This window comes from Phycisphaerae bacterium (assembly GCA_024102815.1).
In the GTDB taxonomy this organism is placed as follows: Bacteria; Planctomycetota; Phycisphaerae; order UBA1845; family UBA1845; genus JAGFJJ01.
The window spans coordinates 57,672-111,198 of record JAGFJJ010000018.1 but is presented as its reverse complement, the minus strand read 5'-3'; the positions used below and the strand labels follow the sequence as shown (position 1 = coordinate 111,198).

Genomic DNA, 53,527 nt, shown 5'->3' with positions numbered 1-53,527 from the left:
TTGTGGCTTCGGTGAGACGTGCGAGAAGGCGTGCATCGGGAAGATCCCGGCGGCGTCGGAATGGGGCCTGGCCGTACTGGCATTGATGCTGCTGGTGGCCGGGAAGCTGTACTTCGGACGCCAGGTTCAGCCTGTGCGGGTCTAGAAGCGACTTCACTTTGAGTTTAATTTCCGCCCGGTGGCTTTAGCCACTGGGCGGTTTTTTTTGTCTTGACAAAAAAATTTGTCAAAAGGACTTCGGCGGCGGGCGGGTGGCTGCGGTGTTAGTTTGGGAAATATGCGTGTTATGGGACGAGCCTAAGATTTCGTCTCGATTTGTCGGATTCTTGTTGAACTGGGACGTGCATTTCCGTTAGACTCGGCATTTGACCTGGAGTGGCACAATGTGGCCGCCGTGTTACGCGCGGCCGATTGTTGCCGAGATGTTTCAAGTCGTCTGCGCGTCTCGCGGTGGAAAGTGTCATTTCGTTGACACTGCGGGGCAAGGGAGGTCGGAGAAGTTTTGCTGGGACTGATGGCGGACAAGCAGGGTTGGAAGCGATTGGGAGCGGGGGCACTGTGGGTGCTCGCGCTGACGGTCGCAGCCCTACTGATGACTTTCGCCCAACACACGCCGGAAGCGCGTTGGCTGGGCTGGGTCACGCTGCTGCCGCTGTTTTTCGCGATTCGGGAACTCTCGCCGAGTCGCGCGGCCTTGGGGGCGGGTTGGTGGGGCCTGTGCCTTTGCCTGTTTTCCTCGATCGGTCCATTTCATAGTCTGCCATTCGCGCCGCGCAGCTTTGCCTTCCTGGCATGTGTTCCGGCGCTGTACGCGTTCCTGGGGGCGCTGCAAACGCGTCGCGTGGGGTTCAGCCCGCTGATTCTGGGCCTGGGCTGGGTCGGGGTGGAGCTGGCGCTGCAACCGCTGGCGATGCGGCACGGCCTGCTGGCGTCGACGCAGGACGGGGGCCTGGCGCTGCGGGTGCTGGGATTCGTCGGCGGCTGGTTCCTGGTTTCGTTTTTCATTGCCTATGTCAACGCGTCTCTGCTGGAGATGCTGACGGTAGCTTGCGGCATGATCCTGGCCGAGGACCGCCCGGCGTACGAGCGCCTGCGGCTGGTCCGGGTCATCATTCGCGAGCTCTATCTTGCCGATTGCACACACTGCCTGCGGCCGATGGCTCCTCGGCCTCCTCCCGCGTTTTGACCTTCCACGACGGCTTCGCACATGACGCCCTTGGGCGCAGCGGTGAGAAGTTGGAGTCCGTCGAAACGCGTTTCGCTCACCAAGCCAACTAACTTGTTCTTTCGGGTTTTACGACGTGGGTGCCCGGTGCGGATTCTGGACCGGGGTGTTCTCAGGCCCGCTGTGATGCGTCGCCGGTCGGTGCACACGTCGCTTATTGAAGGTAGGGAAGGGGGAGGCGTTCTTTCTCTTCCGGGTACGTTTGGAGGTATGGAAATGAAGGTTTCTAGAATTCTTGTTGTTCTGGCGGTCGCCGCGATTGCGCTTCCGGCGTTTGCACAGAACCTTTCGTCGCAGGGTCCCTACGACGCAAACGCCAACGTGGCGGGCCAGAAGACCCCGACGGGTCACGTTCCGCCTGCGGTGGTTAACGTGTTCGGCGATACCTGCGCGGACGGCGCCGATCTCGGCGTGGTGACGGACGGCGCGACGGCCGACTATGACACGACCGGTTATGCCTGCGAGGACTACACCGCGGGTTGCCCGGCTACGCCCTGCTTCGGCCTGGCTGGTTGCGCCTTTGGCGCACCGGACGCGGTGGCCAAGTTCCAGGTCGATCAGACCGGCGTGTGGCAGATCGCGGCCTGCGGCGGCACGCACGACAATGAGCTCATGGTCATGACATCGTGCGGCAGTGGCTGCATCGCGGCGAATGACGATAGCTGCCAAGGCTGCAGTGCTCCGTACAACGCTACGCTGTCGGCATGCCTGACGGCGGGTACGGATTACTGGCTGGCGGTTGGTGGCTACAGCACCGAGGGCGCGGACACGGTGTCGTTCACGCTGCTTCCGCCGGTGAACGAGTGCACGACCGACGCCGATTGTGACGACGGTATTTTCTGCAACGGCGCGGAAGTTTGCATAAGCGATCCCTGCGGATCGTTCTGCGGACCGGACCCGGCAGGGCTGCCCTGCCTCGGCCCGAAGGCCTGTGATGAGGGTACGCAGTCCTGCATCGCCTGTGTCAACTGGCATTCGTTCGGCGAAGGCCAGTTCTTCTATCCGGCGTCGGCCGGCATCACGTTCGCGGGCGACGATTTCGGTCTGCGTCCGGGTGCGGGTCTGCAGCTCATCAGCTACTCGGTGAGCATGATCGGCCGCGCTGATGCGGCGGTTCCGGGCAGCGCGATCGGCAATCCGTATTTCATCAACACGGCGATCTGGGAGTTTGACGGCACGGGTCTTCCGCTGGCCCCGGTTGTGGGCACGGAGTGCACGGGTCTCCAGGGCACGATCGCGGCGGGCGGCACGCCGGCCGATTACCTGACGTGCGCCCCCAACGGCGGTTTGCCGACCGGCGTTAATATCCCCATGGATCCGTTCAGCATCGGCATCCCGCTGGGCTGGGTCATCATCGAGTACGATGTTGCGGCCAGCGATCCGGGAGCCCGCTTCGGTATGGGTGCGGCCGGTGTCGGCAATCCGTACATCGGTAACGGCTGGGATGCGGCGCCGCTGTTCGGCGTCCGCGTGTTCTTCATCGACGGCAACATCTACAGCAGCAGCAACACCGGTGCGGGTATCGAGAACATGACGGTTTGCACGGTTCCGCTGGGCGCTTGCTGCCTGCCGGATCACAGTTGCGTGAACGTCGAGGAGCAGGAGTGCAACGGGCTGGGCGGCACCTACCTGGGTGACGACACGGCGACGACGCCGAACCTGTGCGAGGATCAGACGGATACGGACGGCGACGGCAGCCCCGATTCCTGTGACGGCTGCCCGGACGATCCGAACAAGACCGAGCCGGGTGCTTGCGGCTGCGGCGTTGCGGACACGAACTCGGATGGCGACACGATCGCGGATTGCAACGACAACTGCGACCTGGTCGACAACGAGGATCAGGCCAATGGTGACGGCGACACGCTGGGCGATGCCTGTGACAACTGCCCGGCCGTGGACAACGAAGACCAGGCCAACAGCGATGGCGACACCCATGGCGATGCCTGCGACAACTGCCCGAACACCTCGAACGAGGATCAGGCGGACGGCGACGGCGACGGCGTGGGTAACGTGTGCGACAACTGCCCGACCGTGTCCAATGCTTCGCAAGCGGACAGTGACGGCGACGGCAACGGTAACGCCTGCGATCTGTGCCCGGGCTTCGATGACGCCCTGGATGCGGACGGCGACGGCGTTCCGGATGGCTGCGACCAGTGCCCGGGTGCCGATGACGGCGAGACGGGTGCGTTGGGCGACGACGACGGCGACGGCGTCCTGAACTGCAACGACCTGTGCAACGGCGCGGATGACGCGGTGTTTGCTCCGGGTTGCATCGGCCAGATCCCGACGGTCTCCGAGTGGGGTATCGCGATTCTGGCGCTGCTGCTGCTCGTGGCCGGCAAGGTGTACTTCGGCCGGCGTACGGCGCTCAGCTAAACCACGTTAAGTGACTCCGGTCGGGGCGGGGATTCTTCCCCGTCCCGGCCGGACCTTTTCGTTCCAAATGCCCTCTGGACAGACCACAGCGGTTTCCCGGAGGTATCTCACAGCGGGCATCTGAATCACCTGACACGGCCGCCGTCCTCGGAAACCTCCGGGGGCGGCGGTTTTTTTTCGCGCCGGGGGGGTACCGGGGGGATGCGGAATCCGCCCCCGGGAGAGGGGTATGGGGGTCCGGAGGGCCGGTGGTTATGGGACGGTCCAGCGAGACTGGCAACGATTTCCGAGATTTGTATTGAAAACGGAATCCTGTTTCCGCTAGATTCAGAGCCAAGCCGAGAGCAGCGCTTGGGGCGGCTTCCTTCGGGGGTCGCTTGAAGTGTTCCAACGCGAGGCAATTCTTCGGCCCATGGTCGCGTGGTGTCTTATGTCACGTCGGTGGCACTGCGGGGCGGTGGAGGTCGCTAAACAGCTTGGTCACGAACATCTGGGATAGCGGATTGGGGAGAAGTGTGCGCGCGGGCGCGCCCTGGGCGATTTGCCTGGGCGGCAGCGCGGCGGTTCTCTCGATTGCGCAGCATGTTCCGGGGGCCCAATGGCTGACCTGGATCGCGCTGGTGCCGCTGTTCCTGGCTATTCGCGACCTTTCGCCGGGTCGAGCGGCGCTGGCGGGTGCGTTCTGGGGGGCGGGGGTTTGCGCGCTGGCGGCGTTGTTCTCGCATCACGGGGCGGCGCTGACGGTTCAGAATGCGGCGCTGCTCGTGGCGCTGCCGGCGTTGTTTTCCTTCCTCGGTTCCCGGCAGACGCGGCGCACGGGGTTCAGCCCGCTGATTCTGGGACTCGGTTGGGTGGCGATCGAGCTGGCGATGCGTCCGCTGGCTCCGCACGGCGGGCTGGTGGTATCGGGCCAGCTTTACGGACCGGCGCTGCGGGTGGTGGGATTTCTGGGCGGGTGGCTGCTGGTGGCGTTCTGCGTCGCCTACGTGAACGCCTCGCTGCTGGAGATCGCGACGCTGGCCTGCGCGATGCTGCTGGTCGGGGATCGTCCGACGTTTGCGCGGCGCATCGAGCCGCGTTTTCAGATTGCAGAAGTCATTCCTGTTTCTCATGCTTGTCATCGCCCGGAGGCTTCCCGGGCGCCTCCCCTTATCTGACGCTTCGCGGCGCGTTCACGATCGGTGCGTGTGGCACCCGGTGAGGATCGTGAGGCGCGGTGTTGTGTCGATTTCATCACCAAACAGTTGATTTGCGGTTTGTTCTGGATGCGACGTGCGTGCCCGGTGGCCGGTGCTATTGGGTCGGATGTGCCCGCTGTGCTGCGTTTTGCGCCCGGGGCCCGCGTCGAAATGTCGGAGGTTGGGAAGGGGGAGGCGTTCTTTCTCTTCCGAGTACGTGTGGAGGTATGGAAATGAAGGTATCTCGAATACTGGTTGTTTTGGCGGTGGCGATGATCGCGGTTCCGGCGTTTGCGCAGAACCTGACGACGCCGCCGAATTTTGATGCGAAGGCCAACGTGGCCGGGGACAAGACGCCGACGGGTCACGTTCCGCCGGCGGTGGTGAACGTGTTCGGCGACACCTGCGCGGACGGTGCGGACCTCGGCGTGGTGTCGAACGGTTTCACGGCGGACTATGACACGACGGGCTACGGGATTGAGGACTACACCGCGGGTTGCCCGGCAACGCCGTGCTTTGGTCTCTCGGGCGCCCTTGGTGGACCCGACGCGGTCGCGAAGTTCCAGGTCAATCAGACCGGTATCTGGCAGATCGCGGCCTGCGGCGGCACGCATGATAACGAGCTGATGGTTCGTACGGCGTGCGGCGGCGGCACGTGCATCGCGGCGGACGATGATAGCTGCAATGCTTGCAGTTCCCCTTGGAATGCCACGCTATCGGCGTGCCTGACGGCGGGTACGGATTACTGGCTGGCGGTCGGTGGGTACAGCAGCGAGGGTGCGGACACGGTGGAGTTCACCCTGCTTCCGCCGCCGGCGGGCTGCGTGACGGATGCCGATTGTGACGACGGCGTTTTCTGCAACGGCGCGGAAGTTTGCGTGAGCGATCCTTGCGGGTCGTTCTGTGCGCCGGCGCCGGGTGGAAACCCCTGCGGTGCGACGTATGCGTGCGATGAGACGACGGATACGTGCATCGCGTGCATTAACTGGCACCAGAATGGCAGCGGCGGGTTCTTCCTGCCGGGTTCTTCGGGTCTGACGAACGTGGCCGATGACTTCGGTCTGCGTCCGGGTGCGGGCCTGCAACTGATCAGCTACGGGATCGACGTCGTGGGCCGCGTGAATACGGCCGTTCCGGGCAGCGCGGTGGGGAATCCGTACTACGTCGATACGGCGATCTGGGAGTTTGACGGTACGGGTCTGCCGCTGGCGCCGGTGGTGGGTACGGAGTGCGACAACCTGTCGGGTCTGATCGCAGTGGGCGGCACGCCGGCGGATCACCTGGTGTGCGAGCCGAACGGCGGTCTGCCGACGGGCGTGAACGTTCCGATGGATCCGTTCAGCATCGGGATTCCGCTGGGCTGGATCATGGTGACGTACGATTTCGCGGCGAGCACGCCGGAGAATCGTTTCGGCATTTCGCTCAATGGTATTGCCGATCCGCTGATCGGCAACGGATGGGACGCTTCGCCGCTGTTCGGCGTTCGCGTGTACTTCATCGACGGCAACCTCTACAGCAGCAGCACGACCGGCGCGGGTATCGCCAACGCCGAGATCTGCACGGTTCCGTTGGGGGCCTGCTGCCTGGCGGATGCGAGCTGCGTGAACGTCGAAGAGGCGGAGTGCACGGGGCTGGGCGGCACGTATCTGGGTGACGACTCGTATACGACTCCGAATCTGTGCGATGACCAGGGTGACGCGGACGGCGACGGCAGCCCCGATCCATGTGACGGCTGCCCGAACGATCCGAACAAGACCGAGCCGGGTCAGTGCGGTTGCGGTGTCGCGGACACCGATTCGGACGGCGACGGCGTCGCGGATTGCAGTGACAACTGCGACATGGTCGCGAATCCGTCTCAGGCGGACGGCGACGGCGACGGTCTGGGCGATGCCTGCGACAACTGTCCGGCGGTGTCCAACCCGAACCAGGCCAACAGCGATATGGATACGCTGGGCGATGCCTGTGACAACTGCCCGACGGTCGCGAACCAGAGCCAGGCGGATGGCGACGGCGACGGCGTGGGCACGGCCTGCGACAACTGCCCGACGGTCGCGAATCCGGCGCAAGCGGACAGCGACGGCGATGGCAACGGTAACGCCTGCGATCTGTGCCCGGGCTTCAATGACGCCTTGGATGCGGACGGCGACGGCGTTCCGGACGGCTGCGATCAGTGCCCGGGTTCCAATGACGGTGCCCAGGGCGCGTTGGGTGACGATGACGGCGACGGCGTCGTGAACTGCAACGACGTGTGCAACGGCGCGGATGACGCGGTGTTTGCTCCGGGTTGCATCGGCCAGATCCCGACGGTCTCGGAATGGGGTGTCGTGATCCTGGCGCTGTTGCTGCTTGCGGCCGGCAAGGTGTACTTCGGCCGGCGTGCGGCGCACAGCTAACGATCGAAAGGAAGGTCCGGTGCGGAGCGGGATTCTTCCCGCTCCGTCCGGACATTTCCAGTTCCTTTATCCTCCGGCCCGAAGTCGAGGGACACCGGGGGTATCTCACAGCGGGCATCTGATTTATCTGACCTGGCCGCCGTCCTCGGTCCCAGAAGAGGTTCGAGGGCGGCGGTTTTTTTGCGCTGGATTCGGGCGCGCGTTGAATGCCCGTGCAGCGTTTCCCTTTCGCGGGGCGTGGGGCTAGGATGGGTGAACGGTCACCCGGGCTGGGGCAGGTACGCCTCCGGGCAGGATAGAGCAATCTCGTTTTGCGCGTGGGAATGGCATTTCTTGCACCCGCGCTGTTCAAAATGTCGAAGTCCAACAAAACTTCGGGACGAAAGCAGCCTTCGGCTTCTCCGGCGGGCGAGACCGCCTCCAACGGGGGTCGTGGCGCTCGTCGCTGGATGCGCGCCCATGGGCGCGATCTGCGCTTCCTGGTCCTTTTCGGAATCCTGATGGGCGGTTACTACGTCGTTTCGGCGGCGGAGCCGGTCAAGGAAGGTTTCCTTCCCTGGTACCTGGAGCAGACGGCACGCCTGGCGGGCGGAACGCTGCAACTCGTGGGATTCGATTCACTCACGGTGAAGGGAAACGTGTTGATGTCGAACCGGGGGGGAGGCGCGGTGTCGGTGGAACGGGGCTGCGATGCGCTCGACCCATCGGCGCTTTTTGTCTCGGCGGTACTGGCCTCGCCTTTACCCCTGCTGCGGAGGCTCTCCGCGGCCGCCCTGGGAACGATCCTGCTCATGGTGCTCAATCTCGTTCGCATCATGTCGCTCTATCTGACCCGCGTGTACTGGAAGTCGGCATTCGACGTGATGCACCTGGACGTCTGGCAATCCCTGTTCATTCTGCTGGCCATCGTTTTGTGGGCGGGATGGGCGGCGTGGGAGGCGCGCCGACGGTCGGCGCTGGCGACGGCCCATGCTCAAACCTAGGTACATTCTGCAGTTCACGCTCGTTCTCTCGCTGCTGTCGGTGGTTTTGCTGTATCCGTGGCCCGGCGTGGAACGAGGGTACGCGAGGGTATTCCGCGCGGCCGGCAACGTGTTGTTCCACCGGTTCTGGTTCTGGGGAGACGGGCGGGTGCATTTCGTGGACGTGCGGCAGAGTGAATTCGCGCTGCGTTCGGAAATCGAGGCCCTGACACCGGGCACGCTGTCGAAGTCGTTTCGTGCGCCGGAGCCGGCGGACAAGCAGGGGACGCTTCTGATCGTTCGTAACGTCAGCAAGCCGGAGGCGGGATTCGGCCTGCTGCTCACGAGCAGCCGGCTGGTGGGATACTGGCCGACGGTCTGGCTCCTGGCGCTGGTGCTGGCGAAGCCGATGAGCTGGTCTCGAAAGGGATGGGCCCTGCTGTGGGGCATGCTGCTGGTGCATGCGTTCATTGCGTTCCGCCTGAGCCTGCTGATTGCCGGGAAGGCGCTCTTCATGGCGGAAAAGAAATACGCCGTCTGGGAGATGGGCAGCTTCGGGTTGAAGCTCATCAACGGGTTGGAAGAGGTACTGGTGCAGAATCCCACGTCGTCGTTCATGGTGCCGACGTTCATCTGGTTCGTGGTGGCCTTTTCCTGGGACGAATGGGCGCAGTTGCGGGGCGCGGGGCGTATGCGGGTCGAGGATGCTTCTTGAGCGCGTCGAAGAGAAAGCAAAAGGCGACGTCGGGCGCGTCGAAATCCGGAGGGAACGCGGGAAAGGGTTCACCGCGGACCGGCGGACGCGTCGCACTCGTGGTGTTGCTGGTTGCCGCAGCGGCGGCGGTCTGGGCGTCGCTTGCGCTGATACGGTCGGATTCGAGCGGTGTGCCGGCCGGGCTGCACGCGGGCTCCGCCAAGGGATTCGACGTCCTGCTGGTCACGCTGGACACGACGAGAGCGGATCACATCGGCTGCTACGGGTATGCGGGCGCGCGAACGCCCACGCTTGATCGGTTGGCGGCCGAGGGAATTTGGTTCGACGATGCCATTTCTCCCGTTCCACTGACTCTGCCGGCGCACGCGAGCATATTGACGGGATTGAATCCGACGAGTCACGGCGTGCGGAGCAACGGTGCTTACCGGCTGGACGACTCGTTCACGACGCTATCCGAGCGATTTCAAGACGCGGGCTACGACACGGCGGGCTTTGTTTCCGCGTTCGTGCTCGACGGCCGATTCGGATTGGCGCAGGGCATGGCACTGTTCGACGCGAAGGTGGAGACGCCGGGCGTGGCGTTCGGCGGTCTGGACAGTCGGCGTCCGGCGTCGGAAGTGACCGACGCGGCCCTGGCGTGGATGAAGCGTCGCGACAACGATCGTCCCTATTTTCTATGGGTCCACTATTACGATCCTCATGATCCGTATGTGCCGCCCGAGCCATACGCGACGCAGTTCGCCGGGAGGCCTTATGACGGTGAGATCGCCTATATGGATGCGCAGCTCGGGCGGATCATGGAGGCGATCCGTCAGAGTCCGCGATCGGATCGGACTCTGGTCGTCGTGGTGGGCGATCACGGCGAGAGCCTCAATGAACACGATGAGTTTTCTCACGGGCGGACGCTCTACGAGGCCACGCAGCGTGTTCCGCTGATCGTCTGGAGCGGCGGGGCGACGGGCGGGGCCGTGGTTGACAAGTTCAGCGTGGGTCTGGTGGACATCTTCCCGACGGTCGTCGAACTGGCGGGACTGGAGCCGGTCGAGTCTCTGGATGGAAGGAGTCTCCTTTCCATCGAGGGTGATCCCGAACGAATGATCTACATGGAAACACTGGAGACTTATCTGGAGAACGGTTGGGCCCCTCTGTATGCCCTCCGGCGGCACGACGACAAGTACATCCACGCGCCCAAACCGGAATATTACGATCTGCGGGCTGATCCGCACGAGTTGAACAACCTCTTTCCGCAGCTCACGCCCGCGCAGCAGGAGGAGGTCGGGAAGCTGGCCCAAGCGCTTGCGGAACAGGTGCGGAACAGTCCCTCGGCGCAGGAGGTTGCGGAGACGGCGCTGGAACTGGACCCGGAGTCGATTGATCGGCTGCGGTCACTGGGGTACTTCGGCAGGGATCCGGGGGAGCGTCCGGCGATGGACGGGGAGTTGCCCAATCCGCGGGACATGCTTCCGACCTACCGGCTGGTGCAGGAGGCGGAGCGTCTGGCGGATGAGGGGCGGATGGACGAAGCGCTGTCGAAGGCTCGACGGGCGGTGGAGCTGTCACCCAACGACCGTCAGGCGCTGTATCGCCTGGGCCTGATCTGCGCGTGGACCCAGCGTTTCGATGAGGCGGAAGAGAGTTTCCGCAAGTGCAATGCGATTCGCGAAGACTCCAACGTGTATACGCTGCTGGGCCAGATCGCCATGCTCAAGGGCCGGCTTGCGGAGGCTGAAGAGCTCATCAAGAAGGCGATCGAAGTTGATCCGAAGCACGGCGGCGGGTACATCGCCATGGGCGATCTCCGCGCGATGACCGGCAAGGCGGATGAAGCTCGGGCCTATTACAACCAGGCCCTGGAGGTTGATCCCTACCGCGCTCACAACGTCGTGGCGGATCGCCTGGAGAAGCTCGAGCAGGTGAGCCGGCGCAGCCCGAACGGTGCGGCGGGAGGCACGCGGTAGATTCGAGAACCACGCGGTCGAGCCAACGCTCGGGTATGTGTGCCGGCCGTGCGTTTCAGGTCCGGCAGTTAACGTCAACGTCATGGGCAATCGGAAACGGAAAGCCAAGTCAGCCGCTCGTGGTTCCGCGGAACGTGCGCAGGCTCCGAGAGGGTCCGCGGGTCGGCGCGGTTCACCGGTCGGGTCGAGGGCCGGGATCGTTCTGGCACTCGTCGTACTGGCCGGTGCTCTCGGTGCCGGCTATTGGCTGGTAAGCCGCAGCGGGGGAGGTGTACGGGAGGGCGTCCCATCGGCCCTGCGATCCGGCGCGGCGCGGGGCTTCAATGTACTGCTCGTATCGCTGGACACGACGCGGGCGGACCATATCGGTTGCTACGGATACTCGGCCGCCAAGACGCCGGTTCTGGACGGTCTGGCGCGGGAAGGGCTTCGTTTCGAACAGGCGATTTCGCCCGTGCCGCTCACGCTGCCTTCTCACACGACGATGCTCACGGGATTGGAGCCGCCGTCGCACGGCGTGCGGCATAACGGTGAGTATCGGCTCGATCCGGTCCACGTGACGCTTGCGGAGATTCTCAAGGACCAGGGATACCAGACGGCCGCGTTCGTCTCGGCCTTTGTGCTGGACCACCGGTTCGGGCTCGATCAGGGATTTGACTATTACGATGACACGGTCCGTCCGCAGGCCGGGGATGCCTTCGGGGGCTACGACAGTCAGCGAAACGCGGAGGAGGTCACGGCGGCGGCGGTCCAATGGCTCAAGGCTCGGTCGAAGGACAGGCCTTATTTTCTTTGGGTTCACTACTACGACCCGCATGCCAATTACGAGCCGCCCGCGCCGTTTGCGGCGATGTTTCCTGATCGGCTGTACGACGGCGAGATCGCGTATATGGACGTGCAAATCGGTAGGTTGATGCGCGCCGTCAACGAGAACGGCGGAGGCGAGCGGGTGGTGGGCATATTCGTGGGAGACCACGGCGAAAGCCTGGACGAGCACGACGAGAACACGCACGGTCGGGGGTTGTACGACGCGACGCAGCGCGTACCGCTGATCGTGTGGTCGCCGGGACTGTTCGGCCAGGGGCATGTGGTCGACAAGGCGGTTGTGGGTGTTATTGACGTGTTTGCCACGGTGCTGGACGTGCTGGGTCTTCCGCCGCAGCCGGGCGACGAGGGCGAGAGTCTGCTGACTGCGGGACGGAACGCGGATCGCCGGATCTACATGGAAACGCTGTCGCCGTATCTGGACAGCGGCTGGGCGCCGCTTTACGGGCTGCGCCGTCTGCACGACAAGTACATCCATGCGCCCGAGCCTGAATACTATGACCTGTCGGTCGATCCTCATGAGGTGAACAACCTGTTTGCGCAAGCGACGCCGCCGCAGCAGGAACGCATGGCGGCTCTTGCCGGGGATCTGGCGGAGCGGGTCAAGGGGAGCCCTTCGGCGGAAGATGTGGCGGCGTCGGCGGTGGAGCTCGATCCCGATGCGCTGGCGCGGTTGCGCTCGCTGGGTTACTTCGCCGGGCGCGACGATGAGCGTCCGGAGGAGGGTGAGGCGCTTGCGAATCCGCGGGACATGATGCCCATCTGGAGCCTGACCCAGGAGGCGACGCGCCTGCGGGATCATGGCAAGTTCGCGGAGTCACTGGCCGTGGCTCAACAGGCCTACGCGAAGGCACCGGACGATCGTTCGGTGCTGCACGCGATGGGACTGGCGCTGATGTACATGGATCGACTGAAGGAAGCGACCGAGTATTTCCAGCGTTACATCGCGATCCGGCCCAACGCGAACGTGTACGTTTCCCTGGCGCAGATTGCGGTGAAGCAGGGTCGGCTGGAGGCGGCGGAGGATTACATCAACAAGGCGTTGGCGCTGGAGCCGGATCACGGAGCGGCGTACATTGCCCGAGGGGACGTGTTCGCGATTCGCGGTCAAGTCGACGAAGCGCTGCGCATGTACGATGTCGCGGAGAAGGTCGATCCCCACCGGTCGGGGGTGGCGGCCGCGAACCGCCGGGCCAAAGTTCGCGCGTTCCTGCAGGGTCGCCAGCCGTAACGGTTGAGAGCGGCGCGAGCCGGCGATGCGCCGGATGCCGGGTTCGCGCTTTACGGATGTTCTGCGGGGCGAATGCCCCATTCGGCGAGCATTTCCACCACGATCTCCACGGGCAGGCCGACGACGTTGCTGAAGCTGCCGTCGAGGCGTGTCACGAACCTGTCACCGTGATCCTGGATGCCGTAGGCGCCGGCCTTGCCGATCCAGGCGCCGCTGTCGAGGTACTCCTGCATTTCCTGCTCGGACAAGGCGCGCATGGTGACCTCGGTAACGGCGTGCTCCGTCCGGCTCCGACCGGACTCGGCGTCGAGCAGGGTGACGGCGGTGATGACCCGGTGTGTGGCCGCGGTGATGGCGGTAAGGATTCGCCGGGCGTCGTCGCGGTTTTCGGCCTTGCCGAAGACGCGGTGGCCGAGAGCCGCGATCGTGTCACCCGCCAGGATGACGCCGCGCTGAACGACTCCCCGGGCGCTCTCGGCCTTGAGTACGCTGAGGCGGCGGGCAAGCTCAACGGGATCATCGACGCCGGGCAGCGCGACAGGCTCTTCGAATGGCGGCACAACCATATCGAAAGAAAAGCCATGGTCGCGCAGCAACTGCGCGCGGCGCGGACTGGCCGAGGCGAGGATCAGTCGCGGGGCGGTTTTGGAGTTGCTGTTGTCGAGGCTCATGGTTGACTCAGGCATATCACGGTTGCGCTTCCGCGCGGCGCTTCAGGATAATGAGCGTGGGGCTGATCTTGCCGGGCGTGGGTGCCCCCCAGGCTGGCAGGCTGAGCCAATGCGAGCCGGTGCCCAGGAACCGCGGGCCGAATCGGGCGACAACGCCGTAACCGTAACGCCCGGCGAGGAGGTCGTCCATCGTCTTGCGCTGCTCGTCGCTGAAGTCTTCGTAGTTGAAGCTTGTGAGGATCAAGAACTCCGGTTGGGGACGGGAGAGCCACGCGGGCGACATGACCACGGGATAGGTCGCGTAGCCGAGTTCGTGCACGCGCGGAAGGTACTGGGGACGGAGGCGCGGCGCGTCGTCCATGGAAAACGCGCCCACGCTCGCTTCCCGGGGGACATTTTCAAGGAACCAGGCCTCGGCGTCATAACGGGAATCGTGGAGCATTTCGAGGTCGATCGCGATCGAACAGGCGAGCGTCGGGAGGAAGACGACGACCGGGACCATGAGTCGAATCGACGAAAGCGCCCATCGGCCGCGGCAGACGTCCGTCAACCATATGCCGACGAGAACGGAGAGCAGAACAAACGGCGGAAAGAGAAAGCGATCGTAGACGAAGCGGATCGGCAGAATCACGATGAGCCAATAGAACACCGCGGGTACGAGGAGCGCGGTCGGGACCCGGCGATGGTGCCGCAACCCGTGGATGACGGCGGCGATCGTAGCGATGACCATCGGCCAGCCTACCGCGCCACCCGCCTCGCGAAAGGTCGCGAGCATCAGAACGAAGGGGTTGTCGTAGCGCGTCTGGCGGGCGTGGAGTGAACCTTCCGGCGGCGCAATCCAGTAGCGGAGACGCTCGACGTACTGGCCGAAGTCGTGGAAGGCCCCATTGATATAGAGACAGGGCAGGACAAAGCACAGGAGTCCGACGAGCCAATGCCACTGCAGGAGCGCACGCCGCGCGGCGACCATTGCAGGCGAGCGGGCCCGGTGACAGCGATAGCAGTCGAGCAGCAGAACGACGGCCATGCCCGGGTAGATGCCGGCGGCGGAATCCTTGGTGCAGGTGGCCAGCGCCGCCAGCAGTCCAAGAGCGGCCGCATTGCGCAGGCGGTGGAATTGGAGGAGGCGAACATAGAAGAACGCGCTCCAGGCGATCCAGCACACAGAGGGCACATCCACGTTGCCGAGATGTGCGAAACAGGTGAACGCCGCGCCGGACATCAGGGCGGCCGCGGAGAGCGTGGAGACCACGACATTGCGGGTGAGTTGGAACGCGACGGCGTAAACCCCGAGCCCGGCGAGAATTCCCATGGCCACGGAGACGCCGCGAGCGATGAGCAGCAGCGTGGCGATCTTCGGGGCCTGGGGCTCAGCCAGTGTCCATTCACCCGTGGCGGGATTCTGAGTGCGCTGACCCGTGCTCGACCAGTGCGCGATGACGGGCCGATAGGCGGCGGAGAGGAGCAGGTAGTGCAACGGGGGGTAGCGGCCGCGCCAGTGCTCAGGCCACGTCTCAACGGCGCCGAGTGTGCGGACGCCGGCGATGGAATCCTGGCTCCAGGAAACGAGTGCCGGGAGCCCCCACCGAATTCCCGGAAGGAACAGGCCAAGCCCCAGCAGCACGACGATTGTGCATCCCGCAAGGTTATCGCGAAGCGGATGCGCGGTCGGCGCGATGCATTCCATCAAGCGATCGGACGCTTGCGATGCGGGAGGCGTTTCCGCGTTGATCATCAGCGCCGGCGGCTATCTCTGGAGGAACTGGCCGTGCCCGATGCCCGGTCCATCGTGCGTAGCATATTCGCGCCCAGCAGGCCCACAAGGTCGTCCTCGTGCCACCCGCGCTCCAGGAGGGCGGCCGTGAGCATGGGCAGTTTCGAGCAGTCTTCCAATCCCTCGGGGAGCATCAGGGTGCCGTCAAAGTCCGATCCGATGCCGACGTGTTCGGGGCCGATTCGTTTCAAGGCATGATCGACGTGATCGACGAGGCATTGCAGGGGCGTGACATGATCGATCGGGGGCCTGGCCGGGTCGGGGGGTTGAAGTCGGACGCGACGCATCTGCGCTGGATCGATCGCGGGGAAGTCGGGATCGACGAAGGCCGCGGGAAAGGTGATCTGGACGACGCCGCCGGACTTGGCCACGGTTTCCATCATGGCGTCGGTGAGGTTGCGCCGATGGGGGCTGACCGCGCGGCAGGACGAGTGGCTGGCGACAAAGGGAGCCGAGGAGATTTCGGCAACATCGCGAAAGGTCGCGTCGCCGACGTGGGAAACGTCCACGAGCATGCCGATGCGGTTCATTTCTACGACGACTGATCTCCCGAACGGGCTGAGCCCACCGTGCCGGGGGGATAGCGGTTCGTGGATGCCGGCAGAGTCCGCCAGGGCGTTATGGGTGCCATGGGTGAGTGTCAAATAGATGGACCCTTCGGCGCGGAACTCGCGGAGGACATCCAGCGACTGTCCGATGAGGTGACCGCCCTCGATGGCCAGCAGGACGGCCATTCGCCCGGCGCCGACGGCCTCGTGAACGTCCGAGGCACGGCGGGCGAGCGCGAGATGTTCAGGAAGCGATTGCACGAGCCGGTTTACGGCGGCGATCTGCCGGCGGGCGGAAGCCACGCACTCGGCGGGGTCTTCGGCAGCGGGGCTCCATATGGCGAACACGACAGCGTTGATACCGCCCTCGCGCAGGCGGGGGAGGTCCACGTGCCCGACGATGTCCCTGCGGGTGAAATCCCAAGCGGGGTCGAGCAGCCGTTGCGTGGTGTCCACGTGGCTGTCGAGGACGATGCTTTCGGCGTGTAGGGCGCGTGCCCGCGGGAGGAACTCATGGCCGGGTGAACCTGACATGCCGGTGGATTGTACGACAGCATGCCTGCACGAAGTAGGCCCGCGCAGTGCTGGGATCGCAGGATTCGCGCGAAAAAATTGGCGATAGGGCCGGAAACATCGCGCGGGAAGAGCGTCGATGGGGACTTCGCCAGGCCGATCCGTTGCCGCCCGATAATTAACCAAGGTCTCTGCCTCAACTGTTCGATAGACCCTTGACCCTGCGCGTGATGACCGGAAGGCTCGCGCGGCGCGAGGCGCGGGGGTGGAACACCGTCCAGAGTCAACTGTGCACTCGGGGTACGAGATGTTTAAGAGCGAGGAGTCTGGCATGTACGGCAAGCGTATTTCTTTCGGGGGTCTGGTCGTGGTGCTCGGTGCTGGTTTGCTTGCAGGATGCGGGCAGAAGGCCATCACCGGCGTGCAGATGACGGAACAGAAGATGGATCAGAACATCGCAGCGAAGAAGATCTATCTGGCGGTCATGGCCGAGAACGCCATGCGCCAGGATATGACCGTCTCCGATCTGCACTTTGTTCCGCACACGGCCGAGCTCAACGGCACGGGTGTCAACCGTCTCGACCGCATGGCGCAGTCGTTGAACACCTACGGCGGAACGCTCCACTACGACACGGTGGAATCCGACGACGTGCTGGTCAATGCCCGTCTGGACAACATTCGGGAGTACCTCGCCCTGACGGGTGTGAACATGGACAACGTCGATGTCATGACGGGAATCTCTCAGGGACGAACCATGCCGGCGACGGAGGCCATGCGCATCATGGAGGCGGGTACGGCGAAGCAGGGCGGGCAACAGCAGCAACAGCAGCAAGGCATGGGGATGATGCCGTCGCCGACGCCGTAGCTGTAACTCGGCTCAGGCCCTCTATTGCACGGTGGCATGCGAAGTAATTCGAAGGAGCGAGTCCGTTGCGGTCCAGGTTGCTCGACCCACGACGGGTGTGGAACGGGCCGTGACGGTTTTCAGGGGAGCGAGTCATCATGATGTCGAAGTGGTTGAGGTGGTCGCTGGCGTCGGTCGTGCTTGTCGTTGGCGGTTGCATGCGGTCGGAGTTCACCATGTCGCCGGCCGAGCGGCAGGTGCTTCAGCGCGTGGACCAATCCAGGCTGGAACAGGCCGAAGAGGCGAAGGTTCCCAAGATCCGCGCGCAGACGCGGTTCGCGGCCGGGCGGCTCCTCGAGGCGCAAGGCCGTCTCAACGAGGCCGCGGAGCAGTATCGCCGGGCGGTGGAGGAGGAGCCGAGGTTCGCCGAAGTACACCACCACCTCGGTCGGCTGCTGAGCCGGGTCGGGAATCACGAGGGCGCGGTGAAGTACCTTCGTCGTGCCGCGCAACTCCAGCCGAACAACGCGGCGTTCCACAACGATCTTGGCTACGTCTTCATGCTTCAGGGTTCCTGGGCGGATGCGGAGAATGAGCTCCAGCGGGCGATTGAACTGGATAACAACTTCGCCCGCGCCACGGTGAATCTAGGTGTTTGCCTGGGGCGGCAGGGTCGCTTTGATGAAGCCATGGTCGAGTTTCGCCGGGCGCTGCCTGAGCCGGATGCCTGGTACAACCTTGGCCTGATGTATCGTGGGCAGCAGCGCTACTCGGAGGCGACGAGTGCCTTCCGCCGGGCGCTGGAGCTATCGCCGCAATTAACGGCGGCGCGTACGCAGATCGAGCAGATCGGGTTTATCCAACCTGTTGTGACGCAGCCCGATTTCCCGGCGCGGCCGACGCAAAGTGCCCAAGTTGGCCGAAGCGAACCACGGGATGACAACGCTGAGGCCAACCCAACCGTCTGGCAAGGCGCTCAAGCTGGTCAGTCCGTGAGCCCGCCGCGGCAAAACGACGCACCGGAGCGAGGGCAGAATCCGGTGCCCCCCGCTCAGCAGGCTTGGAAGAGCAATCCACCCCAGCGGGTGATCGATCCGGCGGTGGCCGAGCAGCTCCGTGCGCATCAGGATGAACTCGATCGGGTTCGGTCCGAGCGTACATGCCTGGAGGATGCCATTCTGCGATACGCGGCGCTCTCGGCCGAAGCGGGGCAGAAGGACCGGAAGATCGAGTCGCTGTTGAAGGACTATGCGTTCATTCAGAGGAACGCGCCGGTGGATGGGGCGAAGGGACAGGATGAGTCCGCGAACCCGTCAGCCGGCAAGGCAGCGGGGGAATCGTCCCGGACGATGAACTTGCAATCGAACGGCTACAAGCCCGGGAAATCGCATTCGGCGTCCTTCGCGGCGGAAGTCATTCCTGTTCCGCCTACGGATGCCTGGACGATGGCGGCGATGCACGGCGGCTATGACGTGAGTGTCGATCCGGTCGCGATGGTGACGGGTGAGGCCTCGACGGTGCCGCCGGCCGCTTCGCGGCAGCGGCGCGCATCGATGTCGAGCACCATTCAGTTTGCCACGTACGATGGTGATGCCGGCTCGCTGGATGCGATCTGGTACGACCCCGCGATCCAAATCGCCGTTTGTCCGCCGGAAGGCTGTGGCGCGACACACCCGGCCATGGACCCGGAACTTCGGCAGTGGATCGAGGAGCAGTCCAGTTCAGACGAGATGTTCTCCATCTTGTTGAACGAGATACGTTGTCTGGAGGGGGAGCGAGATTGAGCCAACAGCCGGCGGTTGGTACGCCGATTGCAGACTACTGGTTGTGGCAAACCAACGTCGATGAAACCCGCCGGGGGTCGCAGCGTTCCGGGCGGGTTTCGGTCGTTTAGGATCGTGGCGCATGACCACGAAGCAATGGGTCAGCATCGTCGCCGCGCTGGCGGCGTTCTTCGCGCCATTCCTCTTTCCGACGCATGATCTCTCCGTCGAAGGGCAGCGCGTTCTTTCGATTCTCCTGCTCGCCGTCGTCCTCTGGGTGACGGAACTCGTTCCCCTGCACGCCACCGCAGCCGTGGTCATCCTGCTGGAGATTCTCCTGATCAGCGATCACGCGGTTCTCAAGCTCACCGAGGGCTTCTCCGCACCGTCCTATCGATCTTTTTACGCTACTCTCGCCGATCCGGTGCTGATGCTCTTTCTCGGCGGCTTCTTCCTGGCGCACGGGGCGGAGCGTTTCACCCTCGATCGCAACCTCGCCCGCGTGCTATTGCGGCCTTTCGGAACCTCGCCTCCGATGGTGCTCATGGGCATCGTGGCGATCACCGCGCTCATGTCCATGTTCATGAGCAACACGGCCACGACGGCGACGATGATGGCCGTGGTGCTTCCGGTGATTGCCCGGCTGCCGGCGGGGGATCCCCTGCGCACGGGACTGATTCTCGCGGTTCCGGTGGCGGCCAACATCGGCGGTATCGGCACGCCGATCGGAACGCCGCCGAATGCCATCGCGCTCGGTGCCCTTGCGCGAGCCGGTATCCGCATCGGGTTTCTGCAATGGATGCTCCTGGCCGTCCCGCTCATGATCGTCCTGCTGCTGCTGGCGTGGGCGGTGATCGCGCGGCGCTATCGCTCCCGCGAGGCGCGTTTGACGCTCGACATCGATTGCCGGTTTGATCGATCGCGGTCGGCTGTGCTGTTCTACGTGGTTTTCGCCTGCACGGTCGCGTTGTGGATGACCGAAGAGCTGCATGGCATGAGCTCCTCGATCGTGGGGTTCTTTCCCGTTGTCGTACTGCTCTCCACGGCCGTGTTCTCCGCCAAGGATCTCCAAGGCATGCCCTGGCACGTGCTCTGGTTGGTCGCGGGGGGCATTGCCCTGGGGGTGGGTGTCGGTACAACGGGGCTGGACAAGTGGTTGATCGGGCTCGTTCCCTGGGAAGGATTGTCCGAGCGGGTGATCACGGCGGTGCTGGCGATCGGTGCCCTGGCGCTGGGAACGCTCATCTCGCACAGCGCGACGGCCAACCTGCTCGTTCCGCTGGCCATGAGCATGGGCGCGGCCAGCACGATTGAGGTTCGTCCGATGGTCGGCGCCGTGTTTGTGGCGGTCGGTTCTTCGCTGGCCATGATGCTTCCCATCAGTACACCGCCGAACGCCATCGCGGTGAGCACCGGCACGGTGAAGACGAAGGATCTGGCGCTTGTCGGAGCGGCCGTCGGCATCGTGGGCTGGCTGTTGCTCGTGCTGGTGATGCCGTTTCTGTGGCAGGCGCTGGGGGTAATGTCGAAATGACGCCGCCATCAGCAGATCAACACCGGTATCTCATCGTCTGCGTGGACGACGAAGCCGATCTGCTGGACCGGTTGACGAGCGACGTGCGTGCCTATTGCGCCGGACGGATCGAAGTCGCAGCCTGCCTGAACGCCGAGGGAGCGCTCAAGGCACTCGGGTCGCTGGATTCATCCGATGTCAAGGTCGTGGCGGTGATTGCCGACCACCGCATGCCGGAGATGTCCGGCGTGGACCTGCTTCTGCGCTTGCAAACGGATCCATGTCTGAAGACATGCCGCAAGATTCTCCTTTCGGCGCGAACGAGTTCGGAGGAGGTCACGCGCCTGCTCAAGGCCGGCGCGGTCCACCGCACGCTCCAGAAGCCGTGGTCGGTCCAGGACTTGCGTGAGTGTCTGCGCACGCAACTGACGGAATACTGCCTGCGATTTGCGCCCGAGGCGGCGGAGCAGCTTTCCAGCCTGCTGGACGTGGATCGCATGTCGCACGCCTATGTGGAAACCTGGCAGAACGTCGCGGACATCGACTCGCGGCTGCACGCCGTTCAGCGCAGCTTCCTGCTGGACGTGAACCTGGCTGACCACCAGGTTGAAGAAGCTGTGGTGGAGAGCGTGGATCGCGTGCTGGACCGTCCGCCACGCCGTGAATACGCCAGAGACGACCTGCTCTTCCGAGAGGATGATCACGTCGGCGAAGTGTTCATTCTGCTGAACGGCTATGTGCAGCTCTCGCGCCGGGCGGACAGCCGGGATGTCGTTTTCCATACGCACTCGGCCGGGCGGATCATCGGCCTGCTCTCGCTCGCCCAGGGTCAACGGGCGTTCTTTACCTGCAAGGCCATGACCGACTTGACGGTCATTCCTTTGAGTGTCGAGCAGCTCGATCAGGCGATGGAACGCGATCCCACGCTGAGCGTTCATTTCGTGACGGCGCTGATCCGCTCGCTGGCGCGGCGGATCAAGAGCACGGCGGAGCTGAAGGTCGAGGTGGAGAATCTCAACGCGCGGCTGAAGGCGGAGCGCGACCAGTTGGCCGACGCCCTGCATCGACTGGAAGCGGCGCAGATGCAACTGGTCGAAACGGGCAAGCTGGCGACGCTCGGCGAGCTTACCGCGGGCATCGCCCACGAATTAAACAACCCGGTGGCGGCGATCCGCCGCTCGGCCGAGTTCCTTGCCGAGGACATCGCCAAACTTGTGGAGCGCGTTCCCGACGGTCCCGAATGTACGGCGGCGATGGAGCACGCGCTGATGGCCGTGCCGGTCTCTACCCGAGAGATCCGCGAGAAGGGGCGGGCACTGTTCACCGTGGTGGGAGACGATCCGCTCACGCGCCGCCTGGTGAAGATCGGCATTACCGATGCCGATGCGTACCGGCAGTCCTTCGGCGGGCTCGACGCGCGGGCACGGGAAGAACACCTCTCCGCGATGGAACGATACCACGAACTGGGCGTCGCCCTGCGCAATATCCGCAGTTGCGGTGACCGCATCGCCGCCCTGGTCGGCAGCCTGCGTTCGTACGCCCGCACCAGCGAGAAGCCCCAGGAAGGTGTGGATCTGCATGAGGGATTGGAGGATACGCTTCGGCTCTTCGGCCATGCGCTCCGGGAAGTCCATGTGAAGCGCGCGTACGGGGACGTACCTGCGATCGAAGGGCATCCGGGCGAACTCAACCAAGTGTGGACCAATCTTATCGCCAACGCGTTGCAGGCGGTGAAGGGTGCGGGGGAGATTCGGATCGAGACAGGGCGGGCGGACGCCGGGCACGTTCGGGTGAGCATCTGTGACACGGGCGGGGGAATTCCACCGGAGAAGCTCGCGCATATATTCGATATGCACTTCACCACCAAGGAGGGGCGCGTGGAGTTCGGCCTGGGGCTGGGTCTGCCCATCAGCCGGCAGATCATCGCGCGACACGGTGGAACGATCTCCGTGGAGTCCGAGCCCGGCCGGACGTGCTTCACGGTGGTGCTACCGGTCCGGATCCCGCGCGATCTCGTCGAAGGAGCCGCGACATGAGCCGACTCGTGATTCTGTGCGTGGAGGATGAGCCGGAAGTTCGCATGTCGCTGGCCCGCGACATCGCCGCGTTTGCGCCGGCCTTCCTTATCGAGGAAACGGAAGATGCGGCGGAGGCGCGGGAAGTGGTGCAGGAGGTGCTCGGCCGCGGCGATCGGCTCGCGCTGGTGCTGTGTGACCACCTGCTCCCCGGCGAGCGCGGCGTGGATTTCCTCGTGGCGCTGAAACATGATCCGCAGACGCGGGCGGCCCGCAAGGTGTTGGTCACCGGGCAGGCGGGACTGGAGGACACGATCAAGGCCGTGAACGAGGCCGGATTGGATTACTACGTGTCCAAACCGTGGTCCAAGCCGCAATTGGAGGAGCTTGTCCGGTCGCAGCTCACGGAATTTGTGCTGCGGAATGTCGAAGATGTTCTGCCCTATGTCGCGGTGCTCGACGGCGCCCGGTTGATGGAGGCGGTGAAGAATCGGGGGCGGGTGGAATAAGCGGGATTCTGAATGCGGAATGCTGATAAGGGATAGAGCCGCCGGTCGGACGACGCTGTTGCCGGAGTTCCGAACGGTGCATTCCTCCATCGCGTCCGCGCAGGCTAAAGCCTGCGGCTCACTGTCGATCAAAGCCGAAGCGTTCGATCTTCAATATCGTACTGATTGCAGTATTCGACCAGCATGCGCACGTACGAAGCCTGCGTGACGGGCGTGTCGCCCAGGCGGAGTTTCTCGCGCACCCGTTGAACGCTGGCCTCGTCCGGCCCTTCGATCTCCACGAAAAGGCCGATCTTTGGCGGCTCATCGAGCTCCACGCGGCAGTCGTCCAATTGCCAGGATTCGCGGCTTTTTTCGTATTGAAGAATCGCAGCGAAGCCGAGGCGGGCGAGCATTTCGCAGGCGGCGCCGGCGTCGTTGAGCTCGAACTCGATTTCCTCTCGTGACTTGAACTCGCCCGGTGTCCGCGGCCCCTTGAAGGTCAGCGTGGATTTGATGTCGCCGCTTTCCTCGTCTCGCGCGGAGCGCACGCGCAGGCCGCAGCCTCTATTCCGCAGGGTCCCGTCGGCCGCGTCGAGGATGACGTTCCATTCCATCACCAGGCCGAGTCGAAGTGCACCTGCGGCGCGCAGGGCGTCGCGCACCGGCTCGTGCGAATCAACGCGGAACTTGGCTTCGATCTCGAGGGGCATGGGAACAAGCGAGCCTCTGCAATCATTTGGTGCGGGACCTGAATTCCGGCGCTCGCCGGGATGGCGGACAAGCCTCCTCAGTTACTGCCGTCGTTCCGGTCGTTTGTCCTTTCGCCACTGCTGGAGTACTACGCCTTCACATCCTCCGGCGTTGGAATCGTCCGGGCGGGTGATTCGCGAATATCCAGGCCGATCATGCCGTCGGCGAGGACCAGTCGGCGGTGGGCCCGGGCGGCGACGTTGGCGTCGTGGGTCACCATGATGATGGTCTGGCCGGCGGCGTTGAACTCGCCGAGGAGGTCGAGAATCTCGGCCCCGATGCGGGCGTCGAGGTTGCCGGTGGGTTCGTCGGCCAGGAGCAGCGCCGGGCGGTTCACCAGCGCCCGGGCGATGGCTACGCGCTGCCGCTCGCCGCCGGAGAGTTCCCGGGGGCGGTGCTTGAGACGTTCGCTCAGTCCGACGCGGTCGAGCAGTTCGGTGGCGGCGCGGCGCGCCTCGCCGCGATGCTTCCACCAGTTCCAGCCCGAGTAGCGCACCAGCCACGGGGCGAGCACGTTCTCCAGGACGTTCAGTTCCGGAAGCAGGTGATAGAACTGGAAGACGAAGCCCACATCGCGATTGCGGTAGGACTCGCGGTTGGTGCTGCCGGCGAACACGAGGCGGCCCTTGAATTCCACCTCGCCGCGATCGGGCTCGTCGAGCCCGCCGAGCACGTGCAGCAGGGTGCTCTTGCCCGAACCACTGGCGCCCATGACGACCAGGAACTCGCCCTCGCGTGCCTGAAGCGAAGCTCCGCGGAGCACGGCCAGGGTCGATCGGCCCAGCGTGTACGTCTTGTGGAGGTCGCGGGCGACGAGCAGTGGCGATCTGGCCATGGTTTTCCTTTCGCTCCTACTCGTAACGCAGCGCTGCCACGGGCCAGACGCGACCGGCGAGCAGCGCCGGGATCAGCGCCCCGACCATGGACGACAGGACGGCGATGGACGCGACCCAGAGCGCGTCGGCCCGCTTGACGACTTCGGGAATACGATCGAAGGAATAAATCTCCGGACTCCACACGCGAAGCTGGGGGTTGAGCTGGGCGAGCATGTCCTGAATGTCGTTGATGTTCCAGACGAAAACGGAACCGATGAGCGTGCCGAGGATGGCACCGGCGATGCCGACCGCCCCGGCGTAAATGATGAACATCGTGGCTACGCCTTGCGGTGAGGCGCCGATGGCCTTGAGAATGCCGATGTCGCGCGTCTTCTTCTCGACGATCATGTAGAAGATCAGCCCGATGAGCACGATGGCCACGAGGCTGATGAGGGCGAACAGGAACGTCACCAGGACTTTTTCCTTCTCCACGGCGGCGATGAGCGGCCGCTGGAGATCCTCCCACGTGTAAACGGTAACGAAGTCCAGCGCCTGGCGATCGGCACCGGTGAGTTGGTCGTCGGGCAGCGCGGCGTAGAACTTCGCCCAGGCATCGGCGATGAGGGACGCGGCCGCGTCCAGATTGACGCCCTCCTTCAGACCGATGAGGAGCTGGTTCGCCCGGGCCTTGGTCTGGCCGCCGTCGATGAGCTCCTGGGGGTCCATGGCCAGACGATGCTGGAGCATCTCGAAGTCGACGTACACGGTCATGTCGTCGATCTCGAAGATGCCCGTGCGGGAGTCGTCTGCGTAGCGCAAGGGAAGGTTCAGCGGGCGCTCCCCCATGAGATTGCCCTGGGGGGTTAGCGGCACGACAGTAAGGGCGATGTCGGCGCCCTTGGCCAGGTAGCGATCGAAGTTGCCGTCGGCGCGGCGATCGAAAAGCAGGTCGCTGCCGGCGATGATGCCGTATTTCTCCTCGCCGGTGTACCCCGGGGCGCCGGGTGCCAATTGAAACACACGCTCGCCGTCGGTCGCGGCCACGACGCTGGGAGCGAATGAGAGTTCGAACGGCGACCGTTCGTATTGTCTGAGCTTCTTGGGATCCTTCTCGGTACCGTGCCAGCGGGCGTTGGCTTCAACATATTCCGGCGGAAGGCTGAGCACGCCGCGCTCGTCCTCTCCGGCGACGGGCATCTTCTGCGGCCCGAGCGTCGTGGTGCCGGGATAGTAGTGGTTGTAGTTCAGCCCGGCGGCGAAGTCGTTGAACTTGACGTAATCGTCGAGGCGGATGCCCAGGACGCGTGCGGGCTTGGTCATGGACGTGGCCGGTACGCGGAAGATGGCGTAGCTGTACACGACCGGCGAAGTCGCCCGAATCGTGTCGGGGAGTTCGCGCTGCACGTATTCGGCGAAGTCGGCGTAATAGGGGAAGCCCTGGAGGATGCCGTTCTCGACGACGATTTCGCTGTGGAGCCCCCGAGAACGGTCACGGATGGTGTCCAGGAAGCCGCCCATGACGCTGAGCACGACGATGACCAGGGCCACGCAGAGGGTGACGGCGGCGATGCCGAACACGGCCACCAGCTTGGTGTGCAGATAACGCCAGGCAAGAAACCATTTGTACATGCTTCAATCTCGCCGGATCAGGGGAGGCCTGCGCATCCAGCGACAGGACTCAGCAGTCTTGTCGCTGCACCGCGGGTCGAAGTCAACCCTACCTCATCGACCCGGGTATCCGCCGCATGCCACCTGCTCCGGCGCGCGATCATCGGCTGAATTGGCCGCGCGGTCCCTCCCGGCGGTGTCCCACCGGTCTGAGGGACGGAGCCGTGTAATGAGGACCCACGTCGAATCAACGCATACCCGGCACCAACCTGACACTTCAGATCGTTCGGCCCCGCGTCAATTTTTCGGGCTATGCTTGGCTGAGTCGGGCGCAGCCGACGCCCCCTTGTGAACGACCCAAGCAGTAGATGATGTTACATCGCCGTGGTCTGTCCCGACACTTCCAGTATCGGTATTATTGTCGAGCATTCCTCAAGCTGGCTGAGTTTGCGTCGATAGCTCCGGCACCCGCGCCGCCCTTTCGTGCCGGTCGTTCCGCAGGGTCCTCAGTGACAACCGTATCTCGTCAGTCCGTTGCACTCCGCGGGCCCTGCACCGCCAGACCGGGTGCAGCGTTCGGCGATGGAGCGCAGGTGGGCGCCAACCTCCACGTAACCGAGAGACCAATCGGCGCCTTAGGGGGATTCTGTCATGAGAAAGCAGTCGTCGGTTGTCCGAGTCTCGCTTTTGTTCGTCGCCTCGCCTTTGATGATGCTCGCCCTTTCCCCGTCGGCGGAGGCCAGTACCGCCTATGGAACCCTCAACAACTTCGACTGCGTTAATGACACCGGAGTCGAGGCACACGGATTCGAGATCGAACTCGACGACATTCACAGCACGGACATCACTTATACGTACGACTACAACCACTACGGAATACCGAAGATCACGGAAGACAATAGCGATCCGGCACACCCGAAGGTTTTCATTCGTTACGCGGCTATCCGAAATCCTGACGGCTCCTGGTCCGCATTCACCGCAATTCCATCGGGTCCGATAACGCCGACCGACGGGCACCAGTTCACCAACCCATCCATCAACTTCGGAGGCGAGCATTTCGGCGTTGGCTACTACACCGCGCCGACGGCCGTGAAATACAATTGGCTGATCGATGACGGTGCAGGCAACCTGATCCACGGACCGCCGGTCTATGTCTCGACGCCGGCCTTCACCTATTTTCCGCCGGCCCCCTTGCAGCCCGCCCAGGTTCAGGCCGCGATCGTTCCGCCTCCCCCGCCCGCTCCGCCCGTGTTTCAGTTCGGCGAGGCGACCTGGGTCAAGGACATCAAGACGACGACGCACAACCCCAACAAGGTGGAACTCACCGATCTCGTGGACCCCGACCCCGACGACCCCAATGCCCACAACTGGGCCAACGGCGAACCTGCCGAAGTCGAAACGGAATGGCGCATTCTCCAGACGGAGTTCGCCAACCCCGACAACCCCAAGGGCGAGCTGAAAGGAATACCGGAGGATCTGCCGGGGGGCGACGAGGTCATCACCCGTAGATACGAGTTCTACAAATACACCGGCCCGATCGACGCAGAGTCGGGCGAGGCCATGGCGGATCAGGTCGCCCCCGACGGCATACACGGAGTTGGAAATGTAACGTTTAACGACCACTTTGACCCGGTGGCTGACGAATGGGTTGTCGTAACTGTCGACCTCTCCACAATAGAAGTCGTCGGTGAATTCTTCGGTGCCCAGATGGCGGGTTTCGATGTCGCTCCCGCACTGGGCCTGATCGATCACATTCCCGATGGTGAACTCGGCGTCGCCTACGCCGATCGGACCGTCGTGGTCCCGGGAGGCGCCCCGTTTCTCGTTACCACGACCGGGTCATTGCCCGACGGCACCCTGCTCGACGAGATTACCGGTGTATTCTCCGGCACGCCCACCGCCGTCGGCGTGTTCACCTTTACCGTGGACGCCTCGGACACCGACGGCTCCCACGTGTCGACGACCTACACCGTTACGATTCCGGACGGTGCTCCCGTGGACCGTGCGGTCGGCACCAGTGCTTTCCCCGATGACGGCGGCAGCACGACCGGCGACGGTATCTACGCCAGCGGAACGCCCGTGATCGTCACCGCCGACCCAAGCCCCGGCTATGCGTTCGTCAACTGGACTGAGGGCGGCCTGCAAGTGAGCACGTCCCCCACCTACCCATTCACCGTAAGCGACGACCGCTACCTCGTGGCGAATTTCGTGGCCAAACTCGATCTGTTCGCGGCCTGCCTCGCCGGCCCGGACGGCGGAATTACGCCGATGCAGATGGTCCCATGCGATGTCTATGACAAGAACGCCGACCTGGATGTTGATCTGGAAGACTGGGCTACGCTTCAGCTCCAATTCACCATGGCGCTGCCATAGCAACGCGCTGCGGATTTTTGGGAACGAGGGAACAATTTCCAGACAGTCGGGCAGGAGATTGCAAAGCGGGCCCACTGCGGGCACGCTGCGCGCCGACGATCACGACCCTGCTGGTCTGGGACTGCTTGGGATCCAGGCGGTTTGCTTTCAGAAAACAGGCGTCACTGCACACCGAACAGACTGCGGCTGCGGAACCGCGCCGCACGGCAACGCCTCGCCGTCGATTCAGCCCCCTCCCCCCGGACGCTGGAGCGGGAACAGGATCACATCCCGAATACTCGGCGAATCGGTCAGGAGCATGACCAGACGGTCGATGCCCACGCCCAGACCACCCGCGGGGGGCATGCCGTATTCCAGCGCCGTGATAAAATCCTCGTCCATGACGGCCATGGTTTCATCGCCCTCGCCGGCCACGGTTCGTGAGAGATTCGCCCGCTGCACGTCGGGGTCGTTCAGCTCTGAATATGCGTTGCCGAGTTCCATCGCCGCGGCGAAGGCCTCGAAGCGCAGAGCGATCGAGTCGTCCTGCGGATGCCGTCGCGTGAGCGGGCAGATCGCCGCCGGGTAATCCTTGACGAACGTCGGCTGAATCAGGTGGTGCTCCACCGTGGCCTCGAACACCTCGTTGGCAATGACCGCGTCGTCCTTCCCGGCCGTTGCGATCTCCAGCGCCGTCGCCTTGGCTCGAACCGCGGCGGCGTCTTTCATCCGCACGCCGGCGTATTCCTCCAGCAGGTCATCGTAGCACCGTCGCGGCCAGGGCGGAGTGAAATCCAGCAACTTTCCGTGATACACGCCCGTGAGTCGCCCGGTGGCAATTCCCGCCGCCGCTTCCCGATAGGCCTCGACGTGCTCCCTCTGGGCGAATTCCTCCGCCTCGGCCGCGCGATCGGATGCGCGAAGGCGCTCGATCTCGGCCTCGATTGCCGCCAGCCGCGCCGGGACGCCCGTTTTCGTCGCCGCGGCAAACGCCGCCGAGACCATTCCCTCGACCCGCTCCATCATTACCTCGTAGTCGGCGTAGGCCTCATAAAGCTCGATCATGGTGAATTCGGGATTGTGCCGCGTGCTGATGCCTTCGTTGCGGAAATTGCGGGCGATCTCGAACACGCGGTCGATTCCACCGACCAGCAGCCGCTTGAGGTACAGCTCGGGACTGATGCGGAGGAACAGGTCGATATCGAGCGTGTTGTGATGCGTGGTGAAGGGTCGCGCGGCCGCGCCGCCGTAAATCGGCTGGAGCACCGGCGTCTCGACTTCGCAATAACCGCAGTCGAGCAGATACGAGCGTACGGCCTGGATGATCGCACTGCGCTGCTTGAAGACCTCGCGCACCGGCGGATTGGCGAACAGGTCCACATAGCGGCGGCGGTAGCGGAGGTCGACATCGGTGAGTCCGTGCCATTTCTCCGGCGGTGGCAGGACCGCCTTGCAGAGCAGCTTGAGCTGGTCCGCCCAGACGGTCAGCTCGCTGGTTTTGGTTCGACCTAACGTGCCGTCCGCGCCGAGGACATCACCGAGATCGAGCTGCTTGAGCACCTCCCAGCCGGCCTCGCCGACTTCGGCCTTGCTCACGCCGATCTGGATGCGCCCGGATTCGTCCTGAATGGTCAGGAACGCCAACTTGCCCATGACGCGGAGCAGCACGATGCGCCCCGCGACGCGCACGCGGAGATCGGTACGTTCGCCGTCGGCGATGTGCAGGCTGTCGGCCTGCTTGCGGACGGATGCCGTGGCGGTGACGCCGTCGTAACGCCAGCCGTAGGGATCGACGCCGATGGCGCGCAGGGCGTCCCGCTTGCGGATTCGCTGAGAACGAAGTTCGGCTTCATCGGCCATGAGTGTTCCCGTCGCGTCGATTTATGCCTGGAATAGCGGACGCGTTCCCGTGATCCTACTTCAGCCGCAGTTGGCAAACAACGACGCGCGCCGCGTGCGTTCCATTGCGCGCGGCTATCGATAAGAATGCTCAACATGCAATGTCGAGCGGTGAATCCCGGGGCGCGCCGCACTCGCGGTTACGCGCCGGCGCTAATTCGCCACGATGTTTACCAGCCGCCCGGGGATGACGATCACCTTGCGAACCGTCTTGCCCTCCAGCCCTGATTTTACTTTCGCATCCGCCAGGGCGGTTTCGCGCATCGCCGTCTCGTCCGCATCGGCCGGGACCATGATCCGCGCCTTGACCTTCCCGCTGATCTGTACGGCTATTTCGATCTGCGTTTCGCGGGCCAATTCCGCATCGAACGCCGGCCAAGGCTCGAAAGCCAGCGTTTTGTCGTGCCCCAGCCGATTCCAGAGTTCTTCCGCTAGGTGCGGTGCAAACGGTGATACCAGCAGTACGAACGGTTCGATCGCCGCCCGCGGGCGTTTGTCCAACGGCGTCATCATGTTGACGAAGTCGAACAGCGCCGCGATGGCCGTGTTAAACTTCAGCGCCTCGATGTCCTCGGTCACGCGCTGGATCGTCTGGTGCAGCACGCGCAGGATGTCGGTGCCGGGAGCCTCATCGGTCAGGGTCGGCGACAGGTTCCCCGTGCTCTCATCGACGACGAGGCGCCAGATGCGCTGGCAGAGTTTGAACAGGCCGGGCACGTCGCGTGTGTTCCACGGCTTGGCTGCGTCCAGCGGACCCATATACATCTCGTACATGCGGAACGTGTCCGCGCCGTACTCGGCGATGATCTCGTCGGGGTTGACTACGTTCTTGAGCGACTTGCTCATCTTGGCGATGACCCGCGTGACCGACTCGCCCGTTCCCTTGAGCACGAACCGGTCCTCACCGCTTTCCTGCACTTCGTCGGGGCGCCGGTTGAGCCCGCGCGCGTCGCGGAAAGCGAAGCCCTGGATCATGCCCTGGTTGAACAGCTTCTGGAACGGCTCGCGCGTGGAGACGTGGCCCAGGTCGAACAGGACCTTATGCCAGAAGCGGGCGTAGAGCAGGTGAAGCACCGCGTGCTCCGCGCCGCCCACGTAGAGATCGACGGGCATCCAGTAATGCTCGGCCTGCGGATCGCAGAACTTGCTTTCGTTCCACGGGTCTATGAATCGCAAGTAATACCAGCACGAACCCGCCCACTGCGGCATGGTGTTCACGTCGCGGCGGTAGCGCTTCCCATTGCGATCCACCCGCACCCACTCCTTCGCGCGGGCGAGCGGCGGTTCGGGAATCAGGCTGTGCGGGTCGTCTTCCGCGACCGGTGTCGGCTTGAAGTCCTCCATCGGCGGAAGCTCGACGGGAAGCTCGTCATCCGGCACGGCGATCGTCTCTCCGTCTTCGCCGTGCAACACGGGGAAGGGCTCGCCCCAATATTTCTGGCGGCTGAAGACCCAGTCGCGCAGCTTGTAATTGACCGCGCCGCGACCCACGCCCGCGGATTCCAGCCATTGCGTGATGCGCTGCTTGGCCTGCGCGGTGGGAGTGCCATTGAGCCGGCACACGCCGCCGGGGATGTTCTTGTCCGTGTCCTTGCCGGGTGAGTTGATGGCTTCGCCCTCGCCGGTGAAGGACTCGGCAAAGACGCCGGGTTCCTCCTCGTGCAGGGGATGCAGCACCTGCCGAATCCAGCCGTCGTCGCCGTCGAGCACGGCCGTGGCATTCTGAGCGGTGACGCCGCCGACGAGGCCGGCCGTGGAGATGGCAGAGCTCATCAGGCGCTTGATCGCCTCGCCGCGCCCCTTGGCTTCGGCGAATTCGTGGTCGAACGCGCCGCGGTAGAGCTGCTCGCGCAGCCATTCATCCGGCGGGCGAACCACCGGGACGATCGGCAGGTCGAACTTCTTGGCGAATTCGAAGTCGCGCGTGTCGCCCGCGGGTACAGCCATGATGGCGCCCGTGCCGTAACCCATGAGCACGTAGTCCGCGACCCACACCGGGATCTTCCAGCCGTTCACCGGATTGATGGCGTAACCGCCCGTGAAGACGCCCGTCTTCTCCTTGGATTCGGCGGTTCGCTCCAGGTCGGATCGGTTCCGTGCCCGGGCGACATAGGCCTCGACTTCCGCCTTGCGGTCCGGCGTGGTCAATTCGGCCACCAGTTCATGCTCCGGCGCCAGCACCATGTAGGTCGCGCCGAAGAGCGTATCCGGCCGGGTCGTGTAGACGCGGATGGCGTGGGGGAAGTTCGTGTACGAAAGCTGCTGGGGCACGTCGACCGTCGGATCGGTGGAGCGCCACCGGTTATTTTGGATCGACCATTTGTCCGCCCGCGGGAAGACGACCTCGGCGCCGACGCTGCGGCCGACCCAGTTGCGCTGCATGAGCTTGATGGGTTCAGGCCAGTCCAGCTCGTCGATGTCGGAGAGGAGGCGCTCCGCGTATTTCGTGATGCGGAGCATCCACTGGCGCAGCGGCCGGCGGAACACCGGGTGGCCGCCGCGTTCGCTACGACCTTCGTTGTCCACCTCCTCGTTGGCCAGCACGGTGCCGAGTGCGGGGCACCAGTTGACGGGGATCTCGTCGACGTAGGCCAGTCGCTGATGGTTGATGGCCTGTCGCCGGTCGGTCTCACTGAGCTGTGACCATTCGCGCCGTCCTGGTGCCGGGGTGCGCACAATGTTGAGTTCGACGTCGACGCCCCAGTTGCCCTTCTCGAATTCGGCGATCAGTTCGGCAATGGGTCGGGCTTTGCCTTTCGCTGGCTTTCCCTGCGGGTCGGTCCACGCGAAGGCTTCGTCGTACCAGCTCTCGAACATCCGTGCGAAGCACCACTGCGTGAACTTGTAGTACTGCGGATCGGAGGTCGCGAGCTCGCGGTTCCAGTCGTACGAGAACCCGAACATCTTGAGCTGGCGGCGGTACATCTCGATATTGTTGCGCGTGGTAACCGCCGGGTGGACGTTGTGTTCGATGGCGTACTGCTCGGCCGGCAATCCGAAGGAGTCGAAACCCATCGGATGGAGGACGTTGAAACCTCGCATCCGCTTGTAGCGGGAGACAATGTCCGTGGCGCAATAGCCCAGGGGATGTCCGACGTGCAGTCCGGCGCCGGAGGGATAGGGAAACATGTCCAGGATGTAGAACTTGGGCCGGGATATATCCGCACCGGCTTCACCCGGGTTCGGTGTGCGGAACACCTCGTTTTCCGCCCAGTACGCCTGCCATCGGTCCTCGATGGCCTTGAAGTCGTACCTTCCTGGTTTCTTATCTGTTTTGACGCCCTCTGCCATGCATTTCACCGTCCGTTGTCGCGCGTGCCCGGAAACGGCGTTTCCGATGCAGAAAACTGGCCTTTCGCGAGGAGAGGATACTCGGATGGACGCTTGTTGGACAGCATTCTCGAAACGCCGTTGCGGGTCCCGCGGTTTGTTCTGACATTCCGAAACCCCCTAGAATGAGGCGTTGTCGCACAGGAGTTGCGCTTTGAGTTCGCCTGACACATCCCCGGACGCCCATATCGCCGGCGACGATCTAACGTTTGCCGGCAATCTTCCGCCGGGCAATCACCCGCTGGAAATCGCCGCGCGGGCGGGGTTCGGACCGCTCAGTGAACACGTTCACGAGGCGTGGCACGGGGGTGCCGTGCCCTGCGTCACGTGCGGGCAGTTGGTACGCCGGGGCAGCACGACGTGCGAACATTGCGGCCAGGACCTGCGTCCGGAGATGTTGGATCGAATGCGGGCGCACGCCGGCCCCTGGTATGTTCTGGAGCACGTGCGGCCATTCCCCGGCGTTTCGCTGGAGAGGATCGTGCGGCAGATCCGCCGGGGGCTCATTTCGGAGACATCCATTGTCCGGGGTCCGGCGACGGATCATCAATGGCGCTTCGCCGTCGAGACACCGGGCCTCAGTCGTTACTTTAACCGCTGCTGGAAGTGCCACGACAGCGTCTCGCCAGGGGACACCTATTGCCGGAACTGCCGGGCGTACCTGCTTTTCGAGCAACCCAAATGGGAGTTTCAGGGTGTCCCCACGGCCGTGCGATCCACGCCGGGTGGCCAGGCCCGTTCGCCCGGGGCGATTGCAGGAGAAACAGGACACTTGCAGGGGCTTAGGGCGGCTTTGGACGAGTCGCCGTCTCCGCAGGAAGAGCTCGGGTCAAGTTCTGATACCGGTCGATCGAAACGAAGGCAATCGCTGGGTTTTGCGCCAACATTCTGGGTTGTCGCGGTCCTTTCCGCCGTTGCGATCATGCTTCTGCTCCTGATCGTTCAGATTCTCGAGGGCCGGAAGGCCGCGCCGGCACCGGCATCGCGGTCGCCCGACGTTCCGCTTTCGACACCAGCTACCGAGCCGCCAGCGGGATTTACCCAGACTCCCGAGCCGGCCACGACCGGCGATTGAGGGGCGGGTATCCGCGTCTCAAAACTGCCGATTTCCTCATCCTGACGCCCTATAAGACTTCCCTCTATTGACGTTTCCCGGCGAAAATGCGATCATTATATTGGGATATCGGACGACTTGGGCATTCATCATTTCATCCGCCTCCGGGGAGAACGCGCAGAGATTGCAGCGAGGCTGTCTTGAACGATGACGATCGTGCCTGTGCCTCGCGGCGTCGGGGTACGTGGCAAGGGTTGCGCGAGACGAGACATTATGGGACAATCAGCGGTGGTCGCGCGAAGTGCCGTGTGGCGACGTTGCGCGGAAGGGTTTACCGCCGGAAATGAGAATTCGGGAGTACTGCGATGCGGTACCTGCATGTACTAGGCCGGAATATGTTCGTCTGGGCAATCGCGGGCGGTCTGAGCGTGACGACGGCTCTTGCCGCGCCGCGAAGCGATGTCGGGGTACGGGGACACAAGGCTGTCACTCATCCCGGCCAACCTGAAGCTGCGGACGTTCCCTTTAATCCAGGTCCCGAGTCGTTCAATCGACCCTTGCTCGGCGCGCTGCCGTGCGAGGTCGATGCCGATTGCGACGACAGCGTGGACTGCACGATCAATCGCTGCGTGGATTCAATTTGCACGTTCGAGCCGGATGACAGCGCCTGTCCCGATGACGGACTGTTCTGCAATGGTGACGAAGTATGCGTCCCGGCCGTAGGGTGTCGGTCGACGGGCGATCCTTGCGTGGAGCCGTTGCCCATCTGCAGGGAGGAAACCGACACATGCGAGACGGCCGTGACGGAAATCGTTCTGGCGAACGGTCCGGTCTGTCTCGGTGGCTCGGAGTCGGTCGAGGCGTGCATCAAACTGCCGCCGGGTGCGGTATTTGACAAGGTTGACGTCTTCCTGCTCTTTGACGACACGAGCAGCTTCGAGGACGAGATTCCCATGGTCGTCGATCTGTTCGGGGGGATCGTCACGGACCTGGAGACGGCACTGCCCGGAGTGGACCTGGCCTTCGGCATCGGTCGGTTTGAGGACTACGGCGGCCCGGGCAACACCTTCGATGGGGACACGAACCTCAGTCGGCCGTTCATACTCAACCAGGCGATTATCCAGACATCGCGGGCGGATTTTTCGACACTGATCGGCAATGCGCTGAACGCGACGGCGCCAGGATTCGGCGGCGACGGCCCCGAATCCTCGGCGGGAGAGGCTTTGTATCAGGTCGCGATGGGTGACGGTTTCGACGGCAACGGCAACGCGAGCATCCTGGACTCGGGTCCGGCGGGCGCGGCCGCCACGCAAACGGCGCCGGGTCCGAGCGGGGACGTGCCCGGATGGGACAGCTATGTCGGCGTCGGAGACGGTTCGCTGGGCGGCGTGGGCTGGCGTGAGGGGTCGCTGCGTCTTGTCATCCTGGCGACCGACGTCTGCTCCGTAGCGCCTTTCGATTTCGCCGAGGGCATCCCCATGGAGATCATGGGGAACTGCAGCACCGAGCCGGCTTCGGCCTTCGCGTGCTACACCGTGGAGCCGGGCATCGCCCGCTTCGGTTACGTTGCTGATGCCAAGTCGGCGACCAACAACACGATTCTCGACGCGGTCGCGCCACTGGGTGCGGCGACGATTCCAATGGCCGTGTCGGCGCTGAACGCGAAGGGCATTCGTGTCATCGGGTTGGCACCGAACGGGCAGCCGACCGCCGATCCGGGGCCGAGTCCTGATCCGTGCGTTTTCCTTTCCGCGCTGGCGAGGCTGACGGGTGCCGTGGACGAGATGGGCGTTCCGCTGGTTTTTGATGTGTTCGGTGGGGCGGAGCCGATCGCACAAGCGATCGTGGAAGCCGTTTCGGTCAGCGCGACGACGCCGGTGGACGTGGTGCTCACGGCCGATCCGCCGCTACCTAATCTGACCATCGGGACCTTTCCGCCGGTGTTCCCGGGTGCGGGTCCGAATCAGACGGTTTGCTTCGATGTGACGCTCCTGAGCGAGGGTATCTTCGAAGGCGGATCGTTCGACTTGAATTTCCGCGATCAGTGCAACGGGAACATTCTCGGCACGATTCCCGTTGAGATCGCGTGCGATTTCGCGGAGCGCGGACACCTCGGGTGGAACTGGGCGGACCTGTCGCTGACGCTGACGGGGCATCAGTCGATTTACTGGTCGGCGTTGAATGGACCTCCGCCGTTTCCGGCGCTGGACCCCGGTGATCCGCCGGGTCGTCCCGATCCTGAGGGCACGTCCGACCGGGTGATGCGCGGGTACATTGTGGCCTGGGCGGTGGACAACGAGTACAAGCAGATTCGCTGGAATCATCTCTCGGCCACGGCGACCGTGGTGAATTACGTCCAAGGCGCGGCGTGGGAATACAACGCCTTTGCGTTCCAGGCACACAGCGTGGACCACGGCCTGCCGGTCGGGACGCCGGGCGAAATCGCCATGGACGGGCGAGCATACGACGCCGGCTTCAACGAACTGCTGCTGGACTTCTATGCGCCGGGAACCCTGCTTTCCTCGGGTGGTATTGGTGCGATTGTTCGTGATATGGACTTGACGCTCATGCCGCTGGACATCGACCTGCGTCAGGACGGCAACGGTCCGGTTACGACCAAAGCGCGGTTCGACATCTGGAACATGAACGAGTTCAAGTTCTCGGGTACGGAGCGCTGCGTGACGTGCTGGGACCAGACGCTGCTTTCTCTCTATGATCCGCCAAACCATTTCCTCCGGCAGAATCTCCAGACGGACAAGGGGCGGGCGCGAATCGAGGGGCAAGCCAGCGAGGTGTGCTCGGGCAGTACGGACACACCGCTGCTCGGCGTGGTCTCCAAGGAACTGACCTTCCAGGGCGGGCGTGCGAATGGTGCGGCGGGTATGAACCTGGCCGGCGTGGGTGAGCAGAGCGCGACGATTCAATACGATACGCGCGGCCTGCCCCCGGAGCGCACCGCGGACGAAGGTTCCAGCCCTCTCGCGAGCACGGGGCCGGAGCGGCTGTCTGCGACGGAAAAAGGCAGTCTGCTGGTGATCCCCAACGTCGAGCTTCGCTGGGACTTCTTCGGCAACCTGCAACAGAACACGTTCATCACCCTGGTGAATGACTATCCCGGTGATGTTCGCGTGCAGCTCTATTTCGTGAACGGCGATCCGCCGCTGGCGCCGTGGCCGTAGCAACGGACCATTCGGCGAGGCGGCACTTTCAGCAGATCCTAATCGTGATTGAGACGGCCGGCGGATGCGTCGGCCGTTTTCTTGCGCGCTCTGCCCGCGAATTGCCTTATCGGTCCCTATTCGCAGCCGCAATCTCCACGAATACCGCGTTGCCTCATCCGCCGTTCGCCCGGCAAGGTTGGGGTGGCCGCCCGTCGATAGAACTCGAAAGCGCTGCCGAGTGGGTTGCGCGCGTTCTCACGATGCGGGGGTAGGCGGATGCTCTCTCGGAAAGTGCTTTCGAGCATGCGGACTTGGACGGGATTGACTCTGGGATTGTGTATGGCGCTGGTCGGCGCGTGCGTGCCTCTATCGATTCCGTCGGGCGCGCCCGATCCGGCCGGTGGCGATATCGATACCACCGATCCGACTGATCCACCGGACACACAGGGCGGCAGCGTGGATGCCGACGTGCCGGACATTGCGTATTGCGACGGTGTTGCCGACTGGGAACCCGATTTCGCGACGTTCGAGGAGGAGGTGCTTTCGCTGGTGAACGAGCGGCGCGCGGCCGGGGCCGACTGCGGGTCGGCCGGGACGTTCGAGCCTGCTGCTCCGCTGACCATGAACGCCGCTCTGCGCTGCGCCGCACGATTGCACTCCCTGGATATGGCCACGCGCGGGTTCTTCGACCACACCAATCCCGACGGCGACGGACCGGCGGAACGCATCGCACCGACGGGCTACCAGCCGCGCACCTGGGGGGAAAATATCGCCTACGGGTATGCGACGCCGGAACAGGTCGTTGCCGGCTGGATGGGCAGCGACGGGCATTGCGCCAACATCATGCGGTCCTCGTTCACGGAGATCGGCGTGGGATACGAGCCCGGTCAGCATTGGACGCAGGTTTTCGGGGCTCGCTGACCCGCAGCGTCTCACGCCATGCCGCTGCGAATTTGCGGCTGCGCGGGGATCGCGTTACTCTCCATTTTGACAGGCCTCGGTCGGGATCCCGCGAGATCGGAATCGGCGGGTGCCGAGGGTGCGTGTGCGAAGCGAGACAGGGGAAAGTCCATGCGGTTCTGCGTGGTGGAACTAAAGGGTCAGTCGGGACCGAAACTGGCGGTAGGTGTCGGTGACGGGTTGGTAGCGCTGGATACAAGGCCCAGTCTGCGCCGGGCGCTCGATGACCTGGGGGGCAAGGGCCTGATGGATCTGGCGGCGGCGACCAAGAGCAAGCCCGTTCCGCTTTCCGAGGTGACGCGCTGGCTGCCACCGGTGCCGGATGCGCGGACCTTCCGGGATTTCTATGCCTTCGAGCAGCACGTGAAGGCCGCCCGTGCCCGTCGTGGTCAGGAGATGATCCCGACGTGGTACGAGATTCCCGTGTTCTATTTCTCGAATCCGACGTCGATGAAGGGGCACATGGAGCCGGTCAAGAAGCCCGAGTCGACGAAAGAGCTGGACTTCGAGCTCGAGGTCGCATGCATCATCGGTGCGGACGTGGCGGACGTTTCCGGGGAGGCGGCGGAGAAGGCGATCTTCGGCCTGACCGTGCTCAACGATTTTTCGGCGCGCGATCTGCAGCGCGAGGAAATGAAGTGCATGCTCGGTCCGGCCAAGGGCAAGGACTTTGCCAGTTCGCTTGGCCCGTGGGTCGTAACGCTGGACGAGCTGTCCGACCGCCGGGTGAAGCCGGGGTGCTGGGATCTGAGCATGTCGGCGCGGAAGAACGGCAAGCCGGTCTCCAAAGCCAACACGAAGGACATGCACTACGACTTCACAAAGCTTCTGGAGCGCGGGTCGCGCGACGTGACGCTGTATCGGGGGGATATCATCGGCAGCGGGACGTGCGGTACGGGCTGTATCCTGGAGCTCGGCCCGGAAGCGACGGGCGGCTGGCTCCAGCCGGGGGATACGATCGAACTGGAAATCGAGCGACTGGGTACGCTGACAACGCCGATCAAGTAGACCAAGGCAACGGGCAATAGGCAACAGCGGAAGAGAATAAGGCGACCGGCCGCAGCGAAAAAGTCCGCCGCGAGGGCTTTTCTCCTACCAGCCTGGAGCCCAGAGGTACATGAATCGCGGGGTGCTCAGGGCCGAGAGCGATCCCAGATCGAGCTTGAGCAGATTCACTTCGCCGCTTCCCGGCGTGGGAGCGGCGGCGTAGTAGTTGGGGGTGAACTCCGTGGGGCGTGAGTAGCGTACGAGGGTGATGCGTTCGGCGCCGATGCGCTGCTTCACCGACGCGATGGCCTCGCGCATCGTGCTGATGCGGTCGATGAGGCCCGCTTCCAGGGCTTGCGGGGCGGAGTACACGCGGCCGTCGGCGAGGGTTCGAACGCGGGCTTCGTCCAGATTGGGTCGTCCGACGTCGACCACGTGAACAAACTGCTGGTACATATCATTGACGATGGACTGGAAGAGGGCCCGTTCCTCGGGACGCAAGCCGCGAAACGGGGAGCCGGCGTCCTTGAACGATCCGGAGGTGATGGCGTCCGCCTCCATGCCGATCTTGGCCATCGTGCCGCTCAGGTCGACGGTCTGCATGATGACTCCGATACTGCCGGTGACGGTGGCGGGTTGGGCGATGATCTCGTCGCAAGCGCAGGCGATGTAGTATCCGCCGGAGGCGGCCACATCCATGAGCATCGCGACGACGGGCTTGCCGGTGCGGCGGAAGTCGGCGATTTCGGCGTACATCAACTGGCTGGCAACGACGCTCCCGCCGGGGGAGTTGATCCGCAGAATGACGGCTTTGACGGCGGCGTCGTCGCGAGCGCGCTGGAGCTGCTCGAGGAGGCGGCTGACGGGCTGTTCGCCCTCGCCGAAGAATTGCGGGCGGTCGTTGTTCATGATGACGCCGCTGACGTCGACGAGTGCGATCTTGTCGCGGGCGAGGAGCCCCTCGCGCATCAGGACGACTTCCTTCAAGTCGCGCTTGCCTGAAACGGGCGTGATGAGCAGGCTGGGGGCGGAACACCCGCCGACAAGCAAGCCCGCCAGCACCGCCGCCAATAATCGCCCCAACGGCCTTGTTGTGATCCGCTTCACATTTTCGTTCACGCTTTGCTCCATGTTCCAAGCAGGATCGGCAGACTCTCGCCGGCTCCATCCGGGATTGGCGAACTGCCGATCCGGCTTCTATGCTACATTTGCTGCGAGGACCGGACCAGAGCGGAAAACGGTCGGACGCAGAGGTTTACAGGAAAATCAAACGTCGCACACTTCGGGGCCGTCCGCACGCGTTGAACGCCGCGGTTCGCCAAGAGGATCAATGTGTACGCCGCCCCTGCCTGTCGCGTAGTCTGACCATGTCCATTCGGTTAAGTGAGTCCGAATTCGTCAAATTGGTCGAGGAAGCGCTGCGCCGCATCCCCGATACGTTTCAGTCGTATCTGGCGGACGTCGTGGTGGACGTAGAACCCATGCCCTCCAAGGGCGATCTGGCGGAGATGGGCCTGGATGATCCCACCGATTTACTGGGCCTCTACCTGGGCACGCCATTGACCGAGCGGAGCATCGAGGAGTCGATGCGGCTTCCGGACCGTGTGATTATCTACCAGCGAAACCTCGAGGCGATCTGCGAGACGCGGGAGGAGATCATCGACGAAGTGCGGCGGACGGTGCTGCACGAAGTCGGACACCATTTCGGTCTGGATGAGGATGATCTCGAGGAATTAGGTTATCACTGAAATCGGCTGCCGGCTCCAGCACTCACGCTTCCCCCGCTTTTTTCCGCGGGACGCAATAAACCATCGCGCTCGAGACATAGGATAGGCAGCTGCCGGTGCGAAAGATCCGGACGCAGCGGTGCTCGAACGGGCGCTGCCCGCCGGTTTCCTGATTCCCTTTCCAAGTCGCGCAGCGGTGGGTCGGAAGACCCGCCCTGCGCGCAGCCTATTTCGAGCGGCGGACCATACCTTCCGGCACCGTCGCATTAACGGTCATATTCGATCGGACTGGGCAATACCGTGAATGACTTGGTAGCGCTCTGATCGCCTACCGTGACCGTTGCAGTGTATCGGCCGGGTGGTACGAAACGCGTTTGTCCGAGCCATTGCTCCGGATTGCCGAACTGGTCGTGCTTGTCGAGCTGGAGGTCCCAAACCGCGCGGTTGATGCCCGGACGGTTGGCGCCGCTCAGCTTGCGAATCGTGTTATTAAATTCATCCTTGATGACGATGTTGACCTCATCGACCGCCGCTTCGCGAAGCCAGTAGCTGACGTAAGCGCCCATGGGCGGATTCTTGGCGCAGAAGATGCGCTGAGTCCATATGCCACCCAGGGGCATGAAGATGCGCGGCTTGGCGTCGGGAATGTCGAACAAGTGCAACGGCGCGTCGAGTACCTCCTGAGAAAGCTGTGACAAGGGCGTGGCGTCGTCGAGAATATAGATCGACCGGCCGTGGGTGCCGGCGATGAGGTCCATTTCCCGCGGATGCTGCTTCAGGTCGTCGACGCGCACGGTGGGCAGCGACTTGCCGTTGAGTTTCGTCCAGGTTCTTCCGCGATCGATGCTCAGCCACATGGCCTGTTCGGTGCCGACGTAGAGCACGTCCGGGTTACGGAGATCCTCACGAATGACCCTGGTCGACCAGCCGGCGGGCAGGTTGCCGGTGACCGCACGCCACGTATTACCGAGATCTTCGGTGACCAGCAGGAGCGGGTCGTAGTCCGCCGAGCGGTGGCCATCGACCGCGATGTACGCGGTGTCGCGAGCATGATGCGACGGTTCGATTTCCGCGATGTAACGTCCGTCCACTTGGGGCGGGGTGACGTCCGTCCACAACGTGCCGTCGTCGGCAGTGACGTGAATTCGGCCGTCGTCGGTACCCGCCCAGAGCAGCCCCTGTGCGAGCGGGGACTCTGCCAGGGATACGACGGTGCCGTAGGTTTCTGCCTCCGAGCCGACACTCACAACCTTGTCAATGTCGTTTGCGGAAAGATCGTCGCTGATGCGTTCCCATTGGTCGCCGCGCTGGGTGAGCTTGAAGACGTAGTTCCCGCCGACATAGAGCGTGGTGTGGTCGAAGAGAGAAATGAAGAAAGGCGTATTCCAGTTGAAGCGAAAGCGGGGCTCGCCCTCCTTGGGGGCGGGGTTCAATTTTTTTCTTCGGCCGGTGTCCAGATGGATGCGGCTCAGATCGCCACCCTGCAATTCGGCGTAAATGATGTCGGCATCCACCGGATCGAAGGCTACATGAAATCCGTCTCCGCCGTAGACGAACGTCCAGTCGGCGTTGGTGATGGCGCAGCCCTCCTCGCCAAGCGTATCGTCGCCGGTTTCGTGAAGACTCTCGCTCGGTCCGATCCATGAGCCATTATCCTGGAGCCCGCCGCCAACGCGATAGGGGTCGGACATATCGAAAGCGACGTTGTAGAACTGTCCCACGGGCATGTGATTGAAGAAATCCCAGTTTTCGCCGCGGTCGTAGGAGACGTATGCGCCGCCGTCGGTGCCGAGGAGCAGATGCTTGGGGTCGGCGGGGTCGATCCAGAAAGCGTGCAGATCGACGTGGGTGATGCGCGACAGTCCGGCGCGGAAGTTCCGCCCGCCGTCGTCGGAGACGGCCAGCGTCCAGCCCGGCTGGTAGATGCGCTGATCGTTTTCCGGGTCGATGCGAATGCGCGAGAAATAGAAGGGGCGCTGGGAGAGGTCACTCATGCGCGTCCAGGTTTCGCCGCGGTCTTCGGATCGGAAGATGCCGCCGGAGCGGGAGTAGTTATGCCATGCGTCGATGGTCCGACCGCCTTCATCCGACTCCACGGAGGCGTATACGATGCGCGGATCTTTGCGGAATACGTCCAGCCCGATTCGACCGGTGGAGCCGGGCAGCCCCTCGGTGAGCTTCGTCCAGGTCGCTCCGGCGTCGTCGGAGCGGAAGATGCCGCCGTCGGGACCGCCGCCGCGAAAGCTCCACGGCGTGCGCATCCGCGTGTACATGGCGGCATAAACCGTGTCAGGATTCCGGGGATCGATGATCACGTCGCAGCAGCCGGTCAGGTCGTTGACTTGTAAGACCGCCTTCCATGTCTTGCCGCGATCGGTGGTCTTGTACAGCCCGCGCTCCGGATTCGGTCCCCACAGACGGCCCATCGCCGCGACGTACACCGTGTCCGGATCACGCGGGTCGATCGCGAGTTGGGGAATGTCGTGCGTTTCCTTCAATCCGACCCAGGTGAACTTCGCGCCGCCGTCGGTGGAGAGGTAGACGCCGTTGCCCCAGGAAGAGCTGTTCCGCCCGTTTCCTTCGCCCGTTCCCACCCACACGATCTTGCCCTTGCCGCGCTCTGCACGGGGTTTCTCCGGCTCTCCCGGTGTCAAAGGCTTGTCACTCTTGGATTCCTCCGCAGCCCAGCCGGACCAATTCTCCGGGGCGTCGGCTACGGCCACGGCCCCGATCGACGCGGTTTCATACTCGTCGAACACGGGCTGGAAAGTCGTGCCGAAATTGATGGTCTTCCACAATCCGCCGGTGGCGTAGGCGATGAAGAAGGTCTTGGGGTCACTCGGCGCGACAGCGAAGTCGGACACGCGCCCGCTCATGTTGGCCGGTCCGATGCTGCGCCAGGGGAGTCCACGCAGGTCATCCTCGCGCAGAAGGCGATGGCCGTCCTCGCCCACCGTGGCGGACAGGCGCGGTGATTCGCTTTCCGAGGGGGATGCCGCATCGGAGGATGTCAGGGTCGTGACACGATTGACCGGTTCCGTGGCTTGGTGCGGCGCCTCGGATGGGAGATTCGCAGAGCCAGAGGCCGTCCCATTTCTGGAGGCGCGGGCAAGGGGGTGCTGACATCCCAGCATCAGGGCGACCGTCAGTGCGGATGCGACGGCAACGCGGGCGGGTGCGTTCATGATTCTCTCCGAATGTTTGGAACACGGACGCGGTGGTGCGTCCTGAGGGCAAGAACGAAGCGTAACGCCCCGGCACGTGGTTGGGTAGTTGTCGGCGGGGAGCACGGGCTGGACTGCGGGTTGCGGAAACCGGCTTTCGCCGCGGCGGCGCCGCGAATGCGACCGACACCGACAGGTTTCGACGCCATTGCGGGCGGTGTTTTGCAGCGGCCCCATCCGTTTCGCTATAGTACAGGTTCCGCTTCTGCTCGATTCTCCTGCCGGGGGCGGAGGGGAAACGCTCATTCACATCGGCCGCCCGAGCTTCATGTCGAGGACCCGGCGTCCGATAGAAACGATAGCGGCGCCCGCGCCACGTCGATTTGGCGTACCGCCATGGGACGACGCCGGCTTCAACGAAGGGGTTATCTTCATGAATCGTACATCAAGGGTGTTCGTACTGGGACTGCTTGCCGTTGGTCTTGTTGTTTCCGCGTCGTGGGCGCTGAAGGTCGAGGCGAAGGAAGCCGCGGCCGCGGAGGACGACGGTGAGAAGATGAAGGCCGAGACGTTCGCGGGGCTGAAGTTCCGCGGCATCGGTCCGGGCATGTCCTCCGGCCGTATCGGCGACTTTGCGGTGAGTCCGCGCAACCGCGCGCACTATTTCGTCGCGGTCGCCTCCGGCGGTGTCTGGAAGACGGAGAACGGCGGCACGACCTTCACGCCCGTGTTTGACGGGGAAGGCTCGTTCTCCATCGGCTGCGTCACCATGGACCCGCACAATGATAACGTGGTGTGGGTGGGGACGGGTGAGAACAACAGCCAGCGCAGCGTGGACTTCGGCGACGGCGTCTACCGCACGCTCGACGGCGGCAAGAGCTGGGAGAACATGGGTCTGCGAGAATCCGAGCACATCGGCATGATCGCGATTGATCCGCGCGACTCCAATGTGGTGTACGTGGCCGCGCAGGGTCCACTGTGGAACAGCGGCGGCGATCGCGGGCTCTACAAGACCACTGACGGCGGCAAGAACTGGATGCGCGTTCTCAACATCAGCGAGGACACGGGTGTCAACGAGGTGCACCTGGATCCGCGCGACCCGGACGTGATCTACGCGTCGGCCTACCAGCGCCGGCGGCACGTCTGGACGCTGATCAACGGCGGGCCGGAATCCGCGCTGTACAAGTCCACCGATGCGGGAAAAACGTGGCGTAAGCTGACCAAGGGTCTGCCGGATGTGGACAAGGGCCGCATCGGGTTGTGCATCGCTCCGGCCGATCCCGACGTGGTCTACGCCATCGTCGAAGCTGCCGACGACAAGGGCGGCTTCTTCCGCTCGACGGATCGCGGCGAGAGCTGGACCAAACAGAACAAATACATGTCGTCGAGCCCGCAGTATTACAACGAGCTCGTCTGCGATCCGCTGGATGTGGGTCGGGTCTATTCGCTGGATACGTTCATGCACGTCACCGAGGACGGGGGGAAGACGTTCCAGCGCGCCCCGCGGGAGGATCGTCATGTGGACGACCACGCCCTCTGGATCGATCCGCACGACACGAGCTATCACCTGGTGGGTTGCGACGGCGGAGTCTACGAGAGTTTTGATCGCGGGCAGCACTGGCGGTTCATGGCCAACCTGCCTGTGACGCAGTTCTACCGTGTGGCGATAGACAACGGCGAACCGTTCTATTACGTCTACGGCGGCACGCAGGACAACAACACGCTGGGCGGACCCTCGCGGACGCTCGACCGGGTGGGCATTGTCAACGGCGACTGGTTTGTCACCGTCGGAGGCGACGGCTTCAAGGCACAGGTCGATCCGAAGGATCCCAACATTGTCTACAGCCAGTGGCAGTATGGCGGCTTGGTTCGCTACGATCGGCGGAGCGGCGAGCGGGTCGACATCAAGCCGCGCGAGGCGCCCGGCGAGGATCCGCTCCGCTGGAACTGGGATTCACCGCTGATCATCAGTCCGCATGATCACGAGCGTCTCTATTTCGCAGCGCAGAAGCTCTATCGATCCGATGATCGCGGCAACAGTTGGACGGCCATCTCCGGCGATCTCTCCCGCAAGCTCGACCGCAACCAGCTCAAGGTCATGGGCAAGCTGTGGAGCGTGGACGCCGTGGCCAAGAACGCCTCCACGTCGTTCTATGGCAACTGCGTTTCGCTGGACGAGTCGCCCATGGTGGAAGGGTTGATTTACGTCGGCACCGACGACGGGCTCGTACACGTGACGGAGGACGGCGGAAAGAACTGGCGGACAATATCCGTGTTTCCACGCGTTCCCGACCAGACCTATGTCAGCGGACTGACTGCTTCCCGCCACGATGCCGATACGGTCTTCGCCCTGTTCGACAACCACAAGAACGGCGACTTCAAGCCCTATGTGCTCAAGAGCACGGACCGGGGTGCCACGTGGACGTCGATCGCGGGGGACCTGCCGAACAAGGACTATACCTACGTACTGCGTGAGGATCCTGTCCTTCCCGAGCTGCTCTTCGTGGGCACCGAATTCGGCGTGTATTTCACGCGCGACGGCGGGCAGAAGTGGATCAAGCTCAAGGGCGGAATTCCCACCATTGCCGTTCGCGACATGGAAATCCAGGAGCGCGAGAATGATCTTGTCCTCGCCACGTTCGGGCGGGGGTTCTACATTCTGGACGACTACACTCCGCTTCGGGCCACGCCGGACATTCTGGAGAAGGACGCGGCGATTTACCCCATCAAACCGGCGCTGCGTTACATCGAGCGTAACCGGCTGGGCGGGCGTGAAGGCCGCGGCTGGCAGGGGGCGGCCTATTTCGCCGCGCCCAACCCTCCATTCGGCGCGGTGTTCACCGTCTACCTGAAGGAGAAGATCAAGACGCTCAAGGAAGAGCGCCAGGAGGCGGAGAAGAAAGCGGTCAAGGCCGGGAAGGAGCCCAAATATCCATCCTATGACGATCTGCGGGCGGAAGATCGCGAAGAGCAGCCTCAGGTGGTGCTTGTCGTGCAGGATCAAAACGGCGGCGTGATTCGTCGTCTGCCGGTTCCGCGAGAGAAGGGAATCCACCGTGTAAGCTGGGACTTGCGTTATCCCTCGGCCGACCCAATAGAGCTCAAGACCGAGGAGGCCGCACCGTGGGATCCGGATCGATCCGGTCCGCTCGCTCTGCCGGGAACGTACCAGGCGTTTCTGGCGCTAAGCCGTGACGGAGAATTCACGGCGATGACGGAGCCGCAGTCGTTCGAGGTGGTCGCTCTGGAGAATGCGACGCTTCCGGCTCCGGATCAAGCGGAGCTTCTGGCTTTTCAGAAGAAGGTTGCCGAGCTGCAGCGCGTGGTTCGCGGGACGGCCAAGGTCGTGGGCGAGATGAAGAGCCGCATGACCCATGCCCAGCGGGCCGTGCTCGAAACCCCGGGCGCCGACGCTTCGATCCTTACGGACATCGAGCACCTCCAGACGCGGCTGGCGGACGCCTCGGTCAAGCTGACCGGCGACCCGACACTGCGTGGCCGGGACGAGCCGTCGCCGTTGAGCATCATGGAACGCACCATGAGCATCGTGTACAGCTCGTGGTATTCCACCTCGGCCCCGACGCAAACGCAGCGAGAAGACTACAAGCGCACGAGCAAGGCTTTCGCCGACCTGCTGAGCGAATTCAAGAGCATTGATCGTGATCTATCCCGCGTCGAGGAGAAGCTCGAGCAGGCCGGGGCGCCGTGGACGCCGGGCCGCCTGCCGGATTGGAATCCGCAGTAGGTCTCGTCTGCGGTGCAGCGCCGCGCGTGGAATTTGATGCACCCCGGGGCGAGCGTCCGTGCAGATTGAAGCCTGCGGCTCGCATCGAGGGAGCGTCCCTTTCCCGGTGGGAATGGAGTTCGCATGCCCAGTTGCGATTCTACGGCGCGGTTCTCCAGCCGCGTGGATGACTACGTGCGCTACCGGCCGGGGTATCCGCCGGCGCTATTGGACTGCCTGGCGAAAGACTTCGATCTGCGGCCCGAGCATGTCGTTGCCGACATCGGTTCGGGTACGGGCATCTTCACCGCGCTGCTGCTGGGGCGCGGCCACGAGGTCTACGGCGTCGAGCCCAACGAGGCCATGCGTCGCGCGGCCGAGGATCGCTTTCGCGGCGAATCCCGTTTCCACTCCGTTGCCGGATCGAGCGAGCACACTACGCTGCCCGATGCGAGCGTCGACTGGCTCACGGCCGCGCAGGCGTTTCACTGGTTCGATGTGGAGCGTGCCCGGGCCGAGGCCCTGCGGATTCTGCGCCCGCCGTGTTGCGCCGCCCTGATCTGGAACAACCGCCGCGAGGACACGCCGTTCCTGGCGGAATACGAGGCCTTCCTGCAGACGTTCGCCATCGATTACGCCAGCGTGAAGCATCAACAAGCCGAATCCGACGGCCGGATACTGCGCTTCTTCGCCGGCGGCGAAGTCACGCACCGCGTCTTTCCCAACGCCCAGGCCTGCGACTGGGACGGCCTGCGCGGGCGGACGCTGTCGGCTTCCTACATGCCCAACGCCGACCACCCTTCGTATTCATCGATGATGTCCGCTCTGCGCGAGCTCTTCGATCGTCACGCCCATGACGGCCAAGTCGTCATCGAATACGAAACGAGTCTGCACGTGGGGAGAATGTAGGGACCGCCGTGCGGACGATCCACTCTGAACTTGCGCCCGCACCCGCGAACCATTGGCGTTTCCGTACCCTCAGTCCGGCGCGACATGAACGGGCTGGACGGCCGAGCGCCACCTCGCCTGAATCTCGAGCGATTGCGTGAGAGACCTGAAGTAGCGCAACATGGTTACGATGAGAAAGACGGATGCGAATAACTCAAGCAGACCATTGACGCATGTAGTCACAACGGCGCTCGTCGAGAGTTTGAACTTGATGGTGAGCGATGTGTCACCGGTTCCGAGCAACAGCGCCAGGCCCAGCAACACGCTGATCGCCTTGGTGGTCGCGAGATACCAGAACAGCAACGTTGCTCTCTTGGCCAATTTGGCGTCGGGGATCCGCATGGCGAGTTGGCGAATGTAGAGGAATAGGCCCAGAAACGCGGCGGTAATTGCCAAAGCGGCCGCGAAATTAATCACGAAGACGAGAATGGCTGGGAGACCTTCGACGATGATTGCAACGCAGCCAACTGCTAGGTTACCCGCGACCAGTCCGCGGATCCATTTCCTCAGCGAGAAAGTCCCTTCGCTCAACGCCTTGCGAGGTTCTCGCACGGTAACGAAGAACGTTCCCAGTACCAACAGCACATAGGTAGAATACTCGAGTAGGAACCAGGGCACGTTGTCCTGCCACGTTCCTGATATTCGGATCGTTGTTCCCAGTCGCTCGACGACGTCGGCTATCTCGCTCCAAATGATCAGTCCCGCGCCGAAACGCATCCGTCTCAGCCAGCCGGCATCCGCAAACCGCAGCAGGTCGCTGCGGTGGGACAGCACGACCGGCTCGCCGCATTCCGGACATCGTCCCGCCGGGTCGAGCCCGCGCAAGTTGTAGCCGCACCGCGCGCAATAGCAGTCGTCCGCGGGCGGAGCGTCCTGATGGGCGAGCGGCACCTCCATCACGTGAGTATCTCAGCGATTCCAGTGAATGGCATCTGATGCTCTCTTTTTGCGCACTGCTTGCCGGCGAAAGATCATTCGATGATTACACACCCCGGTTTTCGATCGCCTCGGCGAACGCCTTGCGATAGCGAATCAGCATTCGCACGTACCAGAGCAGTCCGATGAGCATCATGAGCGACAACACGAGGGTCCCCCCGGCGAGTATCATCATCAGTACGCCACCCATCGGGGGTGGTGCTGTACCGGGCAACGGCGGTGGCTTGGCGACAACGGTTGTGAGTATGGCGACTACGCCCATCATGACGACCCACAGCGTCGCGACGGTGATGGCATACCAGAACAGATTCCGCGTAGATTTCGCCAGCTTCTCGTCCGGTATGCGCACGGCAAATCGACGGTAATAGACCAGTTCACCGCCGAACGTAACGATCCCGGCCAAGCCGCTCAGCACCGCGATGAAAGGAGTAATCAAATAGGAAGCGTTCGGGTCCATCACGCCGACGAGTCCGCAGGTGAACGCCGCCCAGGCGCTTCCCCGCACGACCTTGCGCAACGTCACCGGGTTTTCCTCGAGGCTGACACGCGGCTCCTGGGCGGTAATGCACATCGTCGCCCAAAGCCCGAGCGCGGCGCCGATCTGGCCGATGACCCTGAACAACTCACCCGGGGGTCCAAAGGCCACGAGTGCCCCGGCCATGAGGTTCAGCAGAATCGTTATTCCGATGCTCCAGTACTTCAGCCTCGTGCCGAAGTGCAGGCGTTTGAGCCATTCGACATCAGCGTACCGCAACAAATGGCCCTGGCGCGAGTCCTGGATCAGCTCTCCACATTCCGGACATCGCCCGTCAGGGAAGAGCCCGCGTAGGTTGTATCCGCAGTGAATGCAGCTCAGATCGGCCGAAATCGACTCGGGCGTGGAATCCGGCAATGGTGGGGGACTCAGCGGTAATTGAGTCATGGCATTGCTTCCTTGGAAAAACAACGACATTCCCCGATGCCGGACAGCTTACCCGACGTATGCATGGAAGGAAATGGCGTATGCGGGCATTGAAATGCCGGCGCCGGATCGTTCAGGCCTTCTTGCCGGTGCGCACTATCTCCCGCCGCAGCTTGAACAGCTCGCGGAACGCCCGGAGGATGACCTTGAGATTCGCTCCGGTTTGACTCCCCGCGACCCGCGCCCGGTGGCTCACCCCGATCTGCCCGATGCGGTAGCCCAGGCGACTCGCCCGCGCCAGAACCTCCGCGTCGATGAGCGCCCCCATGCTTTTCATCTCAATCTCGTCGAAGAGCTTTCGCGGGTAAATCTTGAAGGCGCAGTCGATGTCGCGCAAGTGCAGTCCGAGGACGAGGTTGGAGAGAACCGTCCAGCCCCAGGCGTTGAACTTGCGCACCGCGGAATCCTGCCGGTCGGTCCGGTACGCACTGACGATGTCGAACTCGCGCAGCAGGGGGAGGAGCTTGTCGATTTCCTCGAAGTCGAATTGCCCGTCGCCGTCGGTGTAGAAGACCCAGGGTTTGGTCGCGGCGCGGAAGCCGGCCTGAAGGGCGCCGCCGTAGCCGAGATTCGGCCGGTTGTGAACGGCGCGAACGTGGGGAATCTCCGAAGCGAGCCGGTCGGCGATTTCGCCGGTGCGATCCTTGCTCCCGTCATTGACGATGATGATCTCGTAGTCGTCGGCGATGCGCTCCAGTGCCTGAACGGCCGCCCGCGTCGTGTTTTCGACGTTGGCCTCTTCGTTGTAGCAGGGGAAGAAGACGCTCAGGGAGAGGGGTGACAACGGAGGTTTGTTGAGCAAAGCGAGCTTCCTGGGCGAACTCGGCGGAAACGCCGCGCGGCACGGCGCAGCACGACGAGATGTGCAACAGGCTAGCCCGCTGGGAAGGAGTATTCAACCGCAACGGCGGAGGAGAAAGTGAGGAGTGTCGAGTCGGACCCGTGAGGCAGTTGGTCGCGTCAGGCGCAGGCCGTGGCGACCGTGTTTCGACCGCCGGCTTTCGCCTGGTACAGCGCGGTGTCCGTCTTGGCGAGCAGCTCGAGCCCGTTGGCGAATGTCCGATCCTTGGTCGAGGCCACCCCGGCACTGATGCTCAGCGGTGACTCCAGGCGCGGCAGTACGACGGCGTATTGCGAGAAGAGTCGGACGATGCGCTCCGCGATGGCTTCGGCCTGGGCTTCATCCGCGCCGGGCAGCAGGATCAGAAACTCGTCGCCGCCATAGCGAATGCCATGGTCGGTGGGGCGGATGGCGCTGCGGATCAACTCGCCGACAAAGCGGAGCACTTCGTCACCGGCCTTGTGCCCGAAGGCATCATTGTGCGACTTGAAGTGATCGAGGTCGAGCATGATGGCCGCAAGGCACTCGCTGCGGGCGCTTTGCGCCGCGAATAGTCGTTCCAGCTCATGATCGAGGTAGCGGCGGTTGCGCAATCCGGTGAGCGGGTCGATCATGGCCTGATCAAGTGCTCGCCGGAGTTGGCGATCGAATCCCGCTTCGCGCTCTTTCAGTCTGACCTCTGCGTTTCGCTCCGCAGCCTCTGCCTGTTGGCGGGCTCCCTCCAGCGCCTCGCGTATATGGGCGATGCCATGGGCCAGATCGGCCATCTCGCGCCAGCGCATCACGCGCTGCGAGCGCGCCCTTCCAGGCGGCGTGTCCGTGCGTGCGGCGCCGGAGAGCTCTCTGAGCGGGGCTGAGACCTCTTGGCGGAACCAGCGGACCTGCGAGATAGCCAGGAGAAAGAATGCGGTCCCGGTGACGAGAACAACGGCCGTCATCAGCAGGGCGTTCTGCATTCCGCCCGCGCCGTCATAGAAGAGAAACAGTCCCGCCGTCGCCGTCGGGTCATCGCTTCCGTTCAGCGGCACACGCACGGAGCGAATACCCACATCGGCGCCGTCTTTTCGCGCGATGTCGGAGAAAATTTCCTCCCGGCTTGTCGCCGCGGCCTCTGCGGACCGATGCAGCAAGGGATCGTCCGGGTACAGACGATCCAGGCGTCCGCTGCTGCTGAGCACGCCAACGCCCAACAGCCAGGGGTACCGGCGTTGCAGACGATCGACGGCTTCGGCGTAATCGCCGTCTGCTCCGGGAGCCAGCGCGGCGGCGCAGACGCGGGCCCGCTCCAGTTGGCCCTCTGCCTCGCGGTGGTGAT

The 53,527-nt window shown here is 63.7% G+C and carries 36 protein-coding genes (1 of these 36 running past the window's edge); 22 read left to right on the top strand and 14 right to left on the bottom strand.

The features are described from left to right. Positions 1–34 precede the first annotated feature (34 nt). The 9 genes from J5J06_06125 (at position 35) to J5J06_06085 (ending at position 12,863) form a co-directional block, all read left to right on the top strand. Positions 35–145: an IPTL-CTERM sorting domain-containing protein gene (locus J5J06_06125; GenBank protein MCO6436648.1), complete on the top strand. Its 111-nt coding sequence runs from the start codon at positions 35–37 to the stop codon at positions 143–145. A 357-nt stretch (positions 146–502) separates the two neighbouring features. Continuing rightward, positions 503–1,186: a hypothetical protein gene (locus J5J06_06120; GenBank protein MCO6436647.1), complete on the top strand. Its 684-nt coding sequence runs from the start codon at positions 503–505 to the stop codon at positions 1,184–1,186. 255 nt (positions 1,187–1,441) lie between these two features. Then, positions 1,442–3,601 carry a thrombospondin type 3 repeat-containing protein gene (locus tag J5J06_06115; GenBank protein ID MCO6436646.1) on the top strand — a complete coding sequence of 720 codons (2,160 nt, stop codon included), beginning with the start codon at positions 1,442–1,444 and terminating at the stop codon, positions 3,599–3,601. 503 nt (positions 3,602–4,104) lie between these two features. Beyond that, positions 4,105–4,758, top strand: coding sequence for a hypothetical protein (locus tag J5J06_06110; protein MCO6436645.1), 654 nt, complete (start codon positions 4,105–4,107; stop codon positions 4,756–4,758). Between the two features lie 254 nt (positions 4,759–5,012). Further along, positions 5,013–7,172, top strand: coding sequence for a thrombospondin type 3 repeat-containing protein (locus tag J5J06_06105; protein ID MCO6436644.1), 2,160 nt, complete (start codon positions 5,013–5,015; stop codon positions 7,170–7,172). 353 nt (positions 7,173–7,525) lie between these two features. Then, complete coding sequence (locus tag J5J06_06100) at positions 7,526–8,155, top strand: archaeosortase/exosortase family protein (GenBank protein ID MCO6436643.1); 630 nt, start codon at positions 7,526–7,528, stop codon at positions 8,153–8,155. Next, on the top strand, positions 8,142–8,849 hold the full coding sequence (locus J5J06_06095) for a hypothetical protein (GenBank protein ID MCO6436642.1): 708 nt from the start codon (positions 8,142–8,144) through the stop codon (positions 8,847–8,849). The genes J5J06_06100 and J5J06_06095 overlap by 14 nt, the downstream gene beginning before the upstream one ends. Continuing rightward, complete coding sequence (locus J5J06_06090; GenBank protein ID MCO6436641.1) at positions 8,846–10,807, top strand: sulfatase-like hydrolase/transferase; 1,962 nt, start codon at positions 8,846–8,848, stop codon at positions 10,805–10,807. The genes J5J06_06095 and J5J06_06090 overlap by 4 nt, the downstream gene beginning before the upstream one ends. Before the next feature lie 82 nt (positions 10,808–10,889). Next, positions 10,890–12,863: a sulfatase-like hydrolase/transferase gene (locus tag J5J06_06085; protein ID MCO6436640.1), complete on the top strand. Its 1,974-nt coding sequence runs from the start codon at positions 10,890–10,892 to the stop codon at positions 12,861–12,863. 50 nt (positions 12,864–12,913) lie between these two features. Here the strand turns inward: J5J06_06085 and maf are convergent, their stop codons facing one another. From maf to J5J06_06070, 3 genes are read right to left on the bottom strand one after another with little or no spacing between them, the layout of a single operon-like run. Beyond that, positions 12,914–13,534 (bottom strand): septum formation protein Maf, encoded by a 621-nt coding sequence (gene maf, locus J5J06_06080; protein ID MCO6436639.1) that lies wholly within the window; start codon positions 13,532–13,534, stop codon positions 12,914–12,916. A 16-nt stretch (positions 13,535–13,550) separates the two neighbouring features. After that, positions 13,551–15,221 carry a glycosyltransferase family 39 protein gene (locus J5J06_06075; protein MCO6436638.1) on the bottom strand — a complete coding sequence of 557 codons (1,671 nt, stop codon included), beginning with the start codon at positions 15,219–15,221 and terminating at the stop codon, positions 13,551–13,553. A gap of 47 nt (positions 15,222–15,268) precedes the next feature. Continuing rightward, a complete protein-coding gene (locus J5J06_06070; GenBank protein MCO6436637.1) occupies positions 15,269–16,390 on the bottom strand; it encodes a dipeptidase in 1,122 nt (373 codons plus the stop codon). Positions 16,391–16,700: 310 nt separating this feature from the next. Here J5J06_06070 and J5J06_06065 point away from each other — a divergent pair, with 310 nt between their 5' ends. The 5 genes from J5J06_06065 (at position 16,701) to J5J06_06045 (ending at position 23,013) form a co-directional block, all read left to right on the top strand. Further along, positions 16,701–17,234 carry a hypothetical protein gene (locus J5J06_06065; protein MCO6436636.1) on the top strand — a complete coding sequence of 178 codons (534 nt, stop codon included), beginning with the start codon at positions 16,701–16,703 and terminating at the stop codon, positions 17,232–17,234. Between the two features lie 137 nt (positions 17,235–17,371). Continuing rightward, positions 17,372–18,997, top strand: coding sequence for a tetratricopeptide repeat protein (locus J5J06_06060; GenBank protein MCO6436635.1), 1,626 nt, complete (start codon positions 17,372–17,374; stop codon positions 18,995–18,997). Between the two features lie 121 nt (positions 18,998–19,118). After that, the gene (locus J5J06_06055) at positions 19,119–20,510 is read left to right on the top strand and encodes a DASS family sodium-coupled anion symporter (GenBank protein MCO6436634.1); all 1,392 of its coding nucleotides are present in this window, start codon (positions 19,119–19,121) and stop codon (positions 20,508–20,510) included. Further along, positions 20,507–22,525, top strand: a complete 2,019-nt coding sequence (locus tag J5J06_06050) for a cyclic nucleotide-binding domain-containing protein (protein MCO6436633.1) — start codon at positions 20,507–20,509, stop codon at positions 22,523–22,525. Before J5J06_06055 ends, J5J06_06050 begins: the two co-directional genes overlap by 4 nt. Next, on the top strand, positions 22,522–23,013 hold the full coding sequence (locus tag J5J06_06045; protein ID MCO6436632.1) for a response regulator: 492 nt from the start codon (positions 22,522–22,524) through the stop codon (positions 23,011–23,013). The genes J5J06_06050 and J5J06_06045 overlap by 4 nt, the downstream gene beginning before the upstream one ends. Before the next feature lie 128 nt (positions 23,014–23,141). On the opposite strand, the gene cyaB is transcribed toward J5J06_06045, so the two are convergent. From cyaB to J5J06_06030, 3 genes are all read right to left on the bottom strand, one after another. Beyond that, positions 23,142–23,705 carry a class IV adenylate cyclase gene (gene cyaB, locus J5J06_06040; GenBank protein ID MCO6436631.1) on the bottom strand — a complete coding sequence of 188 codons (564 nt, stop codon included), beginning with the start codon at positions 23,703–23,705 and terminating at the stop codon, positions 23,142–23,144. 128 nt (positions 23,706–23,833) lie between these two features. Continuing rightward, the gene (locus J5J06_06035; protein MCO6436630.1) at positions 23,834–24,580 is read right to left on the bottom strand and encodes an ABC transporter ATP-binding protein; all 747 of its coding nucleotides are present in this window, start codon (positions 24,578–24,580) and stop codon (positions 23,834–23,836) included. Between the two features lie 16 nt (positions 24,581–24,596). Then, entirely contained in the window at positions 24,597–26,189 is a 1,593-nt protein-coding gene (locus tag J5J06_06030) for an ABC transporter permease (protein ID MCO6436629.1), read from the bottom strand. A 630-nt stretch (positions 26,190–26,819) separates the two neighbouring features. On the opposite strand from J5J06_06030, the gene J5J06_06025 reads away from it, so the two are divergent. After that, entirely contained in the window at positions 26,820–28,541 is a 1,722-nt protein-coding gene (locus J5J06_06025; GenBank protein MCO6436628.1) for a putative Ig domain-containing protein, read from the top strand. Positions 28,542–28,766: 225 nt separating this feature from the next. Here J5J06_06025 and lysS read toward each other — a convergent pair whose 3' ends face one another. Next, the gene (lysS, locus tag J5J06_06020) at positions 28,767–30,380 is read right to left on the bottom strand and encodes a lysine--tRNA ligase (protein ID MCO6436627.1); all 1,614 of its coding nucleotides are present in this window, start codon (positions 30,378–30,380) and stop codon (positions 28,767–28,769) included. 192 nt (positions 30,381–30,572) lie between these two features. Then, complete coding sequence (locus J5J06_06015) at positions 30,573–33,710, bottom strand: leucine--tRNA ligase (protein ID MCO6436626.1); 3,138 nt, start codon at positions 33,708–33,710, stop codon at positions 30,573–30,575. A gap of 193 nt (positions 33,711–33,903) precedes the next feature. Here J5J06_06015 and J5J06_06010 point away from each other — a divergent pair, with 193 nt between their 5' ends. The 4 genes from J5J06_06010 (at position 33,904) to J5J06_05995 (ending at position 39,932) form a co-directional block, all read left to right on the top strand. Further along, positions 33,904–34,824, top strand: coding sequence for a zinc ribbon domain-containing protein (locus J5J06_06010; GenBank protein ID MCO6436625.1), 921 nt, complete (start codon positions 33,904–33,906; stop codon positions 34,822–34,824). Positions 34,825–35,168: 344 nt separating this feature from the next. Then, positions 35,169–37,982 (top strand): hypothetical protein, encoded by a 2,814-nt coding sequence (locus J5J06_06005; protein ID MCO6436624.1) that lies wholly within the window; start codon positions 35,169–35,171, stop codon positions 37,980–37,982. 321 nt (positions 37,983–38,303) lie between these two features. Continuing rightward, positions 38,304–38,885: a CAP domain-containing protein gene (locus J5J06_06000; protein ID MCO6436623.1), complete on the top strand. Its 582-nt coding sequence runs from the start codon at positions 38,304–38,306 to the stop codon at positions 38,883–38,885. A gap of 150 nt (positions 38,886–39,035) precedes the next feature. Further along, positions 39,036–39,932, top strand: a complete 897-nt coding sequence (locus tag J5J06_05995) for a fumarylacetoacetate hydrolase family protein (GenBank protein MCO6436622.1) — start codon at positions 39,036–39,038, stop codon at positions 39,930–39,932. 84 nt (positions 39,933–40,016) lie between these two features. Here the strand turns inward: J5J06_05995 and sppA are convergent, their stop codons facing one another. Continuing rightward, the gene (sppA, locus tag J5J06_05990; GenBank protein ID MCO6436621.1) at positions 40,017–41,030 is read right to left on the bottom strand and encodes a signal peptide peptidase SppA; all 1,014 of its coding nucleotides are present in this window, start codon (positions 41,028–41,030) and stop codon (positions 40,017–40,019) included. A gap of 248 nt (positions 41,031–41,278) precedes the next feature. Between sppA and J5J06_05985 the strand changes: the two genes are divergently transcribed. Further along, positions 41,279–41,659 carry a metallopeptidase family protein gene (locus tag J5J06_05985; protein ID MCO6436620.1) on the top strand — a complete coding sequence of 127 codons (381 nt, stop codon included), beginning with the start codon at positions 41,279–41,281 and terminating at the stop codon, positions 41,657–41,659. 245 nt (positions 41,660–41,904) lie between these two features. Here the strand turns inward: J5J06_05985 and J5J06_05980 are convergent, their stop codons facing one another. Continuing rightward, a complete protein-coding gene (locus J5J06_05980; GenBank protein MCO6436619.1) occupies positions 41,905–44,823 on the bottom strand; it encodes a glycosyl hydrolase in 2,919 nt (972 codons plus the stop codon). Positions 44,824–45,235: 412 nt separating this feature from the next. On the opposite strand from J5J06_05980, the gene J5J06_05975 reads away from it, so the two are divergent. Beyond that, the gene (locus tag J5J06_05975; protein ID MCO6436618.1) at positions 45,236–48,547 is read left to right on the top strand and encodes a glycosyl hydrolase; all 3,312 of its coding nucleotides are present in this window, start codon (positions 45,236–45,238) and stop codon (positions 48,545–48,547) included. Between the two features lie 123 nt (positions 48,548–48,670). After that, positions 48,671–49,435, top strand: coding sequence for a class I SAM-dependent methyltransferase (locus J5J06_05970; GenBank protein ID MCO6436617.1), 765 nt, complete (start codon positions 48,671–48,673; stop codon positions 49,433–49,435). A 69-nt stretch (positions 49,436–49,504) separates the two neighbouring features. On the opposite strand, the gene J5J06_05965 is transcribed toward J5J06_05970, so the two are convergent. The 4 genes from J5J06_05965 to J5J06_05950 all read right to left on the bottom strand — a co-directional run. After that, complete coding sequence (locus J5J06_05965) at positions 49,505–50,374, bottom strand: zinc ribbon domain-containing protein (protein MCO6436616.1); 870 nt, start codon at positions 50,372–50,374, stop codon at positions 49,505–49,507. 82 nt (positions 50,375–50,456) lie between these two features. Beyond that, on the bottom strand, positions 50,457–51,332 hold the full coding sequence (locus tag J5J06_05960) for a hypothetical protein (protein MCO6436615.1): 876 nt from the start codon (positions 51,330–51,332) through the stop codon (positions 50,457–50,459). A 112-nt stretch (positions 51,333–51,444) separates the two neighbouring features. Next, entirely contained in the window at positions 51,445–52,155 is a 711-nt protein-coding gene (locus J5J06_05955) for a glycosyltransferase family 2 protein (protein ID MCO6436614.1), read from the bottom strand. Positions 52,156–52,331: 176 nt separating this feature from the next. After that, on the bottom strand, positions 52,332–53,527 hold the 3' portion of the coding sequence (locus J5J06_05950) for a GGDEF domain-containing protein (protein MCO6436613.1). The gene runs 139 nt beyond the window's last position; only the last 1,196 of its 1,335 coding nucleotides appear in the window; its start codon lies beyond the right edge, outside the window; it ends in the stop codon at positions 52,332–52,334.

Coding starts and splice junctions, on each gene's coding strand:
- J5J06_06115 (MCO6436646.1), top strand. CDS start 1,442: ATGAAGGTTTCTAGAATTCTTGTTGTTCTGGCGGTCGCCGCGATTGCG.
- J5J06_06105 (MCO6436644.1), top strand. CDS start 5,013: ATGAAGGTATCTCGAATACTGGTTGTTTTGGCGGTGGCGATGATCGCG.
- J5J06_06100 (MCO6436643.1), top strand. CDS start 7,526: ATGTCGAAGTCCAACAAAACTTCGGGACGAAAGCAGCCTTCGGCTTCT.
- J5J06_06095 (MCO6436642.1), top strand. CDS start 8,142: ATGCTCAAACCTAGGTACATTCTGCAGTTCACGCTCGTTCTCTCGCTG.
- J5J06_06085 (MCO6436640.1), top strand. CDS start 10,890: ATGGGCAATCGGAAACGGAAAGCCAAGTCAGCCGCTCGTGGTTCCGCG.
- maf (MCO6436639.1), bottom strand. CDS start 13,534: ATGAGCCTCGACAACAGCAACTCCAAAACCGCCCCGCGACTGATCCTC.
- J5J06_06075 (MCO6436638.1), bottom strand. CDS start 15,221: ATGGAATGCATCGCGCCGACCGCGCATCCGCTTCGCGATAACCTTGCG.
- J5J06_06070 (MCO6436637.1), bottom strand. CDS start 16,390: ATGTCAGGTTCACCCGGCCATGAGTTCCTCCCGCGGGCACGCGCCCTA.
- J5J06_06065 (MCO6436636.1), top strand. CDS start 16,701: ATGTACGGCAAGCGTATTTCTTTCGGGGGTCTGGTCGTGGTGCTCGGT.
- J5J06_06060 (MCO6436635.1), top strand. CDS start 17,372: ATGATGTCGAAGTGGTTGAGGTGGTCGCTGGCGTCGGTCGTGCTTGTC.
- J5J06_06055 (MCO6436634.1), top strand. CDS start 19,119: ATGACCACGAAGCAATGGGTCAGCATCGTCGCCGCGCTGGCGGCGTTC.
- J5J06_06050 (MCO6436633.1), top strand. CDS start 20,507: ATGACGCCGCCATCAGCAGATCAACACCGGTATCTCATCGTCTGCGTG.
- J5J06_06045 (MCO6436632.1), top strand. CDS start 22,522: ATGAGCCGACTCGTGATTCTGTGCGTGGAGGATGAGCCGGAAGTTCGC.
- cyaB (MCO6436631.1), bottom strand. CDS start 23,705: ATGCCCCTCGAGATCGAAGCCAAGTTCCGCGTTGATTCGCACGAGCCG.
- J5J06_06035 (MCO6436630.1), bottom strand. CDS start 24,580: ATGGCCAGATCGCCACTGCTCGTCGCCCGCGACCTCCACAAGACGTAC.
- J5J06_06030 (MCO6436629.1), bottom strand. CDS start 26,189: ATGTACAAATGGTTTCTTGCCTGGCGTTATCTGCACACCAAGCTGGTG.
- J5J06_06025 (MCO6436628.1), top strand. CDS start 26,820: ATGAGAAAGCAGTCGTCGGTTGTCCGAGTCTCGCTTTTGTTCGTCGCC.
- lysS (MCO6436627.1), bottom strand. CDS start 30,380: ATGGCCGATGAAGCCGAACTTCGTTCTCAGCGAATCCGCAAGCGGGAC.
- J5J06_06015 (MCO6436626.1), bottom strand. CDS start 33,710: ATGGCAGAGGGCGTCAAAACAGATAAGAAACCAGGAAGGTACGACTTC.
- J5J06_06005 (MCO6436624.1), top strand. CDS start 35,169: ATGCGGTACCTGCATGTACTAGGCCGGAATATGTTCGTCTGGGCAATC.
- J5J06_06000 (MCO6436623.1), top strand. CDS start 38,304: ATGGCGCTGGTCGGCGCGTGCGTGCCTCTATCGATTCCGTCGGGCGCG.
- J5J06_05995 (MCO6436622.1), top strand. CDS start 39,036: ATGCGGTTCTGCGTGGTGGAACTAAAGGGTCAGTCGGGACCGAAACTG.
- J5J06_05985 (MCO6436620.1), top strand. CDS start 41,279: ATGTCCATTCGGTTAAGTGAGTCCGAATTCGTCAAATTGGTCGAGGAA.
- J5J06_05980 (MCO6436619.1), bottom strand. CDS start 44,823: ATGAACGCACCCGCCCGCGTTGCCGTCGCATCCGCACTGACGGTCGCC.
- J5J06_05975 (MCO6436618.1), top strand. CDS start 45,236: ATGAATCGTACATCAAGGGTGTTCGTACTGGGACTGCTTGCCGTTGGT.
- J5J06_05970 (MCO6436617.1), top strand. CDS start 48,671: ATGCCCAGTTGCGATTCTACGGCGCGGTTCTCCAGCCGCGTGGATGAC.
- J5J06_05960 (MCO6436615.1), bottom strand. CDS start 51,332: ATGACTCAATTACCGCTGAGTCCCCCACCATTGCCGGATTCCACGCCC.